The organism is Streptomyces sp. NPDC001348 (assembly GCF_053597535.1).
Window position 1 is genome coordinate 44,142 of sequence record NZ_JBSFIK010000010.1, and the last position, 56,792, is coordinate 100,933.

The window sequence follows — 56,792 nt, forward strand, 5'->3', positions numbered from 1 at the left end:
GTGCGGGGGTGCCGTGCGGGCCCGGGTGGAAGACCGGCGGCGCCCAGGGGCCGGGGTCGGCCCGAGGGGCTTCGGCCGGTGCGGGCGCGGCCCAGGCCGGTGGCGGTGCGGGGGTGCCGTGCGGGCCCGGGTGGAAGACCGGCGGCGCCCAGGGGCCGGGGTCGGCCCGAGGGGCTTCGGCCGGTGCGGGCGCGGCCCAGGGGTAGGCGGGCGGAGCCCCGCCCGGCGAGGTCCCGGAAGCGGGCGCGGGTCCGGGAGGGGGCGCGAGCCCGGCCGGGGGGCCCGGCTTGTCCAGGGTGACCCGGGGCCCCGGGTGACCGGGTGCGTGATCCGCGGGCAGGCGATCGGCGGGCGGCGCCCACGGATCCCGTTCGGTGCCGTCCGCGCCCCGCCCCCGGACGGACTCCGGCCTCGGCTCCTCGTCGGACATGGTGCGCGGTCCCCTTCCCCTGGCGTCCCGCCATGCTACGGCCGGGCCACACCCCACACGCGGCCCGGCCTACGATGATCCCCGAGTCACCGATCAGCCGATCACCCGCGCCCGGACCACGGTCCGTGGGCGCCGTTCCGGGGAGGAACCTTGACCGACCAGACCGCCGTACCGGCCGCCGGCACCGCCGACCGCGATCTGCGGACCTTCATCGCCGGCCTGCCCAAGGCCGAACTGCACGTCCACCACGTCGGCTCCGCCTCCCCCCGCATCGTCTCCGAACTGGCCGCACGCCACCCCGACTCCAAGGTCCCCACCGCCCCCGAGGCCCTGGCCGACTACTTCAGCTTCACCGACTTCGCGCACTTCATCGACGTGTACCTGTCGGTCGTCGACCTGATCCGGACCCCGGAGGACGTCCGGCTGCTGACGTACGAGGTGGCCCGCGACCTGGCCCGGCAGCAGGTGCGGTACGCCGAACTGACCATCACCCCGTTCTCCTCGACCCGGCGCGGCATCGACGAGGCCGCCTTCATGGACGCCATCGAGGACGCGCGCAAGGCGGCCGAGGCCGAGTTCGGGACCGTGCTGCGCTGGTGCTTCGACATTCCCGGCGAGGCCGGCCTGGAGTCGGCGGAGGAGACGGCACGGCTGGCCACCGACGACCGGCTGCGTCCGGAGGGGCTGGTCTCCTTCGGGCTCGGCGGCCCGGAGATCGGCGTGCCCCGGCCCCAGTTCAAGCCGTACTTCGACCGGGCCATCGCCGCCGGCCTGCGCTCGGTGCCGCACGCGGGCGAGACCACCGGCCCGCAGACGGTGTGGGACGCCCTGACCGAGCTGGGCGCCGAGCGCATCGGGCACGGCACCAGTTCCGCGCAGGACCCGAAGCTGCTCGCCCACCTCGCCGAGCACCGCATCCCGCTGGAGGTCTGCCCCACCTCGAACATAGCCACCCGAGCGGTCCGCACCCTCGACGAGCACCCGATCCGGCGGTTCGTGGAGGCCGGCGTCCTGGTCACCGTCAACTCCGACGACCCGCCCATGTTCGGCACCGACCTCAACAACGAGTACGCGGTGGCCGCCCGTCTCCTCGACCTGGACGAGCACGGCCTCGCGGGACTCGCGAAGAACGCCGTCGAGGCATCCTTCCTGGACGCCGCGGGCAAGGCCCGGATCGTCCAGGAGATCGACACCTACACCGCCGCGTGGACGGCCTCCTGAGGGCCGCCACAATGGGCGCATGCAGACCGTGACCGCCGTGGCCCACCGCGGCGACCCCTACCGCTTCCGCGAGAACACCGTCGACTCCCTGCGGTCCGCGCTCGAACAGGGCGCGGACTCCGTGGAGATCGACGTGCGGCTCACCCGTGACGGCGTTCCCGTGCTGCTGCACGACGAGACGCTGAAGCGGTTGTGGCAGCACGACCGGCCGCTGCGCTCGTTGTCGGCCGACGAGGTGCGCGGACTGACCGCGGGCGGGGTGCCGACGCTGGTGGACGCGCTGACCGCGACGGACGGCGCCCGGGTGATGGTCGACCTGCCCGGGCGGGCCGATGCCCGGGCGGTGCGCGGGATCGTCGGCGTCGTCCGCGACTGCGGGGCGCAGGACCGCGTCTACTACTGCGCGGGCGCCGAGATGATGCTAGCGGTGCGGGCCGCCGATCCGTCCGCCGAGATCGCCCTGACCTGGACGACGCTCGCGCCGCCCCGGGCCGGGTTGCTCGACGCGGTGCGCCCGCGCTGGCTGAACTACCGCTTCGGGCTGGTCGACCGCGCCGTCGCGGCCCGAGTCCACCGCGACGGACTGCTGCTGTCCGTGTGGACTCCCGACACCCGCCGCTCCCTGCGCCGCCTCCTGGACCTCGGCGTCGACTCGATCACGACGAACCGCATCGACCTGCTGTGCGCCCTGCGTGCGACGGGATGACGGCGGCGCGGGACCGCTACACCCGTGAGCGCTGGCGCACGGTCGCCGGATCGGCCGGGGTGGCGCGGGTGGCGTACTGCGGGACCGGGGTGTCGTCCCTGCCGGTGTCGCGGACCAGGCCGTAACGCTCGACGCCCTGGGCGGGGCCGGTCGTCACGTCCTTCTCCACCGCGTCCCAGGTGGTCGGGAAGACGTTCAGGCCGTAGTCGGCGCCCCGCTCGTTCACGGTCAGGGTGACGCTGCCGTCGACGTAGAAGTACTCGTTCTGCCACATCTGCTGGGTGCCGGACGGCAGCGCGTCGTAGCCGGTGGCCGGGCTGCCCATACCGGTGACGGAGGCGTCCGTGCCGCTGACGGGATCGTCCATGCGGCGGCCACCGCCCGAGGCCACGTGGAACAGCTTGCCCTTCAGCGCGGTCCAGGACGGTATGACCAGGCTGCCGGCCCGGTACTGCGGCGAGATCTGCCAGCGGACCAGGACGTAGCCCTGTCCGCTGAGCGTCACACTGTCCCCCCGGTGGTTCATGGTGGCGTGCGCGCCGCCGCTGCTGGTGATGCCGGACTCGGGGCGGTGCGGCAGCGCCCCGGGCGGGGTGGCCGGGTCCGGTGCCCGGTCGACGGCGTCGACGACCGTGCCGTACGGCTCCTTCTTCGCCGAGGGGGACGATGCGGGCGGGGCCGGCGATGTCGGCGAGGCCGGTGGGGCCGCGGACGGCGGGCGGGTGGTGCCGGGCGGTGTCCGCGGAGCGGTGCCGGTCGCCGCGGTGGGGGCCGGTGCGGTGTGCGCGGGCGGCTCGTCGGGGGCCCGCACGGCGACGTACGCGCCGCTCGCGACGATCGTCGCGCCCGCCGTCACCGCCACGGCCGGCTTGGTCAGCACGCCCAGCACCTTGGCGGACCAGCCCGCCGTGGTGGCCGTGGTGGCGGCCACCGCCGTCTTGCCGCCGAGGGCCAGCGACAGCGCGAAGCCCGCCGGGACCGGCACCAGGGCGATGCCCACCAGCAGCCGCTCGGCCGGTACGACCGGCTCGCGGGTGTCGCCGCAGTAGCCGCAGCCCCTGATGTGCCTGGCCAGCCGTTTGCGCCACACCGAGTCGGGCCGCCCGTCCCAGCGGGCGGTCAGGTCCCGCAGTTCGGGGCACGCCCCGTCCAGTGCGCGCACGATGCCGCGCGAGGTCTCCAGCCGTTCCTTCATCCGCTGTACGCGCACGGCGGCGTGCTGCCGGCTGACGCCGACGGCCGCCGCCAGCTCACGCCGTGTCAGCTCACCGGCGACCTCCAGCCACCACAGCGACAGCAGTTGCCGGTCCTCCGCGTCCAGCCAGCGCACCGCCTCGGCGACCTCGCGCCGCTGCCCCTCCAGTTGCAGCTTCAGCACGGTGAGTCCGGCGAAGTCGGCGGCGTCCTCGGGCACGTTCTCCTCCAGCCGCAGCACCGGCCTGCGGCGTGCCCGGTCCCGTATCCGGTGCATGGCGATGGCCATCAGCCAGGACCGGAAGCTGTCCGGGTCCCGCAGGGTGCCGAGGTTGCCGACGGCCCGCAGCATGGTCTCCTGGACGACGTCGTCGACGTCGGCGTGGCCGTTCAGCGCCCGGCCGACGACGTTGTACACCAGCGGCAGCCAGCCCTCGACCAGCTCGTCCATCGCCCGCCGGTCGCCCTCCTGTGCCGCGGCGATGGTCGAGCGCCACTGCCGCCCGGCTTCGTCGTCGGCGTGCGCGGTCATGGGCGCACCTTCTCAGCCGGGCCCGGGGGGTTGGCAATGCCGGGGATCACATCTGCGGAGACGGCGTGCAGGGCTCCGGACAACGGTTTTCTCGCTCCCTAGGGGACGCCCCTTACAACCTCTCGACGAGGAAAGGCAGTTGGTGGGGGAACAGGTCGGGGTCGGTGCCCTCCTCGGTGACGATTCCGGGGGCGGTGGCACGGCGCGAGGATGATCGCGAAGTTCTCGCCCGGCCTTCCCAGGAGCACTCGATGCGCACACGCAGCCGCACCACCGCACTCACCGCCGCCCTCGTCCTGACCCTCGCGGCGGGCCCGCTGGCCGTGCCCGCCTTGGCCGCTTCTGCAACCGCCGCGTCCGCGACCGCCGCGTCCGCACCGGCCACCGCACACCCCGCGTCCACCGTGGACGCCGACGCGCTGCGCGCCGCGATCGCGGGCCTGCCCGACGCGGACGCGACCGCCGCACTGGTCAGGGTCGGCGGCACCGACGGCACCTGGCGGGGCAGCGCGGGGGTGCACGACCTGGTGAGCGGACGGGCGGCGGACCCCGACGCCCGCTTCCGGGCGGGGTCGACCACGAAGGTGGTGACGGCGGCGGCCGTGCTCAGGCTCGCCGCCGAGGGCCGCGTCGACCTGGACGCGTCGATCGAGCACTACCTTCCCGGTCTGCTCGGGCCCGGGTTCCGCGAGCCGGTCACCGTACGGCAGTTGCTGAACCACACCAGCGGCATCCAGGCCGGCGACGGCTGGGGCGACTCCTTCGAGGACCAGTACGCGCACCGCTTCGACACCCTCACCCCGGCCCGGGTCGTGGCCTCCGCGGTGGCGAAGGGGCCGGAGTTCCGTCCGGGTGAGAAGCAGGACTACCTCAACATCAACTACACCATCCTGGGCATGCTGATCGAGAAGGTGACCGGACGCTCGTACGCCTCCGAGGCCACCCGTCTGGTGCTGCGCCCGGCCGGTATGCGTGACACGTACTTCCCGGGGACCGGTCCGCGGATCCGCGGACCGCACAACCACGGCTACCAGAAGGTGACGAAGGCCGGCGGGACGACGGAGTTCGTCGACGTGACGGAGTGGAACCAGGCGGACCGGTGGGCGGCCGGCGACATGATCTCCACGACCGCCGACCTGGAGCGGCTGGTCCACGCGCTGTTCGGCGGCCGGATCGTGCCCGGGCCGCAGCTGCGGGAGATGTTCACCGTCCCGGCCGGCATCAAGGGGGCGACCTACAGTGCCGGGCTGCAGCGCTTCGTGTACGAGGGGCAGGTGTACTGGATGAAGTCCGGCGGCCGGTACGGCTACAACACCGTGATCGCCGCGACCCGGAACCTCAGCCGCACCCTCGTCTACTCGGTCGGCTCGACGGACGCCAAGGGCGAGGAGATGAACCCGGTGGCCCAGCGGATCGCCCTGGCGGCGCTCAAGCAGCGGCAGCCGGAGCCGGGTTCGACGGACCGTACGCCCCCAGGCGCTTGATCTTCTGCCGCACGACGTACAGCGGGACGGCCCCGAACACCCCGAACGACATGTCGATCACCGACCACCAGAAGGGGATTCCCCGGATCGGCCCGCAGACAAGGGCGAGCGGGATGATTCCGGCGCAGGCGATCATCCCGAACTCGACGACCCAGATGTTGCGGACGGGGTCGCGGTACGGCCCGTAGAAGGCGACCGCGATGACCAGGTGAGCGAAGGCCAGCCAGTCCGTGCCGTACAGCAGGAAGGGGTACCGGGCGTCGGCGGTGTCCACGCCCTGCCGCACGCGCGAGATCCAGTCCGTGAGCCCCGGCAGGTGCTCCGGCACGGACAGCCACCGCAGCAGGCCCTCCGTCCAGCGCAGTTCGTGGACGAGCGGGAAGGCGGTGGCCCCGCTGAGCACGAGACACACGACGAAGCAGGCCAGCCAGACGCGGATGCCCTTGAGTTGGGCGGCTCTGTCGCTCATGGCTGGAGCGTACGCCTGGAGTTGAACGTGTTCAAAACCGGGGGGCCGGTCACCTCCTCCGCACCGAGGGTTCACTCGCGGGCGGGTCCGGCGCCACCGACCCCGGCCTGGTGGGCACGGCCGTGAGGGCCTTCTCGGCCGTGCCGCGACCGCCGGTCCGGCCGGCTCCGGAGGGACGCGGTGTGGGGCGGGTGTCGGGAGCGGTGGTCCGGCCGCGGCCGGACGATGTCGACGGGGACGGTACGGACGATGCCGGCGGGGACGGTACGGACGATGCCGGCCGGGACGGTACGGCCGACGGGCTGCTCGTGGTTGCCGGCCCCAGCGGGGACACCGGGGAGGCGGGCGGTTCGCCGGCCGGCCGCAGCAGCGGCAGCGCCAGGACCGCGGCGACCGCGCACGAGGCCCCGACCCCGGCGACCGTGCGGAGCAGCCTGCGGCGTGCCGCACCCCTGCGGATCTCCTCGAACCGGCCGGGGGGCGGAGCGAGATACCCGGAGGCGGGCCGCATGATGACGGCGAGGGGGTCGTCGGGGTCGAAGTCCGGACCGTCGTCAGAGTGTGTGATCAAGACTTCTCCTCAGGTGGGCGCGCAGCAGTTCGCGGGCCGCGTGCAGGTCGGCCTTGACGGTTCCTTCCTTGCGCCCGGTCAGCACGGCCACCTCCCGGATCGGCATGTCAGCGTAGTAGTGCAGCAGGATCGACGTACGCAGTCTTTCCGGCAGCGTCTGCACGAGCAGCCGGACCGACGGGTCGGCCTGCTCGGCCGACGGGCGGACGGCCGCTTCGACCCCGGCGCGGCGCACTGCCCTGCGCTCACGCTCGAGCTTGCGCCAGTGGTCCCTGACGAGGTTGGCCGCGGTGACGTAGAGGAAACCCCTGGGCTCCGCCACGGACGTCCAGCGGGCCCAGAGCCGGGTGAACGCCTCCGACGCGATCTCGTGGGCGGTCCCGTCGTCGTCGACCAGACGGCGGCACCAGCCGGCCAGGCGGGGGTAGAGGGCGGCGAACAGCTCGGCTGCTGCCTTCTCACGGGACCGTTTCAACGCTCTCCATGGGGGGGTTGGGCACTCGTCGGGGGAAGACCCCGGGCCGCCGGTGTGCGTTCCGTCGGCCCAGGATCAGGGGTGGTGTCCGGCCGGGCGGGGTCAGCGGCTCGCGCTCAGCGCGGCGAAGACGATGACGTTGTCGAGGTATCCGTTTCCGGTGCGCGGGCCGCCGCACGTGATGAGCCGCAACTCCGGCCGATCCACGTTCCCGTACACCTCCCCGGTCGGGAAGTGGGCCTTGGCGACGGTCCGTACGCCGGTGACGTCGAACCGGGCCGAGGTGCCGTTCTCCAGGCGCGCCACGATCCGGTCCCCCCGGCGCAGCCGGTCGAGGTGCCGGAAGACGCCGTCCCCGTAGGCCCCGACCGTCACATGACCGAGGATCACCGACGGCCCGGTCTGGCCGGGTGTCGGCGAGAGCCGGTACCAGCCGGCCTGGTCGTGGGCCGTGATGGGGGGGACCTGCACGGTGCCGTCGGGGGCGAGCCCCAGCCGCAGCAGCGGGGTGTCGACCCCGATGGCCGGTATCCGCAGCCGCACCGGGACCGAACGGGCCAGTGCGCGCACGCCGTTCGCGGAGTGCCGCGCGGGCGCGGACGGGCCGGTACCGGACACGGTCGCGGCCCGGTGAGCCTCGGGTCCGCAGCCCGCCAGCAGCGAGGTGGTCGCCGCGGCGACGAACGCGCGCCTGGAGAACGGGCTCATGCCCCGGTCGCCCGTCGGCGGCGTACGACGACGAACGCGGCGCCACCCAGGGCGAAGGCGCCGGCGGCGCCCCCGCCGATCAGCATGCCGTCCGAGCCCGAGCCGTGCGACTCGGGAGCAACCCCGGTGTCGGGGGCGCCCAACGGCACGGTGCCCACCTGACCCCGCCGCTTGCCGGGCGCGACGCTCGGCACGGGGCTGGGCGCAAGGGTCGGCTCGGCGGACTCGGCCGGCCTGCCCGGGGATGCGGTGGTGGACGACGCCCTGGGGGTCGGAACCGTGCTCGCCCTGGCCGAGGGTACGACGGTGGCCGTCGCCCCGGGTGACGAGTGCCCGCTGTCGGCGAACGCGGGCACCGTGCTCGCCAGCACGGCCACGCAGGCGAGTGCCGCGGCACTGATGACAGTTCGGCGCATGAATCGCTCTCTTTCGTCGGTCGGCCCGCCCGGTGAGCGGGCGGGCCGTGTCACGGATCGAGCGGAGAGACGAGGGAGCCCCGGGGCGGGTTGCAAAGAGATGGCAAAGCCGTCCGGCGGGGGTCACTCGCGGCCACCGGCGCCCGCGCGCCGACGAGTTGGCGTACCGGTGTGGCGGGAGAGGGCGAGTCGGCGCGCGCCCCGCAGGACGTCTCGGTGGACTCCCTCGCGGCCGTCGTGGCGACCGTCTACCGCTTCGGTCCGGCGACGGCGTAGGCCGTCGTGCCGAGGAGTGAGAGGACGAGTGCCGTGCAGGTTCCGGCGGTCGCGTCCGGTGGCAGGAGCATCCAGGTGGCCACTCGCATCGGCACACCGGTGGCGGGTGGGGCGAGGAAGGTGAACGCCACCCAGGCGAACGGCAAGGACCATGCGTACCGGCCCCCCAGGAGGACGGCGCCCAGCGCGGCCAACCCCATCAGGCCCGTGCAGTCCCGGACCACGAGAGCGAGCGGAAGAAGGTCCTCGCCCGCTGCCTGAGCCGCCGTCAGCGCGGTGCCGACGAACGCTCCGGCGAGCAGAACGTGCGCAGCTCTGCGGGGCAGCCACCGGATCGCGGCCGTCCGGTCCAGCATGAGGTCCTGCCCGCTCAGTCCGATGGACATCACCATCGCGCCCCCACCGAGAACGACCAGGGACAGCCGCGGATCGCCGGGCCCTTCACCCCCGTCCCGGGCCCATGCCCGGCCGAGCGCTGTGATGATCACCACCGCCGCGAGCGACGCGGGTACCTGACGTGAGCGTGCGTACAACGTCAGCCATCTCATCGTGACGCACCGCCGCCCAGCGCGGCGAACGGATCGCCCTTGCACGCGACCGCGCCCAGGTACATCGTGGTGATCCGTGCACGCTGTTCCGCGCGTGGGAGTCGCACGAGTTTCTCGTACACCTCACGGACCCCCTCCCGTTGGACGCTGGACAGGTAGACCATGTCGCCACTGTGCGGCCGGGGTTCGCCGAGCACCCAGCTCACGGCGATGCTCTGCGCCTTGACGTCACTGCTGCTGATCGTGTCGGCGTACGCGGAACACTTCGGTACCAGGGCGTTGGCGATGAGAGCCCTGGTGAGTTCTTCTCCTCGGGCAGCGGCGACGGCGCTGTCGTCGAAGTCGAAGAGAGCGGTCTCGCGGGACCGGTGCGCGCGCGGCCTGTCCGGCCCCGTCGTGGTGTCCTCGTGCAGCGAGAGCGGCGCCTGGTCACCCAGGGCGGCGCGCATCGCACGGAGTGCGTCCCTCGCAGGTCCCGCGACGTCCTTCAGCCATGCCCGGTGCGTGGTGGTCACGCACACCGGGCCGTCGCACACCGGCCGGGCCGCGGCAGCGTCGACGACGTACACCTGACGTGGGTCGGAAGGGAGGACGAGCAAGGCGATCACCGCGCCCGCCAGGGCCGGCGCCGGCGCCATGAGACGGCTGCGCGGCCCGGCCGCGGCGAGCAGTGCGAAACCGGTGGCGGCCATGCCGAGCAGCCAGATCGTCTGGCCGACGTGCACGGACGCGGAGAGCGTGAGGAGCACGTCGCGGGCTTCCTGCGCCGCCGGCGACAGCAGCGAGAACAGGTTCGGCTCCGAGGTCGAGATCCCCGTCTTCGCGTCCACCTTCATCAAGGACGCCTGCGCGAACGCCGTGAACACCAGCAAGCTCACGGCCACCGTCGGAGGGGTGAGTATGAAGGGCAGGGTGCGCCCCACCCCCATGCCCAGTACGGCCCCGGAGACAACGGTCAGTGCCCCCACCAGCGAGATCGGCAGCCATCCGAGGTGTGTATAGCCGGTGTTGGCGAGGACTTGCACCCCGCCGACGAGAACGAGGGCCGCGAAGGCCGAGGCCAAGGTGATCGTCATCGCAGCCGTCAGCACGGCAGCGCGGTGGAACGTGGGCCGCGGCGTGCTGGTGAGCAGCTCCGACGCCCTCGAGCGGTGGTCGCGCAGGCCCTGGAGTGCCCCGAGTCCCGCAGCCAGTGGCCACAGGAAGAAGAGCGGTTCACGGGTCTGCAGGGCCATGGAAGTCCACTGACCCGTCCACCCGGTGGTGGTCAGCTTGTTCTCGCCGGTCACCAGGAACATGAAGGCCAGGGCCGTCGCGAGGACCGCGGCTCCGGCCCAGGGGGCGATGGAGCGCTTCAGTTCGACACGCAGGATGCGCGAGCTCACCAGGATCCTCCTCGCCTGCCGGGACCCTGGAGCAACGCCGAGTAACCACGCTCCAAAGGACTGTCACCCACGTGTTCGGGTCCGCCTGCCGCGGCCAGCGCGTCCGGGGGCCCCTTGAAGACCAGTCGCCCCTCGTCGACGAGCACCACGTCGGTGCAGGCGGCGGCCACGTCCTCCACCAGGTGGGTCGAGACGACCACGCAGGTGTCCCTGCCCAGCTCCTGCAGCAGTTGGCGGAAGAGCAGTCGCTGCGCCGGGTCCAGGCCGACCGTCGGTTCGTCGAGGAGAAGGATCACCGGGTCGTTGACGATGGCCTGGGCGATCCCGACTCGACGCACCATGCCGCCCGACAGGGTCTTCATCTTCTCGTCGGCGCGGTCCGCCAGGCCCACCCGCTCCACGGCGCGCTGCACCGCCCCGGGGATGTCCGTCTTCGGAACCTCCTTCAGCCAGGCCATGTACTCGACGAATTCGCGCACCGTGAAGCGCTTGTAGTAGCCGAACTCCTGCGGCAGGTAGCCGATCCGGCGGCGCAGTGCACGGTGCTCGCCGAGGCCGCCGACGGACTCGCCGAGCAGTTCCAGGGTGCCTCCGGCGGGACGCAGCACGGTGGCCAGCGCCCGGATGAGGGTGGTCTTGCCCGCCCCGTTGGGTCCGAGGAGGCCGTGCACGCCGGTGCCCAGCGACAGGTCGAGCCCGTCGACGGCCATCCGTCTCCTGCCGGCCCTGACCTTCAGCCCGACGGCCCGGATCTCCGAGGAGTAGGCCGTCGGTGCGATGTCGGCCGCGTTCACCGAGGGCATCAGTACTTCCTTTCCATGGTCATCGATGGGTTCCGAGTACGGAGTACGCACCTCTGCGGGTGATCACGACACCGATGCCGAGCGCGAGGATCAGCGCCCACACGGGCAGACCGCTCGTCCGCAGGGCGAACGTCGTGCGGCTGGTGGCCAGGGTGGGCGCCAGGACCACGGCACCCCAGGCCGCGGCCAGCACGACGGCGGCGCGGGTCACACCGATGACACCGCCGAGGGCCAGGGTCATCGAGGTGAAGGCCAGGCAGGGCAGCAGCCATTGCGCGACCGCCACCCCCGTCGCCCATCCGCCGGCGAACAGGGTGGGTACGACGAGCATGAGCACGGCGGCGGTTCGCCTCAGTACCAGAGGGAGTCCGGCCCTGGGCACCGAGGCCGTCAGCTCGTACGCCGGGTCAAGACCGCGCGACCACGACGCCGCGACACCGAGCACGGGCAGGATGGGGGCGAGCAGCAGCACCAGCGACACGTGGTGGGGGGCGTACCCGGGTCCCGTGCGGGCGTCGGCGAGGTCGAGCAGCAGTGCCAGCAGGGTCATGCTCGTGATCATGGCCAGCCACGGTGCCATCGCGGGCGTCAGCCACCTGCCCAGCGGTGCCGACCAGCGTCGGCGCCGGGGCATCGGGGCCGTGGCGGCCAGTCGGGGCGCGAGGTCGGACCAGACGTCGGCCACCAGTGCCGTTACGGCGGGCACGGCGGCCGACAGCCGGTCCCGGCAGGTGCGGCACACCTCCAGATGGGCCTCCAGAGCCCACACCTCGTCGTCGGCGAGGCCGCCGTCACCGCGCGCGTAGGCGTGGATGAGTCGCTCCGCCGCATGTGCCACGCTCATGCCAGGGCCCTCCGCATCTCCGTCCGTGCCCGGCGGGCACGGGTCTTGACCGTGCCCTCGGGCACACCGAGCAGGACCGACGTCTCCCGGACGGACAGCCCGTCGAGCACCATGGCCTGCAGTACCTGCCTGAGTTCCGGTGCCAGGCGGCGAAGCGCGTCCCCGACATCGCCGTCGACGGTCGCCGCGAGAGCCTCCTCCTCGGCAGCGGGCGCCACGGGATGCGCGGCCGCTGCGGGTGGCGGCTGGGCGTGGTGGGCTCTTCGCCGGAAGGCGTCGACGAGACGGCGTGCCGCGATCGTCCACAGCCAGCCGAGAGCGCTCCCTCCGACTGCCGCCCCGGCGAACGCGCCCGCCGCCCGCCACACCGCCAGGTACGTCTCCTGCATGACCTCGGCGACGATCTGCTCGTCGGCGCAGCGCCGCCGCAGACGCACCGCCAACCACGGCGCGGTGCGCCGGTACAGCTCGTCGAAGGCCGTACGGTCGCCCCGGGCGACGAGGCGGACGAGGTGTTCCTCGTCCGCCTCGTGCAGTGCTTTCCTCGCTCGTCTCACACCCGCTAGACGCCGGAGGGAAGCGGCGGGTTTTGGACCTGGTGTGATCCCCGTCACCTTGCCGGGCCCCGCGACCGCTGACCAGGCCTGCGGGCTCACCCGTCTAGTCGCCGGCGAGCGCCCCGCGCAGTTCCCCCCGTCGCCGGATCCCCAGCTTCTTGTACGCGTTGGTGAGGTGGGTCTCCACGGTGCGCCGGGCCAGGTGCAGCAGGGCTGCTATCTCGGTGTTGGTACGGCCGTCGGCGGCGAGTTGGGCGATACGGCGCTCGCTGCCGGTGAGGGAGGCGGATCCGGTGCGGGCGGTGCCGGTACGGCGGGCGCCGCTCTCGCGCAGGGCTTCCTCGGCGAGCGTGTGCAGTCGAGGTACGCCCAGGCGTTCGGCGCGTTCGGCCGCCTCCCGCAGTCCCTCCCGGGCCCGGGCGCGGTCCCCGACGGCGGTCAGCTGCCGGCCTCGCGCGACGAGCGCGGCGACCAGTTCCGGCTCCGTACCGGAACGGGCCTCGCGCAGCAGCCGTACCGCCTCGTCGGCCAGCCGCAGACCGCGCCGGCCGCCGGTGACCGTGCCGAGCACCCGCAGGGCGCGGCCCACCGTCCGGGGCGTGCCCCACACCCGCGCCAGGCGCAGTTCCTCCTCGGCGAGCGCCAGCGCCTCCCGGGGGCTGCCGAGGGCGAGCCGGCACTCGGCGGCGGCCGAGCGCCACGGGGTGACGACCGGGCTGACCACCTCGCGGGCCGACTGGCGGCGGCCGCACTCCAGGAAGTCGTGCAGGGCTCCCGCCGGGTCGCCGGCGGCGGCGCGTTGCACGCCCCGCGCGTACAGGAACCGGTTCAGCTCCCACGAGTCGGGCGCCGCCCGCAGGTCGAAGCCGTCCGCGAGCCGCCGGGCCTCGTCGGTGCGGCCCAGTTCCACGAGCGCGATGAGGGTGTGGGCGTGTGCGTTGGCGGGTCCGGCGTCCGCGGTCACGGGCGGCTCGGCGGGCAGCCACCCGTACTCGCCGCGGGCCGCCGCGATGTCGGCCCGTACGTTGAGCAACGCCTCGTGCATCGGGTGCAGCAGGTCGGGTCGCTGGCCGGCCAGGCCGCGGTCGACGAGCCGGTCCGCCTCGTCGAGTTCGTCGGCCCACTGGGCGACCGCTGCGGCGGTGCCCAGCAGGAACGGCTCCGTCAGCGGGTCGGCGGGCTCGGCGAGCAGGGTGCGCACCTGCTGCATCGCGTCGTCCGCCGAGGCGAGTCCGGCGGTCGCCGCGCGCCGTACCAGCAGGGCCCTGGCGGCCGGGCCGACCTGCTCGGGCGCCTGCTCGGCGGTGTCGCTCAGCCGCTGGTACACATCGCGGCGTACGGTCTGGTCCTGGTCGGACAGTACGGCGGACGCGCTGTGCACGAGGCCCGCCAGCTCGGGGCGGTCGGTGAACTGGCCGTCCACCGAGCGCAGCACCTCCACGGCGACATGGGGCTTGCCGCGTCCGGCCAGCGCGGTGCCGAGGGCGACGGCCGCCCGCATCCGGTCCTGCGGTGTGCCGGGCAGCCGGACGGCCTCGGTGAGCCGGGAGATCCCGGCCGCGGGGCCCGGGCCGGCGCACTCCAGGGAGCCCAGCCCGGTCAGCAGCCGCTGCCGGCGCTCGTCGGTCAGGGGTTCGTCGAGGGCCCGGCGCAGGAAGGCGACGGCGTCGTCGGCGCGGCCGTCGCGCAGGGCGTGGGCGGCGGCCTCCTGGAGCACGCCCGGCGCCCACGGGTCGCCCACCGGGCCGGAGCGCAGCAGTTGCCGGGCGACCAGGTCGGTGGGGGCGCCGCGGTGCAGCATCGTCTCGGCGGCCTGCCGGTGCGCCGCGCGCCGCCGGGCCGCGGGCACACCGGTGAGCACCGCGTCCCGCAGCAGGGCGTGGGCGTACCGGGGGCGGCCGTCCGGGTCGGGGCGCAGCACGCCCAGGCCGGTCATCGCGGTGAGCCAGCCCGGCACCCGGGCCGGGTCCGCGCCCGCCAGCTCGGCGAGCAGCCCGCCGAGGCCCTCGGTGGGGCAGCCGGGGCCGGTACCGGCTGCCGCGTCCCAGCCCTCGTCCAGGACGGCGAGCGCCCGCGCGACCTCGGCCGTGCCGGCGCCGGCGCTGTCCAGCCACCAGGACACGGCCGCCTGGTACGCGCCGGAGTACAGCGCCGCGGACGTCTCCGGCACGTCCGGGTGCCGGTCCGGGCCGCCGAGGTCGTCGAGGAGGGCGCGCAGCAGCATCGGGACGCCCGTGCCGGCCCGCACACAGCTGTCGGTCCACTCCTGGGTGGCGGCCGGGAACCGGGCGCGCACCAGTGCGGCGGCCGCTTCCTCGGTGAGCGGCGCGAGGGTGTGGGTGTGGACCAGGGCGGGCGACAGGGTGTGGGTGAAGCCAGGGCCGGACGGGTCGACGTCGTACTGACTGCGTTCGGTGACCGCCAGCAGGACCGGCAGCCGTAACCGGTCCACGTGCCGGGCGGACTCCACCAGCCAGCGGTAGGAGGGGGCGTCGGCGAGGTGGACGTCGTCCACGGCGATCAGCAGCGGGGACTCGACGGCGTGACCGCGCAGCACCCGCCACAGCAGCAGGCCCTGCTCGCGTTCGCTGCCGCTGCCCTCGGGCTGCCCGAACCACTGGACGGGGCCGATGAGTTGCAGCACGGTCGCGAACGGCACGGTGGCGTCGCCGGGTGAGCAGCGGGCCCGCAGCACCCGCATGCCCTGGTCGGCGGCGTACTCGGCGGCAGCCTCGAGGGCGGTGGTCCGGCCGGTGCCGGTGGCCCCGCGCAGCAGTACCAGGCCGCCCGCGCCGGCCCGGGCGCGTGCGACCCCGGCGTTGAGCAGCGCGGCGGCCTCGCGGTGTTCGCGCGGCGGATCACCCTGTGTTCGGGACATCCCTGCCTCCTTGCTCGGACGGGTCACCGTCGTAGACGTCGTGGTCGTCGTGGACGTCGCAGCGGTCGTGGACCTCGCGGAGGTCGCGCACCTCGCGGAGGTCGCGCACGTCACACCTGTCGTGGTCGTCGTACGGCCGATCTCGTGGTGCCGCTCGTGGTGCTCCACGATTGCGCGGGTCCCCGCGGCCCCGTGAGGGTGAGGAGCGAACGCCCGTCACCGGTCCCGCAGAGGTGGCCGGCACGTGGACTTGGGGGAGACGGTTGCTCAGCTCATCGCGGACCACACGCCCCGGTAAGGCCGGCCCGGCCGACCGGATACCGGTGGCGGTGCATGCTCCGGACCCGATCCTGCGCGAGGGGGTGCTGAGCCAGTTGCGCCGGTACCCGGAGGTCGAACTCCGGGAGGAGAGCGAATCGGGGCCCGGCACGGTGGCACTGCTCGTCGACGACGTGCTCGACGAGTCCGCGCTGGCCCGGCTGCGCCGGCTGGTGCGCAGTGAGGGGGCGCGGGCGGTGCTCGTGGTCAGATCGCTGCGGGAGGCCGAGCTCCTCGACGTGATCGAGTGCGGGGTGGGCGCCATCGTGTGGCGCCACGAGGCCACCGCGACCCGTCTGGTGCAGGCCGTCCTCGCGGCGGCCCGCGGCGACGGCGACCTGCCCGCCGACCTGCTCGGCCGGCTGATCAACCAGGTGGGAACACTGCACCGCAGCGCGGCCGGGCGCTCGGGCGCGCCCGCCTCGGGACTGACCCCGCGCGAGGTGGACGTACTGCGGCTGGTCGCCGAGGGTTTCGACACCGGAGAGATCGCCAGCAAGCTCTCCTACTCCGAACGGACCGTCAAGAACGTGATGCACGGGCTGACCACCCGGCTGCATCTGCGCAACCGGGCGCACGCCGTGGCGCATGCCCTGCGGGAAGGCTACATCTGACCGAACGGGCATGCGGTAGTGGCCCCTTGGGCCCTCCGGTCTGCCCCGCGGCCGTCCCCGGCGTGCCTGCGGGGACAGCCGTCCCTGAGGGCAGGATCGGTCACGGCGGCAGGCGGACGGGCGAGGCCGGGCACGGCAGGGCGGGAGCACGACGGTGATCCACGAGGTGGACGAGGTCCTCAAGACCCTGCTCGAAGGTGGCGCGCTGGCCGGTTCCGGTATCGACGTCGTCTTCGACGCCCCCACCCGCGACTGGGCCGCCCGCCGCAACGCGCCCACGATCAACGCCTATCTGTACGACATCCGGGAGGACGTGGGCCGCCGCCAGCGCGGGCACATCGCGGTCCGCGACGAGCGCGAGGTGGTCGTCAAGCGCCGCCAGCCGCCGCGCTGGTTCCGGCTGTCCTACCTGGTGACGGCGTGGACCAAGCAGCCCCAGGACGAACACCGGCTGCTGTCCGCGGTGCTGGCCACCCTGATCCCGCGCGAGCTGCTCCCACCGTCCGAACTGCCGGGCGCGCTGGGTGCGTTGGGCATGACGGTGCCGTTGTCGGTGGCCGGCATCCAGACCGAGTCGCGGTCCCTGGCGGAGATCTGGTCCGCGCTCGGCGGTGAACTGAAGCCGTCCCTGGACCTGGTGGTCACCGCTCCCTTCCCGGCCTACCCCGAGTACGACGCCGGTCCGCCGGTCACCGAGGGCGCGGCGGTCCGGGTACGCGCCCTGGACGGCACCCCGGCCGGGGCGGAGGAGCGCGCGCACCGTCCCCGGCAGGTGGCGGCGGCCCGGGCCGCCCGGAAGGCGGCGATGCGTCGCGGTGGGGCGGGCCGCGCGCAGTGATCACCTGGACCCCGGTGCACGACGTGACCGCGTCCGACCCGGCCACCCCGCTCCTCGCCCGGCTCGCCGCGCTCCGCGAGCGGGTCGCGCTGCTGGTCGAGCACCGCTCCGCCGACGACCCCACCGCCGCCGACCCCCTGCGCGGCCTGTACCTGTCGGAGGAGGCGGTACGGCATCTGCTGCGGCCGGCGGGACCGCTGCCGCCCGTACCGCCGCCCGGTCCCGCCGGGCCGCCGGACGACCGGCTGGCTGCCCTGTCCGCCCGGCTCGGCCTGACCGAACTCGACGCCACTCTCCTGCTCGTCGCCCTCGCCCCCGACCTGGACCGCACCTTCGAGCCGCTGTACGGCTACCTCAACGACGACGTCAGCAGGCGGCGGGCCACCGTCGCGCTCACCCTCGACCTGTGCGGGATCCCCGCCCACTCGGCGGCCGCCCGGGCCCGGCTGCATCCGACGGCACCGTTGCCCGCGCTCGGGCTGCTCATGGTGGAGGAGCCCGAACGCCCCTTCCTCGGGCGCTCGTTGCGGGTACCGGACCGGGTCGTGGCGCATCTGCTCGGTGACGACACCCCCGACGCCGCGCTGGCCGGACAGCTGCACCCGATGCCCGCCGCTCCGGCGCCGCACGCCGAAGACGCGGAAGGCGAGGGGGACTTCATCCTCGTCGTGCGCCGGCTGGCCGCCCGGCTCGTCGGCGGTGCCCCGCTCACCGCCTACCTCCGCGAGGGACGCGAGGGCGACGGGCTCGCGTGTGCTGCCGCCGCGCTGCGCTCGGCGGACGTCCCCGCCCTGCGGTTCTCGGGCCCCACGGAGCGGGTGCCCGAGCTGCTGCGGGAGGCCCGGCTGGCCGGGTGCGCGGTCGTCGTGACCGGGCTGCCGGACCAACCCGACCCGCTGGTACGGGAGTTGGCGGCGGCGCCGGACGTCACCGTCCTGGTCGCCGGGCCCCGGCCCTACGACCCCCACTGGTGCGACCACGACCCTCTCGTCCTGGAGGTGCCCCGGCGGCCGGCGGGGGCGGTGCGGGCCTGGTCCGCGGCGCTCGGTGAAGAGCCCGGCTTCGACCTCGCGGCCGTGGTCGCCCCGTACCACCTGTCCGAGGAGGGCATCGCCCGCGCGGCCCGCGCCGCCCAGGGCCTCGCCGGTTTCGACGGTGCCCCGCTCTCCCCCGCCCACCTGCGCCTGGCCGCCCGCCAGCAGTCCGCCTCCGGCCTCGAACGGCACGCCCGCCGGATCCGTCCCGCCGTCGACTGGTCCGACCTCGTCCTGCCCGACCGCCCGCTGACCCAGCTGCGGGAACTCGCCCTGCGCGCCCGGCACAGGGACCGGGTCCTCGGCGACTGGCGGCTCAGCGCGGGCGGCGGCCGAGGCCGGGGCGTGCTCGGGCTGTTCGCGGGCGAGTCCGGCACCGGCAAGACGCTCTCCGCGGAAGTGGTCGCGGCCGAACTGGGCCTGGACCTCTACGTGGTCCAGTTGTCGTCCGTGGTCGACAAGTACGTCGGCGAGACCGAGAAGAACCTCGAGCGCATCTTCACCGAGGCCGACCGCACCGACGCCGTGCTCCTGTTCGACGAGGCCGACGCGGTGTTCGGCAAGCGCTCCGAGGTGAAGGACTCGCACGACCGGTACGCCAACATGGAGAGCGCCTACCTGCTGCAGCGCCTGGAGTCCTTCGACGGCATCGCCCTGCTCACCACCAACCTGCGCGCCAACATCGACGAGGCGTTCACCCGGCGACTCGACCTGGTGGTCGACTTCCCCTTCCCCGACGCCGGGCAGCGCCTGGCCCTGTGGCGGCACAGCCTGTCCCACGTGCCGAGCGCCGACGACATCGGACTCGGCGCGGTGGCCGCCGACTTCGAGCTGGCCGGCGGTTCCATCCGCAGCGCCGTGGTGACCGCCGCCTACCTCGCGGCCGGCCGTGACGGCCTCGTCGGCACCGCCGACCTCCTGGAGGGCGCCCGCCGCGAGTACCGCAAGGCGGGACGGCTGCTGCCCGGCGAGGGCACCTGGTAGCGGCCCGCCGGACGACGCCGGCCCGGAACAGCCGAAGGATCCCCGTTCCCGGGCCCGCCGCGCCCGCGGCGGGCCCGGTGCCGTACCGGTCTCACACCGTCAGCTTGATCGCTTCCACGAAACGGGAGTTGTCGAAGTGGCCGGCGGTGTTGAGGTCGGGGCGTGCGTTGTTGCAGCTCTGGCCGTCCCAGTCCTGGCCGCTGATCTTGACCACGCTGCAGGCCTGTCCCGAGCCGACGTTCCACACGAACGTCACCATGTACGGGTCGTTCTTCCTGGTGCTGCCGATGTAGTTGTCCTTGCCGTCGGCGACGACGGCCGTCCAGCTCGGCTTCCACTTGCCCTGGCCGTTGGTCGACTGGGGGTCGTACACCATGGCGGTGCCGGCGGAACCCTGGACGCCGTATACCGCGACGTTGAGTGCCTTGACGGCCTTGCCCTGTCCGACCGTGCCGGTGACCGTGCCGTCGCACACCGGCTTCTGCCAGCCGTCGCCCTGGACGAAGGCCCGGTAGCAGACGTGCCGCCCGCCGGGGTCGTGCGCCGCCAGCCGGTGCACGGCGGTCGCCGCCGTGTCCGCCTTGGGTCTGGCCGTCACCGTGGCCTTGGCGCCGCCCCCGCCTCCGCCGCCGGCCCCGCCCGCCTTGGCGTCGGCGCCGGTTCCGGCGGCGGGCGGTGCGCTGGTCATGGTGGGGGCGGGCGGCAGTGCCGGCGCCGAGCTCGCCGAGGGGCTGGGCGCGAGGGTGGTGCCGGCTTCGGCGACCTTCTCGGTGGCGCCGGTGCCCACGTTGGGCTTGTAGGCGATCCACAGCATCACGAAGGTGACCGCGAGTGCCGTGACCACGCCGAAGAAGGTGGCCAGCCAGCGCGGCAGGAAGCCCCGCTGGACATAGGTGCCCTCGACGGGCATCGGCTCCGCCCCGGACCGCAGTACGGACAGCGTGTACGGCCGCTGCTCCTTCGCCCCGAACCAGATGATCCTCCGCGGTTTCAGCGTCGTCCTCACGAACGCCGCCCGGCCGGGCTCGATCTGCACGTTGCTCGGGTGGATGTCGTACGACAGCTGGTCGCCGTTGTCGCTGCCGTTGACCGAGGCGGTGAGCCTGGTGTTGCCGAGGTTGTCGACGGCGAGGCGGGGCCGTCCCCGGAACCGGCCCTTCACCGTGGGCGGCACCAGTTCCGCCCGCACCTCGGTGAACGGGGTGATGGTGAGGTTGCCCTCCGGGACGGTCGTCGCCTCCGGATGCTCGGTCGGCGTGATCCGCACCGCGTACGGGTTGGGACCGGCGGTGGCGTCCGGGGTGCGCGGTGGGGCGAACGTCAGCTCCACCGTCCCCGTCGTCCCCGGGTACAGCCGCAGCGTCGGCGGCTCCACCGTCGTCCACGGAGCGATCGGCCCCACCGGTTCGAATCGGTACTCGTCGACCACGTCACCGGTGTTGCGCAGCCGCAGCCGCACGCGTGTGCTGCCACCCGGATCCACCGTCGCGGAGGCCGGTTCCAGAGAAGTCCACAGGCTCACGCCACGACGCTAGTGCGGGCGCGGTGCGGGTGGCAGCGGACGCGTGGGCAGTCTTCACCGGCCCAAGGGCCGGGGCGTTGCCCTCGCGGGCATCCTCCGGCGCTTCTCAGGTCCGCGGCGCCCGTGTTCCGGTGGCCGTGAGGATGAACTGTGCGTAAGAGTCCGCGTTCATCAGGGCGCGCCTGCCCATGGCGTACCAGTTCGGCTGCTTCGCCGGGGAGGGCTCGTCCTTGCCGGTGTAGGTGCCCGGGTCGCGGACGGCACGCTTGCCGAGCATCGCCGCGTCCCGCGCCGCCGCCTGGTCCGGCATGACCGTGGCGAGTTCCGCCTCGTAGCCTTCCTCCTCCAGCTCCTGGTCGTACGGGCTGTACTGGTAGTCCAGGGTGCCGGCGAACCGGTGCGTGGCCTCGTGGATGATGTACCAGGCGTTCTGGCCCTTCTCCGTCAGGTTGATCGGGCCGGAGCGCCCCACGTCCATGGTGGGAAGCTCCTCGCTCTTCTGCTGGTTCGGGTTGAGCACGCGGTTCGCGATGTCGCGTGCGCTGGGGGCGACCCAGCCGGCGACGTCGCTCGGGGTGCCGGTTCCCGCGCCGACCAGGGCGATCTCCGCGCCCCCCGAGTTCAGGCCGGCCTGGATGCGGCGCACGACCTCGGTGATCCGGGGCAGGAAGGTCGCGATCTGCTGGGGTGTCGCGCTGCGGAAGGCGGGGAAGCCCGACCGGAGCCCGGCCAGCAGCGGGCCGCCGGGGTTGCCGCCCGCCGCCTGCAGCATGGCCAGCACCGACGCGATCTTCTCCTTGGCCTCGACGACCGCCCGGCGGGTCCGGGACTCCACACCCGGGTAGTCACGGTCGGGAATGGTGCCCTTCTTTGAGAACGTGACGTTCGCACTGCTGTGGTGCTGCCGGGTCACGTCGTCGTACCGGTCGCCGGGACGCGGTGTGACACCGGCGCCGATGCCCAGTTGGGCGGAGGTGCGGATGTCGGCGGGGTTGGTCTCGTTCTGCCAGCGGACCTGGGCGCCGCCGGTGAGCGGGTCCTGGAAACTGGAGCCGGGTACGAACTCCCAGGCGGTGCGCTGGATCATCGGCGTGGCGTGCCCACCCCGGGCCGTGGGTCCGGCCGCGGTCTCCGCCCCGGGGGCGCGGATCGGCTGGACGGGCACCGGACCACTCATCACCCGGCGGGCTTTCTCCACCGCGTGCCGTTCGCCCGAGTCGCTCTCCTCGGACATGCGCACCCCGAAGCCGGTGTCCGTGCCGGGCACGGGGCCCGCCATCTGGTCCTCGACATGGGTGAGTTCGTGCGCCCAGTCCTCCTTGGTCATGGCACCGGCGACCACCACGTTGTTCCCCGAGGTGTACGCCTTCGCCTGCAGTTCCACCGCCGACTCCCGTGCCAGCGCGCCCGTGTGCACGCGCACATGACTGAAGTCGGCGCCCCCGAACCGGGCTTCCATCTCCCGCTGGATGGCCGGGTCCATGCTCTGCCCGGGGGAGTCGAGCACCTTGTGCACCAGGGCACGGCGCTGCACCGACGGCACATGCCCGCAGCCCGCGTCGTGCTCGTGCCGTCCCTCCGCCACCGCACGCGCCACCGCCGCGTTGCCCGCGGTGCGCTGCAGGGCGATCAGTCCGGCGGCGGTGCTGCTCACGGGAGCACGCGAGGTGACCGGGCCGGCCGGCAGCCGGGGAGCCGCGATCGGGGTGGTCTGCTTGCGGTCCTCCGGTACGTGCATGAACTACCTCTCGGCCCTGCGGTGACGACGTCTGCCCGCCCGGCATCTCACCGGCTGCGAGTACTGGGCTTCACCTACGGGTACGGGCCGGGATCGGTGTGGGCAAGGGCCGCGAGGGCAATTCCGGGGGCACTCCCGGGTCGGAGCTGCCCCAACGGGCACGTCCGCGGGCAACGGCGGTGCCCTCGGGAGGGAACCGCTGGCCGTTTCCCGGGATGCCGCGCGCGCGTGAGGCTGGGGGCGTTCCTGTCTCGTACCCCGAGGAGAGCAGAGCATGCCGTCCTACCTGTCGCCCGGCGTCTACGTCGAGGAGGTGGCCAGCGGCTCGCGTCCCATCGAGGGAGTGGGCACGTCGGTCGCGGCCTTCGTGGGGCTCGCGCCGACCGGTCCGCTGAACGAGCCGACGCTGGTGACCAACTGGAGCCAGTACGTCGCGTCGTTCGGCGAGTTCACCGAGGGGTACTACCTCGCGCACTCCGTCTACGGCTTCTTCAACAACGGCGGATCGGCCGCCTACGTGGTCCGGGTCGGCGGCTCCGCCGAGGGCGCGCCCGTCAACGGCACGGCCGGCACCGCCCCCGCCGCCGTGACCGGCTCCCCGGCCCCCGCCGAGCTGCCGGCGGCCGAGCCGAGGCAGCTCGGCACGTTCACCGTGACGGCCATCGCGCCGGGCAGCGGCGGCTCGCTCAGCGTCGAGGTCGCCGACCCGGAGGGCGAGGGGCCGGCCGAGCGGTTCAGACTGATCGTCAAGGACGGCGACAAGCCCGTCGAGAGCTTCGACGTGACCGCCAAGAAGGGCGGCCGCAACTACGTCGTCACCCAGGTCAAGGAGCGCTCCAAGCTCATCACCGTCACCGAGGCCGCACCGGCCGCGCAGCTGGCCCGCCCGGACAACCAGACCGTGACCCTCCCCGCCCCGGCCGCCGCTCCCGCCGTACCGTCGTCGGCCGCGCCGGACGAGTCGCACCCCGGCCCGGCGACCTACCTCGGCGACTCCGCCGACCGCACCGGCTTCGGCGGCCTGGAGGCGATCGACGAGGTCTCGATGGTCGCGGTGCCCGACCTGATGGCCGCCTACCAGCGTGGCGCGATCGACCTGGAGGCCGTCAAGGCGGTCCAGCTCGGCCTGATCGCGCACTGCGAGCTGATGGGCGACCGCGTAGCGATCATCGACCCGCCGCCGAGCATGAACGCGCGTCAGATCCGTGTCTGGCGGCAGGAGACGGCCGGTTACGACTCCAAGTACGCGGCTCTGTACTACCCGTGGATCAAGACCTTCGACCCGGCGAGCGGCCAGTCCCGGCTGGTCCCGCCGAGCGGCCACGTCGCCGGTGTCTGGGCCCGCAACGACTCCGAGCGCGGCGTCCACAAGGCGCCCGCCAACGAGGTGGTGCGCGGCGCGGTCGACCTGGAGATCCAGATCACCCGTGGCGAGCAGGACCTGCTCAACCCGATCGGCGTCAACTGCATCCGTGCCTTCCCCGGCCGCGGCATCCGGGTGTGGGGCGCGCGCACGCTGTCCTCCGACCCGGCCTGGCGCTACCTGAACATCCGCCGGTACTTCAACTACCTGGAGGAGTCGATCCTCATCGGCACCCAGTGGGTGGTGTTCGAACCGAACGACCACGCCCTGTGGGCCCGTATCCGGCGCAACATCTCGGCGTTCCTGGTCAACGAGTGGCGCAGCGGCGCCCTGTTCGGCCAGCGGCCCGAGGAGGCGTACTACGTCAAGTGCGACGAGGAGACCAACCCGCCGGAGTCGGTCGACGTCGGCCGGGTGGTGTGCGAGATCGGCATCGCGCCGGTCAAGCCCGCCGAGTTCGTGATCTTCCGGCTGGCGCAGTTCTCCAGCGGCAGCGGGGAGCTGGAGGAGTAGGGCTCCCCCGCCCCCCTTCGTCTCTCTTTCGGACGCCTTTCCCAGTAGGACCCTCACAAGGACAACGGACACATGAGTCTCCAGCCGGGTGACGCCCTCACCTCACACAATTTCGGCCTGCAGATCGACGGCGTGATGGTCGAGTACCTGGCCGAGGTCAGCGGCCTCAGCATCGAGCAGGACGTCATCACCTACCAGCAGAACACCCCCAACGGCCAGAACGTGGTGAAGAACCTGCCGGGTGTGAAGAAGAACGGCACCTGCACGGTGGTCCGCGGTATGACCCAGTCGGCCTCGTTCACCCAGTGGATCAACGAGTCCATCGCGGGCCAGATGACGACGGCCCGGAAGAACGCCTCGATCATCATGATGGACTTCCAGAACAACCCGGTGAAGCGCTACCACCTGCGCAACGCCTGGTGCAGCAAGATCGACGCGAGCACGGTGAAGGCCGGTGAGGCGTCCGCCCTCACCGAGACGGTGACCATCGCGTTCGAAGAACTGGTCATCGAGTAATGCGGCGTACGGCTGCCAGGTCCGGCGGCGCCGTCTCCTACTCCGGCGCGGAGGCGCCGGGGGCGGAGGCGGGTGCGGGTGCGGTCGCGGGTGCGCAGGCGCAGGGGCCGGAGTCGCTGCCGGCCCCCGCCCCGGGACCCGCTCCCGCGCAGCAACAGGAGTCCCTGCGTACCGAGTTCCCCTTCCAGCTGCCGCGCGGGTACGTCGACGAGTCCGGCACGGTCCACCGGGACGGGGTCATGCGCCTGTCGACGGCCCGGGACGAGCTCGTCCCGCTGCGCGACGTGCGGGTGCAGGAGAACCCGGCGTTCCTGTCGGTGGTGCTGCTGGGCCGGGTCATCACCCGGCTCGGCACGCTGCCCATGGTCCACGACGGCATCGTGGAGAACATGTTCGCCTCCGACCTGGCCTTCCTGCAGGACTTCTACCGCCAGATCAACGCGGAGGGCCACACCCGCGCCGCCGTGCGGTGCCCGCACTGCGCGGAGCCGTTCGAAGTGGAACTCGGCGGGAGCCGCCTGGGGGAATCGTGACGTACGCGACCGACCGGCTGCACGAGGAGATCGCGTACGTCGCCTACCACTTCCACTGGAGCCTGGAGGAGATCCTGGACCTGGAACACCAGGACCGCCGCCGTTACACGGACCAGATCGCGTCCCTGGTGACGCGGGCCGGGGCGGAGGGCTGAGCGGTGGGTTTCCTGGACCGGTTCCGCACGCGGGTGCCTGCCGGCGGCTCTTCGGCAGGGGGGTCGTCGACTGACGGCCCGTCTGCGGACGGCTCGTCTGCGGATGGATCGTCTGCGCATGGCTCGTCCGCTGACGGCTCGACCGCTGGCGGATCGTCCACTGCGGAGTCCGCGGGTGGTGCCGTACGGACGGGCGGGCGTCCGGTGGTGGCCGCATCGTGGCCGGGGCTGCCGCCGATCCAGCGGGCCATGGCCCCGAGCCCGGCCGGGGTCGCCGACGCCCGGTTCGGAGGACGGCTGCCGACGTGGCAGAACCCGTCGTTCATGGGCGCGGCGTCCCCTGCGGTGCTGGACGGACGGTCGAGCGCGCTGCTCGGCGGCACGTTCCGCTCGTCATCGGCACGACCGGTGTCCGGCCTGGAACACCCGGCCGGGGCCCTGCCGTTGTCCGGCCCTGCCGAGCAGCCGACGGTGCGGCGCGCTCCGGTGGTACCGCTGCGGCTTCTTCCGCCGCGGGTGCCGGGGGACACGGGCGAGGGCCCGGGTACGGCTGCTTCCCCGCTCGCACCGGCTCGCACCGGGGCGAGCGCGCCGAGCGGGCCGGTCGTTCCGGGCGCGCGCGTCGCCGCGTCCGGGTCCACGTCGGCTGCGGGCGGGACTGCCGCGTTCTCCGCGCCGCCGTCGGGCGGTGCGGACGGGCAGGCGCCCTCGGTACAGCGGGCGAGCACCGGTGGTTCGGTGCCGGCCTCACCAACCCCGGCCCCCGCCGCCACGGTTGCCGGTCCGTACGTCCCCGTGGTGTCGCCCGAGCCGCCGTCGGCCCCTGCGGTGACCGCGCCGCTCCCCGTCTCCGGGCTCCGGGTGACGCCTGTCCCGGCGGGCTCCTCACCCCGGCCGACGTCCCTCACGCGGGCGCGGACCGGGGCCGCAGCGGTTCAGCGGCGCACGCTGCCGGTGACACGGCGGCTTCCCCTGCCCACGGGGGGCACGGCATCGCGCAGCCCGAGGACCGAGGAGACGGCCGGACCACCCGCCGCCCCGGCGGAGAGCGGCCCGGACGGCGCGGCCCACCTCCCCGAGACCGGGCCGACCGTCCAGCGCCGCCACTCCGCCCACGACGCGGCGGCGACAGGGAGGACGAGCGGGTCATCCGCGACACCGAGCCACAGCGGCCCGGCCCGTACCACCCCCCGCGCCGAGACCGGACCCACCGTCCGGCGACTCGACACGACCCCGGCGAGCGACCCGGCACCGACGCCTACACCGGCGCCGATGCCGACGTATGACGCAAGCACGGCACCCAGCACATCGACGCACGCCGGAGCGGCACCGAAGACGAGCGGGTCACCCGCGGCAGCGGCGGACAGCAGCCCGGCCGGTACGGCCCACCACGCCGGAACCGGACCCTCCGTCCAGCGACTCCGCACCACCCCAGGGAGCAACGCGGCACCCGCACCGACGGCGGCGAGGAAGACAAACAGCTCACCCGCGACAGCCGCGGACAACAGCCCGACCGGTACGGCCCACCGCCCCGAAACAGGGCCCACCGTCCAGCGACGCCACTCCACTCCCGCGAGCACCCCGGCCACCACACCGACGCCCACGCCCACCCCTACGCCGGACGCACGCACGGCACCCCCCGCATCAACGCACACCGAAGCTCACCGCACCGCAGCAAACGCCACCCCCAGCCCGACGGCGGCGAGGAAGACAAACAGCTCACCCGCGACAGCCGCGGACAACAGCCCGACCGGTACGGCCCACCGCCCCGAAACAGGGCCCACCGTCCAGCGACGCCACTCCACTCCCGCGAGCACCCCGGCCACCACACCGACGCCCACGCCCACCCCTACGCCGGACGCACGCACGGCACCCCCCGCATCAACGCACACCGAAGCTCACCGCACCGCAGCAAACGCCACCCCCGGCCCGACGGCGACGAGGAAGACAAACAGCTCACCCGCGACAGCCGCGGACAACAGCCCGACCGGTACGGCCCACGGCCGCGCCGCGGCCGACGGTGGGCCCGTGCAGCGATCACTGACCGGATCCGCAACCACCCCCGCCGACAACCCCGTTCGAGCGGAGGCTCCGTCCGCTCCCTCCACTCCTGCCGCTCCTGCCGCTCCTGCCACTCCCCCAGCTCCGCACACCCCGGCGGCAGGTCCCGGTGAGCCGTCTCCCGTCCTCCAGCGGTCGGCGGCCAACGCCTCCCGGCCCGCGTCGGCGGCCCCCGGCAGCGGCGGCCCCGGGCGTACCCATGACACCCGTCCCGGCGGGGCGCCGCCCGGCGTCCAGCGACAGCCGACCACCGGCTCGCCCCGTCCGCACCCCGCGACAGCCGACCCCGCTCGGGTATCGGGCGGACTGGGGCGTCCCCTGGCTGCCCGTCCGGCCCCCTCCGCCGGCACGGACGCCCCCCGGCAGCGGTCGGTGACGGATGCACCGGGTGCCGCGCTCCCCCCGAGCACGCCGCCGCCCCCGCCTGCCACGACCGACCCTGCACCCGCACCGGCCGCCCCGGCGCAGGCCGCCGTGACCACGCCTCCCGTCCAGCGAGTGACGGCCCGAACCGTCACCGGGCCGGCCCAGCGTTCCGCCGACTCCATGCGGCCCCCGGTCGGGCAAGCCCCGGGCCCCGGACGCCCGACCACCACGTCCCGTGCCACCACCCCGGCCGGGGCACCGCCGGGCGTGACACAGCCCGTGCAGCGAAGCGCGGCCCGCCGCGCACCCCGTCCGGGGCTGGGCGCACCGCTCTCCATATCGCCCGCCACCTCGACGGACCTCCCCGCCCCGCCGGGCACAACCGTCCCGCGCGGGCTCCCGGCCGCCCCCACCCCCGTCATCCAGCGAACCACCGGACACACCCCACCCACCGGCACAACGCCCCTCGGCGCCCCCACCACCGCGCCCACCCCCGTCATCCAACGGACCACCGGACACGCCCCGTCCGCCGACGCGACGCCTCCAGGCGCCCCCGTCGCTCCCCCGCCCGCCACCACCCTCACGACGCCCCTCGACGCCCCCCAACCCACCAACACCCTCGCGGCTCCCCCGGCGTCCTCGCGCCCCTCGACGCCCCCCAGCACCACCCCGGTCCAGCGCTCGGCGATCCCCACCCGGCCCATCCACCCGGGCGGCGCCCCGCACCCGGCAGCCCCGCACCCGGCAGCCCCTTTCCCGGCAGCACCCCTCCCGGTAGCCCCGCTCACGCCGCCTCCGCCACCCGGCGCCGCCGCGCCCACCACCGCGGTCGCGTCCCTCCCCGTCGCCCAGCGTCTCGGGTGGAGGACGAGGAAGCCGGCCAAGAACCCGGCCACCGGCGCCCTCGCTGCCGCGGCGGCGGCAACCGTCGCCGACACGCTGTCCGGGCCGCCCACCACCCGCCGGGCCGAGGCCCCACCACCCCCGTACACGCCCCACGCCTCCGCCGGCTCCCCGCCCCCGTACACCCCGTCCCCCGGCGAACCGCCCCCGCCCGAGTACGCGGCCATCCCGCCGGGCGCCTTCGACCCGAGGGAGCTGACCGACTTCCAGCTGGACGAACTCGTGCACCGGATCATCGGCCGCATCACGCGGCTGATCCGCACCGAACTCCGTCTGGACCGCGAGCGGATCGGCAGACTCCGCGATCCCCGCCGCTGACCGCGCACCACATCCGACTCCTCGGCTCCTCGACTCCCCGCCGCATCCACCACGTCCACCACCCGCCACGTCCGCCACCTACCAGGAACGACAGAAAGGCCCCCCGCGATGTCCCGCCAGGACCCGGGCTCCACCATCTGGTTCAGCCTCAGCATCGACGGCGAGAGCCTCGGCTACTTCAACGGATGCGAGGGGCTGTCGTCGCAGGTGGAGGTCGAGCACCGCCAGGAGGGCGGCAACAACGGCTTCGTATGGCAGCTGCCGACCCGTGTCACCTTCTCCACCATCCGGCTGACCCGGCCGCTCACCCCGGACACCACCAAGGTGGCCAAGTGGATCTCCTCCGTGCAGACCGGGATCAAGCGGCCCACCGCCCAGATCGCGGCCCTGCGCGCGGACGGGTCCGAAGTGGCCCGCTGGGGGCTGATCGACGTGCTGCCGGTGAGCTGGACCGGTCCCACCCTCGACCCCGGCAACCCGGCCGTGGCGACCGAGGTCCTGGAGATCGCCCACCACGGGTTCACGGACTGACGGACTGAACGGACTGAGGGGACGGACCAGCATGGCCAAGGGCAGCAGGGGCGGCGCCGGAAAGAGCCTCGTACGCGCGACGCTCGCCATCCACGAGCCCCCCGTCGGCGGCAGCACGACTCCCGGCGGGATCATCAAGACGTTCGGCTTCGACTTCAACCCGGCGCAGCTGTCGCTGACCCGGCACGCCGAGTGGAAGACCACCCCGGCGCAGATCGAGCGGGACGGCTCCCTGCCGGAGTTCATGGGGTCCCGCCCGCGGGAGATGAGCGTGGAGATCTTCCTCGACTCCTCCGACGAGCCGACCAGCAACACCGTGCTGAAGAAGGTCGAGTCGCTGCTCGACTGCTGTGAGGTGACGACGAAGAGCATCGCGGCCAAACAGCCGTCGCCCCCCTGGGTGGTGCTCCAGTGGGGGTCCTTCTCCACCGCCCGGTTCACGGCGTACGTCAGCTCCGTGGAGGCCACCTACACGCTGTTCGGGACGACCGGCGTGCCCATCCGGGCCACCTGCCGGCTGCAACTGCACGAGATCCCGAGCCGGACGAAGGGGCAGAACCCGACCTCGGGCGCGCTCACCGCGCAGCGCGTGCACCGGGTCGTGGCGGGCGACTCGCTGCAGTCGCTGGCCTGGCGGGAGTACGGCGACGCGGCCGCCTGGCGGGCCATCGCCGAGGCCAACGGCATCGACGATCCCGCGCACCTGCCGGCCGGCACCGAACTCGTGCTGCCCGCCGCCGAGGAGGTGCGTGCCTGATGGTGCGGTACGCGTTCTCCAACGTCATCGATGTGCGGATCGGCGGGGCGAAACTGCCGCCCGAGTTCGCCCGCACGCTCGTCGACAGCTACGTCGACCAGGGCGTCGGCGTGCCGGCCGCGTTCCGGCTGACCTTCCGCGACCCCTACCGGCTGCTCCTCGGCAAACTGGGCGTCACCTTCGGCACCCCGGTGGTCCTGGCCCCGGTCGCCGACGGGCAGGGGGCCTCCGATCCGCTGCTGACCGGCGAGGTCACCGCCCTGGAGGCCGACTACGACGGCACCGGCACCTTCACCGTCGTACGCGGCTACGACTTCGGGCACCGCCTGCTGCGCCAGCGCCGGGTGGCCGCCTACCGCAACCAGAGCGCCTCCGACATCGCCCGGAAGCTGGCCGCCCAGGACGGGGTGCCGGTCGGGCGGATCGAGTCGACGAGGACCGTCTACGAGTTCATCAGCCAGTCCAACGTCACCGACTGGGACTTCCTCGCGCGGCTCGCCGACGAGAACGAGATGGTGATGTCGGTCGACGCCGACGGCAGGTTCCAGTTCGTGAAGCCCAAGTCGGCCTCCGGCGCTCCCTCGCCGAGCACCGACGGCGACAAGAGCCCGTTCGTGCTCCAGGCCGGGCACGACATCCTGCGGCTGCGGGCCGCGGTCACGGCCGCCGACCAGGTCGCCAAGGTCGAGTCGCGCGGATGGGACGTGACGACGAAGAAGAAGCTCACCGCCACCGCGCCCGCGGCCGCCAACCCCGGTATCGGCATCGGGACCACGCCGGGCGCCGCGGCGGGGAAGTTCAAGACGGCCAAGCTGGTCGACACGGGCACGCCCTACGACAAGCAGAACGAGGTGAAGTTCGCCGCCGACGCCCTCGCCGACGACGTCACCTCCTCCTTCGCCGAGCTGGAGGTCGTCGCGCGCGGAAATCCCAAGCTGCGGCCGGGGGTTCCGGTGGCGCTCGCGGACGTGGGCAAGCCGTTCGAGGGCAAGTACACCGTCACCTCCGTGCGGCACGTCTTCGGCGACGGCAAGCACTACGAGGCATGGGTGACGGTCAGCGGCCGGCAGTGGCGTTCGCTGTACGGGCTCAGCTCCGGCGGCACCGACACCGCGCCCCGGCTGCCCAGCGTGGCCAACGCCCTGGTCACCGACGTCAACGACCCGCTCAAGCAGGGGCGGGTCCGGTTGCAGTTCCCGTGGCTGGACGACACCTACGTCAGCGACTGGACGCGGACCGTGCAGCTGGGCGGCCTCGGCGGCGGCGGCATCTTCCCGATGGACGTCAACGACGAGGTGCTGGTCGCCTTCGACCGGGGTGCGCTCGACCATCCGTTCGTGATCGGCGGGCTCTACAACGGCAAGGACAGGCCGACCGTGGTCGGTGACGTGCCGCTGCACGACACCGTGCGGAAGAAGGCGAGCCGGCACACCGTCTCCGACCGGGACGGCAACCGGATGGACCTGCTCAGTCAGAAGACCGGCGGGCGCAAGCAGGGCGTGCGGCTGGTGTCCGGTGACAAGCAGCTCACCGTCTTCCTGGACCGGACGAAGACCGAGATCGTCGTGGACAGCAAAGGCGACGTCACCATCAAGGGCAGCCGGTCGGTGTCGGTCGAGGCCGGCACCGACCTCACGCTGAGCGCGCGGCGCAGGCTGACCATCAAGAGCGGGGGCCCGCTCAACATCGAGGGCGCCGGCCTGGTCAACGTGAAGGCCGCCGGCGAGATCGGGGTGAACGCCGCGGGGGCCCTGAACCTGAGCGCCGTGGGCATCGCGAGCCTCACCGGCGACGCCACCGTGCAGATCAACTCACTGGTCAACACGACGATCAAGGCGCCGACCACCCTGGTCGGGTCCGCCACGTTCGGTGTCACCACCATCCCCGTGCCGATGGTGATCCCGTGACCGGCTCCGTGGCCCCGGAACGCGGGGGGTGCTCCTGATGGCCGAGCAGTTCGTCGGCTCCGGCTGGTCGTTCCCGCTGCGCATCGGGCCGACCGGCGGGATCGCCCTGGTCAGCGGGGAGCGGGAGATCGAGGAGGCGATCCGGCTGGTGCTGTCCACCGCGCCGGGCGAGCGGCCGATGCGGCCGGACTTCGGCTGCGCGATCCACGACCTGGTGTTCGCGCCGGTCAACGAGCAGACCGCGGGCCGTATCCAGCACGAGGTGTACGCCAGCCTGGACCGCTGGGAGCCGCGCATCGAGGTCGACGACGTCGAGGTCTCGGCCGGCACCGACCAGAGCGTGCTCTTCATCGACGTCCGCTACTCGATCCGCGGCACCAACAACCCGCGCAGCCTGGTCTTCCCGTTCTACGTCATTCCGTCCCACGACGAGCCGGACGGCACCTCCCCGGCTCCGGAAAGCGACCGCTGATGGCCCTGCCCTCCCCCAACCTCGACGACCGCCGCTTCCAGCAGTTCGTCGACGACGCCAAGCGCTACATCCAGCAGCGCGCCCCGGAGTGGACCGACCACAACGTGTCCGACCCCGGCGTCACCCTCGTCGAGACGGTCGCGCACATGGCCGACCAGATCGTCTACCGGCTCAACCGGGTGCCGGAGAAGAACCACCTGGCGTTCCTGGACCTGGTGGGGATCACCCTGTTCCCGCCGTCCGCCGCCCGTACGGACGTGACGTTCTGGCTGTCGGCGCCGCAGGAGGAGCCGGTCGCGGTGCCGGTCGGCACCGAGGTGGCCACCATGCGCACCGAGACCGAGGAGGCGGTGGTCTTCGCCACCGAGCGCGAAGTGACCGTGGTCCCCTGCGAGTTGCGTCATCTGCTGGTGCAGCACACCGGCGGCCCCGCGGTGGAGCGGACGCACGAACTCACCGGGGACGACAAGGACCTGCTGTGCTTCTCGGAGTCCCCCGACCCCGGCGACTGCATGCTGCTCGGCCTGACCGCGGCCGTGCCGCACTGCGCGCTCGCCCTCGACCTGGACAGCCGGGTGGACGGAGTCGGCGTGGACCCGCGGCAGCCGCCGCTGGTGTGGGAGGCGTGGACCGCCGACGGCTGGCAGCCCTGCGAGGTCGACCGGGACGGCACGGGCGGCCTCAACCGCCCCGGTGAGGTGGTCCTGCACGTCCCCGGCGGGCACGTCCTGTCCCGCAACGCCGGGCAGGAGGCGGGCTGGATCCGCTGCCGGGTCACCGAACCGCTCCCCGGGCAGCCCTTCTACACCACCTCCCCCACCGTCCGGGCCGCCGAGGCCTTCACGATCGGCGGCACCACCTCCGCCGTCCACGCGGAGACCGTGTACGACGAGGCGCTCGGCGAGTCCACCGGGCTGCCCGGGCAGCGGCTGCGGCTGGCGCACGCCCCCGTGGTCGGCGACGACCCGCCACTGCTGCTGCAGACCGCCGAGCACGAGGGCTGGGTGGACTGGCGGGTGGTGCCGAACTTCGCCGCGTCCGGCCCGTACGACCGGCACATCACGCTCGACGCCACCACCGGCGAGATCGCCTTCGGGCCGGCCGTGCGCGAACCCGACGGCTCACTGCGCCAGTACGGCACGGTCGCCCCCAAGGGCGCCCCGATCCGGGCCCGCCGCTACCGCACCGGCGGCGGCCGCGCGGGCAACGTGGCCCGGGGCGCCGTACAGATCCTGCGCACCTCCATCCCGTACGTCTCCGAGGTCGTCAACCGTGAGGCGGCGCGCGGCGGGGTCGACGGGGAGACGGTGGAGGAGGCGAAGGTCCGCGCGCCGATCACCCTGCGCGCCCAGGAACGGGCGGTCACCTTGCGCGACTACGAGGAACTGGCCCGCCGCGCCGCCCCGGAGACCGCGCGCATCACCTGCCTGGAGGGCGAGGAGAGCGAGCACGGCGCGTACGCGGTGCGGGTCCTGGTCGTGCCCCAGGCGGTACCGGACCCGGGCGGCCGGCTGCGCTTCGAGCAACTGGTGCCCGGGGACGCCCTGCTGGACCGCATCACCCGGCACCTGGACGAACGGCGGCTGATCGGGACCCGGCTGGCGGTCGGGCCGCCGTACTACCAGGGTGTGACGGTGGTGGCCACGGTGCACGCCTTCCGCGGCGCCGACACCGACCGGGTGCGGCGGGAGGCGCACGACGCGCTCTACCGGCACCTGGACCCGCTGACCGGGGGCGCGGACGGGAAGGGCTGGCCGTTCGGGCGGCCCGTGCAGGCCGGCGAGGTGTTCGCGGTGCTGCAGCGCGTCCCGGGCGTGGAGCTGGTCGATCAGGTGGTGTTGCACCCCGCCGACCCGCTGACCGGCAAACGCGGGGACGCGACGGACCGTATCGACCTGTCTCCGCCCTCGCTGGTGTTCTCCTTCGACCACCGTGTCCGGGTGATCGGGGACGGATCCTGATGAGGGGCTCCATCGACGGTCTCGGCTCCTCCGCGCCGATCGGCATGATGCTGCCCGCCGTGTTCGCCGACGACGACCTCGCGCAGCGGTTCGTCGGCGGGCTGGACGAGGTCATCGCGCCGATCCACAGCGTGCTGGACTGCCTCGACACCTACTTCCGGCCGTCCCTCGCGCCGCTCGACTTCGCCCGCTGGCTCGGCGGCTGGGTCGGCGCGGAGACCGACGGCACCGAACCCGAACCGCTGCTGCGGGCCGCCGTGGCCGCCGCCGCGCATCTGCACCGCATCCGCGGCACCCGTCGCGGGCTGGCCGAGGCGGTGCGGCTGGCGTTCGGCGTGGAGCCGGAGATCAGCGAGAGCGGGGGTGCCGAATGGAGCGCCCGCCCGCTCGGCCCGGTCCCCGGCGAGAGCCGCCCCCGGCTGCACGTCCATCTGCGGCTGCCCGACCCCACCCCGGCGGACCAGCACCGGCTGGACACCCTGGTGGCCGCCGCCCGCCCCGCCCACATGCCGTACACGGTCCAGGTGACCGCCGCGGACACCGCCCCACCCGCCGAGAGGAACCCCGAGAGATGACGACCACCCAGAACTGCGCCGAATGCGGCACCCGCGCGGAACCGGGCCAGTCGTTCTGCGACGCCTGCGGGGCGGTGCTCGGCTGGACCGACCGGGCCGGCGCCCGGGTGACGAGCGGCGCCGCGGCGGCGTCGGCCGACGGGCCCGGACCCCGCTCCGGCGACGCCGCCGCGGACGGTTCCGGCAACGCCGTGCCGACCCGGACCGGCCCGACGGCCGTCTCCGCCGACGAGACGGCGGACGGCCCGGGGAACGACCCGGCGGACGAACCGGCACCGGCGCGGCCCACCGCGTCCTCGGCCGCACCGGCCGCCCCCGGCCCGGCGACCGCCACCCCGGCCGACACGGGCTCCGACGGCCGCGGCCCCGGCGGCCCCGGCTGGGACGCCTTCTCCCGTCGGGACGGCGGCACCGGGCTGGCGCGCACCCCACGCGACCTGCTGGGCTCGGCCGCGGCGACCGGCGCGGCGGCCACCGCCCCGGACGGCCACGACGACGGCGCGACCGACGCCGACGCTCCGCCCCAGGCCCCTGACACCGCTGCCGCACCCGCCGCCTCCGCCCGGGAGGAGACCGCGCCCACCGAACCCGTCCCCGCCGCGCCCCGCACGTCGGCCCCCGCGGATCCGGACGGCCTGACCGACCGCGCCCGCCGGCTCCTCGTACCCGTGTCCGACCCGGAGCCACGTCCCACCGCGTCCCCCTCCGTCGCCCCGGTGCTGCCCGGCCGCCCGGCCCCCCAGCGCCCCCAGGCAGTCCGCGCCCCGGGCGAGGAACTCGGCGCGGACGGCGGCATCCCGTGCCCCTGGTGCGCCACGCGGAACCGGCCCGAGCGGCACTACTGCGCCCGGTGCGCGATGCCCATGGCCGGGGACGGGCAGGCCCAGGGCCGGCTGCCCTGGTGGCGGCGGCTGCTGCGCTCCGGCGACCGGGAGGCACCGTGGGCGGGCGACCGCCCCAGGTTGCGCCGTGCCTTCGACCGCGTCCTCGGCTGGCTCGGCGCGGCGCTCGTGCTCACCCTGCTGGTCGTACTGGTCGTCAACATCCCCAAGGGCGTCCAGGCGACCCGCGACCACTTCTCCAAGCGTGCCCCGGTCGCCCCGGACAGGGTCACGGCGTCCCGCTCCTACCCCGGCCACAAGCCCGAGTTGGCCTTCGACAAGCTCAACAACACCTGGTGGGGGCCGGGGGTGTCCGAGTCCGGCCAGGGCCAGTGGATCGAGGCGCGCTTCGACCAGCCGACCCGGCTCCTCGACCTGCTCGTCACGCCGGGCATGTCGACCCACGCCGACCAGCTCTCCAAGTCCGCGCTCCCGCACCGCCTGGAGGCCCGGGTCACGCTCGCCGACGGCAGGCCCAGGACCGTGGACCTCACCCTCGACCAGGGCGCGGGCGCCCAGCGCCGAGCCTTCCGCGTCGGCGAGGTCACCGCGGTCCGCTTCACCCTGGACTCCGCCTACCAGCCGTCCGCGAGCAAGCAGGTGGCCATCGCGGAGATCGAGTTCTTCGGCCCGTCGCACGGCAACTGAAGGCTCCCGACCCGGGCGGCAGTTGTGGTTCGATGCTCAGATGCCTCGCGAGGAGATACTTGTCGAGCGGCTCGGCGAAGCAGGTTACGCCGTGGAAGAGGTGGAAGAGGCCGGCGGAGGAGTGGTCGCCGTCGCGGGTCTGATCACTCTTCAGGACGGCACTCGGGTGTTCGCGAAGACCCTGCTCGGACCGGATACGGACGTGTTCACGGTCGAATCCGCCGGCCTGTCCGAGCTCCGCGCTCATGGAGGGGCGAACACGCCGGACGTGTTGTGCGTCTCGCCCCGGCTGCTCGTCCTCGAAAGAATGCAGCCGCGCCGGGACGACGAAGACTTCTGGGAACAGCTGGCTCACATGGTCGCCGCCCTGCACACGTCCACCGTCACCGATCGGTTCGGCTGGCACCGCGACGGCTGGCTGGGCCGAATGCGCCAGCACAACGCCTGGGAGGCGGACGGCCACGCGTTCTTCGCCGAACGGCGCGTCCTGCGCTGGTTACCGGAACCACTGGTCGAGGCCGCGTTCGACCGCGAAGACCGCCGAGCCCTGGAACGGCTTTGCTCATCCCTGCCCGAACTGGTTCCGCCCCAGCCGCCCTGTCTGACCCACGGCGACCTGTGGCGGGAGAACATCGTCGCCACCGGTGACGGCGCTCCCGTGCTCATCGATCCCGCGGTGTCCTACACCTGGCCGGAGGTCGACCTCAGCATGCTGTGGTGCTCACCGCGCCCGGCCGCCGCAGAGCGGTTCTTCACCGCGTACCGGGAGATCGCCGGGCTCCATGACGGCTGGAAGGAGCGAATGCCGCTCCTCCATCTTCGCGAACTCCTCAGCACGATCGCGCACGGTGACGACGACTGGGGCGCTGCCGAGGCAGTGCGGGAGATCGTGAGGCCGTTCAGCCGACAAGCCCGGCGTCCCGCGCCAGGAGGGCCGCTTGGACCCGGTTGGTGACTTCCAGCGCCGCCAGTATGCGGCTGACATGTGCTTCGACGGTGCTTTCACGCATGGCCGGCCGGGTCGCGATGTCCGCATTGGTGTCTCCCTGGGCCAGCAGGGCAAGAACGTCGCGCTCGCGAGGAGTGAGACGGTCGAGCAGCCCCTGAGCCGCAGCGGCCCGGGGCCGGCTGGTGGCGTGACAGCGGTCGATGAGGCGACGGGCCGCGGCCGGATGGAGGATGGCTGATCCGTCGGCCACAAGGTGGACGGCGCGCAGTATCTCGGCTGGGTCGGTGTCCTTGAGCAGGAATCCGTCGGCACCGGCGGTGAGGGAGTCGTAGACGTACTCGTCCGGATCGAAGGTGGTCAGGCGATCACCTCGGGAGGATGCGGAAGCGCCCGAAGCCGTGCCGTGGCGGTGATGCCGTCCATGTGGGGCATGCGCACGTCCACCAGAGCGACGTCCACACGGTGGGCGGTGGCCTGCGCGACGGCCTGCAGGCCGTCGGAGGCCTGTGCGACCACGGTGATGTTCTCGTCCGTGCCGAGCAGGTCGGCCAGGCCGAGGCGGACGAGAGCGTCGTCGTCGACGATCATGGCTCGGATCATGCGTTGACCAGTCCGGTACAGGTCCGGCCGGCCCGGCCGCTGACGGTGCTGTACACAGGGGCAACCGTCGGAAACGTCGCCCGCACGCTGGTGGCCCGGCTGCCCGGCGGCAGCCGCCTCGATATCGAAGCGGCCGCCCCGGACACCCGCAGCCACCTGCGCGGCCTCATGAGAACCCGTCCGGGCCTGGGGGTTGAGGAACATCGGAACGAAAACCGGCGCCAAGTGGTCAAGTTTGGAAGTCCTTCGGGGGTTGACTGCGGAGTCGGTGTGGTGGGTGTCGCCTGGTCAGATGCCGTGGGCGGCGAGGTGGAGTTGGCAGGCGCAGTCAAGGACTTCGGGGGCGCCGACGAGGATGCCGTTGGGTAGGTCTTCGTAGCGGTTGTTTCTGTCGCAGTAGGAGGCGAAGCTCCACTTGCTGGTGGTCTCGCCGCAGCGCAGGCGCATCAGCTTGACCTCCTCGCCGTCAGCCAGTTCCGCCTCCCGTAGGCGAAGGCCCCGCGGTGGTTGTCGCGTCGTTCTGGCCAGTCCGCCAGGCCGCAACGCCAGAAGGTCCGAACTGTCATTTTCTGTTATGCCAATTGACACACTATTAAATGCTCACCTAGGGTCCTGCCCATGGAGGAGCGCAAAGGACGCGGTCGGCCCCGGAAGAATCCGGAGCAGCTCGCGCGATGGACACCGCCCGACGGCTGGTCCCGGCTGGTCGCCTGGATCTCGCCCGCGGAGAAGAAGGCGCTGAAGCGGGTTGCCGTCGAGGCTGAAGTTTCGGTCGCGGACCTGGTCCGCGCGCTGGCGGGCGGCCTGGCGTCCGGTGCCATCACTCACGAGGAACTGATCGGCCACGTCAGAAAGGGCATGCAGGTCATGGAGAAGATCCCCACGCTGTTCGAGCGGGACAGCGACTTTCGGGTCGTCGACCGGCCGCGGGCGGAGTGTGCATGGGTGTTCGATGGCGAGGGGGCCCCGACAGAGAAGCTCGACGGAACCAACGTCCGTCTCACCGTCCGGGCGGGCCAGCTGGTACGGGTGGAGAAGCGGCGCAACCCGAGCAAGCTGCAGAAGGAACAGGGGATCAAGGACGGCTGGTACGTCGACACCGCCGAGAGCGCCGCGGAGGACAAGTGGGTTCTCGCCGCCGCCCGCAATACTGACGTCACCTCGTGGCCGGACGGCGAGCACTCTTGCGAAGCGCTCGGCCCCCGCATCCAGGGCAACCCCCTGCGGTTGGACGACCATCGGTGTGTACCGTTCAACCTGGAGGTGCCGGTCTACCAGGGTGTGCCGCGCGACTACGTCGGCCTCCGTGACTACCTCGCCGAACTGGAGAGCCGCTTCGTCCCCGGCGCCCTGGCCGAGGGCATCGTCTTCCACCACCCGGACGGTCGCCGCGCCAAGATCAAGCGCAAGGACTTCCCCGTCTCCGCCTAGGAGCCAGGAGACCGCCGAAGATCTTGCTCCGACTGCCCGACCCGCCCCAGATCACCCGTGAATGCCAATCTGCACGAACTGGCGTAAGCCGGACGCTATTCCAAGATCTTGAGGACACTCAAAGAGCCGGCCCCAGGGCCCGGTACCTGATCCGCGCGGGGAAGCCACATCGCGGGATGCGGGAAGCACGGGGTGACAAGCCGAGGGCGAGGATCGTACATGGAAACGTTGCTGGGGCTGGCGTTGACCTTTGGCTTGATCGTGGCCGTGTTCCGCTACCTCGCTTCCGGTGACAGCGATGAGGACCCTCACCTCACGGCTCGTCTGCAGGCGAAATTCAAGCGGTGGGAGAGGTACGGGCGCCTACCGGAGCCGGTGTACGAGATGGGCGCCCCCGAGTTCGAGGAATACATCGCCGCTCTGTGCCGCCGTGACGGCTGCACCGACGTCCAGCGGGTCAGAGGCGACCACACGGGCGGCCAGATGACCGGCTACCTGCCGGACGGCCGGAAGGCTGCTGTGACGTGGCAACGAGAGTGCGAGGACAGCTCTGTACACGCCCACCGCCTCCGAACGTTCGACGACGCCGCTCGCGCAGGGCTTGGTGCCGAGGTGACCATCTTCATCGTCCTCGGGCCCCTCGACAAACGCGAGTACAGGATCGCCGCTCGCCATCGCTTGACGCTGATCGACGTTGACAGGCTCGAGTCCTGGATGAAGGGCACCACCCTGAGTGCGCTCCTGGTACCGGAGACCGGCAGGCCGGGCAAGAACCGCAAGAGCGCCCACGACTGACAGGGCACGGTGGTCAGCCGCGCAACGATGGCCCGCGAAGCGTGTCCAGCACAAGCTCGGCCTTCTGCGGTCTGAATCCGACCTGCAGCCACAGCAGTTGTTCCTGCCAAGGGCACCGGAATGATCCACTCAAGGAGCTCAGGAGTGAGCAGGAGTGGAACGGATGGGGCGGATGATGTCTGCGACCTTCGTTTTGTCGCTGCGTGCGGAGTGACCGGAGAGCAGCTGTGAATGATGGCCGTACAGAGCTCTTCGTGTCCCCGGACAAGAGCCGGTTCGGACGCGTGGCACTGGCAATCGTGCCGGCGGTCATCGTGCCGGGTATCAGCATGGCGCGCATGCTCGCGGGCGGGCGCGGCACCAGTGAGGGGCTCGGGCCGATGGCGGTACCCGCGACCATCGCCCTCGTCGCGCTCCCCTTCCTGTGGTACGCGGCCTATGCGGTCCTGCACACCGTGAACACGTATGTGGCACTCGTGGACGGCGCCGTCCTGGTGCGCAACTGGGCGCGCCGGCTGACCGTCATCGAAGGGCCCGGCTGCGTGGCCCGGACCCATATCAACTCCAGAGGCATCGCCGGCGCGGTGCTCGTCGTGGGTGACGACCGCGCCGCTGTCATGCTCAATCCCCGCCAGTGGCGTGAGGACGAACTCGACAAGGTGTGGCGTAAGGCGGCTCTTCAACAGCAGTTCGGAGGTACGCCGACCCCACGTGAACTTCGCAAGCGTTACCCGACTATCCGGATACCTCTCTACATCCGGTATCCCGGCATCGTCTACACCTTCTGGACCATCCTCGTCATTCTCTACATCGGAGTGGTGGTCAACGTCTTCGCCCGCATCTGAGGGTACGGCGAACCGGACGCCGACGAGGTGTGTGAAGGCCACTGATTCCCTCGCCGCGTGACAGAACCGTCTCCGTGATCACGGGGAATCTTCAGTCGAGGGCGCCTTCGGGGCCGCCGGCGAGGATGTCGTTGGCAGGAGGGGAGTCTTCGTAGCGGTCGCTTCAGGCATAGTAGGGGGCGAAGCACTTGCTGATGGTCACGCCGTAGCGCAGGCGCATCAGCTTGACCTCCTCGCCGTCGGCCAGTTCCGCCTCCCGTAGGCGAAGGCCCCGCGGTAGCGGACGTGTAGCCGCCTCAGCTGCGGCCCAGCAGTGCGGGCGTGCTCGCCAAGGCGCTGCTCGAGCACCGTCTCCCTCGTCGGCGACAGCGTGTACTTCGTCGCCCTGGCCTGGTCCGCCCAGAAGGCCGCCGGTCCTACCGAAGTCGGCCTCGTCATGGCCGCCGGGGCAGTACCACGAGCGTTACCCATGCTTGGTGGGGGCGTCGTGGCCGACCGAGGCTCCGCCCCCACAGACCCCCAGGTCAAAGCGCTCTCAGGCCCGCGACGGGCTTAGCGCCGGTTTTCGTTCCGATGTTCCTCGACCCCCGGCCTGGCGAGCGACCTGGAACAGGTGAACGTGCATCGCACGGGCGCCTGGCCCCATACCAGACGCCGCTACGACGTGATCGTCTCCGGTCTGCCGCTGCAAGACCTCGCCCCTCTGCAAGTCGAGCGAACGATGGCCCGGTACATGGAGCTCCTGCACCCCGGCGGCACCCTGACCCATGCCTGCCGCCCTGGCACGCGCATGCTGCAGACCTTGTTCGCGCCGAAAGCTCAAGGCCGGCGCACCGCTGTGGGCAAGATCATGGCCGCCTACCAGGGCAGCTACGGCAGCGGCCGACGCATCGTGTGGTCACACCTGCCACCGGACCGTGTCTGGTACCTGCAACGCCCCCTGGAAGCCCCCGACGAGCGAGCCTCCCGGGACGGAGCGATGCCGTGAGCACCGTGTCCGAACCCGTCGGCCCGCACACGTCACCGGAACCGTCGCGTCCCCGGCTGAGACGCGCGATCCGGGGGCCGGAGCCTGACGCCGTACCCGTCTTGATCGCGCCGCGACGGTGCGCCAGGCGCAGAACACAGCCGGCAGGGACCTACAACCCCACGATCTTGTTCCACCGCTTCGCGAACTCCAGCCGTTCCGTGGAGGTGATGTCCCGTGCGATCGCGAGCCGTTCGCGCATACGCGCGTCGGGGAAGATCAGGGGGTTGTCGGCGAGGGCGGCCGTGTCCTTGTCCTTGGACGCGGCGAGGACTTCACGCGCCGCCGGGACCGGGCAGACGTAGTTGACCCAGGCCGCGAGTTCGGCGGCGACCTCGGGGGCGTAGTAGTAGTCGACGAGCCGCTCGGCGTTGGCCTTGTGGCGGGCGCGGTCGGGGATCATCAGGGAGTCCGACCAGAGCTCGGCACCTTCCTCGGGGACGACGAAGCGGATGTCGGGGTTGTCCGCCTGGAGTTGGATGACGTCGCCGGAGTACGCCTGGCAGGCGAGGACGTCGCCGCTGACCAGGTCCTTGGTGTAGTCGTTGCCGGTGAAGCGGCGGATCTGGCCCCGGCGGACCTCCCGTTCGACCTGGTCGCACACGGTGTGGAAGTCGTCGGCGGTCCACTTGGTGACGTCCACCCCGTTGCCCTGCATGAGCAGCGCGAACGCCTCGTCCAGGCCGGAGAGCAGGGTCACGCGTCCCTTGAGGTCGCTCGCCCAGAGGTCCTTCACGTGCCGTATATCGCGGCCCAGCTTGCGATGGTTGTAAGCGATCCCGGTGATGCCGGACTGCCACGGCACGGTGAACTTCCGTCCCGGGTCGAAGGCGGGCGAGCGCAGCAGGGGGTCGAGGTACTTCGCCACGTTCGGCTGGTGGGCGCGGTCCATCTCCTGGACCCAGCCCAGGCGTACGAAGCGCGCGCACATCCAGTCGCTGATGACGATGAGGTCGCGGCCCGTGGACTGGTGGTTCATCAGCGCGGGGCTGATCTTGCCGAAGAACTCGTCGTTGTCGTTGATCTCCTCGACGTAGTCGACGGAGATGCCGGTGCGCTTCTCGAACGCCGACAGCGTGGGCCGCCGGTTGGGGTCGTCGTCGTCGGTGTCGATGTACAGCGGCCAGTTCGCCCAGGTCAGCCGCTTGTCGGTGGCGGAGGAGTCGCGGGCCGCGCGGTCCCCGGGCGCGACGTACGCGGCGGGCACCCCGCACCCGGCGAGGGCGCCGAGCGCGGCGGTGCCACCGAGGGCGCGCAGCAGGGAACGGCGGGACGGGGAAGAGGTCTCGGGCATCCGGGGCACCCGGACAGCATGCCGCACCCTCCCCCGCCCCGGCGGAGCGCTACGCGTCCAGCGACGTCATGACGTGCTTGATCCGCGTGTAGTCGTCGAAGCCGTACGCCGAGAGGTCCTTGCCGTAGCCGGACTTCTTGAAGCCGCCGTGGGGCATCTCGGCGACCAGCGGGATGTGGGTGTTGATCCACACGCAGCCGAAGTCGAGCTTCTTGGACATCCGCATGGCGCGGCCGTGGTCCTTGGTCCACACCGAGGAGGCGAGGGCGTACTCGACGCCGTTGGCCCACTCCACCGCCTGCTCCTCGTCCGAGAAGGACTGGACGGTGATGACCGGGCCGAAGACCTCCTTCTGGATGATCTCGTCGTCCTGCTTCAGGCCCGAGACGACGGTCGGGGCGTAGAAGTAGCCCCTGTCGCCGACCTGGTGGCCGCCGGTCTCGACCTTGGCGTGGGCGGGGAGCCGCTCGATGAAGCCGGCGACCTGCTTGAGCTGGTTCGGGTTGTTCAGGGGGCCGTAGAGGACGTCCTCGTCGTCCGGCTGCCCCGTCTTCGTCTCCGCCGCCGCCTTCGCCAGCGCGGCGACGAACTCGTCGTGGATGGACTCCTGGACCAGGACGCGCGTGGCGGCCGTGCAGTCCTGGCCGGCGTTGAAGAAGCCGGCGACCGAGATGTCCTCGACGGCCTTGGGGATGTCGGTGTCCTCGAAGACGACGACCGGCGCCTTGCCGCCCAGCTCCAGGTGGACGCGCTTGAGGTCCTTGGAGGCGGACTCGGCGACCGACATGCCCGCGCGGACGGAGCCGGTGATGGAGGCCATCGCGGGGATCGGGTGCTCGACCATCAGACGGCCGGTGTCGCGGTCGCCGGTGATGACGTTGAAGACGCCCTTGGGAAGGATCGAACCGACGATGTCGGCGATCAGGACGGTGGAGGCGGGGGTGGTGTCCGACGGCTTGAGGACGACCGTGTTGCCCGCCGCGATCGCCGGGGCGAACTTCCACACCGCCATCATCATCGGGTAGTTCCACGGCGCGACCTGGGCGCAGACGCCGACCGGCTCGCGGCGGACGATCGAGGTCAGGCCCTCCATGTACTCGCCGGCCGAGCGGCCCTCGAGCATCCGCGCCGCGCCGGCGAAGAAGCGGATCTGGTCGACCATCGGCGGGATCTCCTCGGAGCGGGTCAGCCCGACCGGCTTGCCCGTGTTCTCCACCTCGGCCGCGATCAGTTCCTCGGCGCGCTCCTCGAACGCGTCGGCGATCTTCAGGAGGGCCTTCTGCCGCTCCGCCGGGGTCGTGTCCCGCCAGCCGGGGAAGGCGGCGGCGGCCGCGGCCATCGCGGCGTCCACGTCGGCCTGCCCGGACAGCGGCGCGGTCGCGTACGCCTCGCCCGTCACGGGGTTGACCACCTCGGTGGTCCGTCCGTCGGCGGCGTCCCGGAACTCACCGGCGACGTAGTTCTGTAGCTTGCGCAGCCGTCCCAGCTCGGTGCTCACTGCCGGCCCTCCAAGTGCGGGTGTCCATTGACTGAGACACCCACACTAATCCGAGTGCCGACGTTTTCAACACCCCCGGTCACACCCTGGGTGCGGAATCCGCAGGCTTCAGGCACGTAAACAACGAATTTCATCGATCGAGCCTTGCGGAACTGTCGAGACGTCGTGCACAGTGAGCTCGTGGCCAGTCGAAGCGCAGACCAGAGGGACTCCCGCGAGTCCAGGAACGGCAGCCCCCAGCTGGATGCCGTCTCCCTCGCCATCATCGAGCAGCTCCAGGAGGACGGCCGCCGGCCGTACGCCGCGATCGGCAAGGCCGTGGGCCTGTCCGAGGCGGCCGTGCGCCAGCGCGTCCAGAAGCTGCTCGACCAGGGCGTGATGCAGATCGTCGCCGTCACGGACCCGCTCACCGTGGGCTTCCGCCGGCAGGCGATGGTCGGGATCAACGTCGAGGGTGATGTCGAGTCCGTGGCCGACGCGCTGTCCGACATGTCGGAGGTCGAGTACGTGGTGATGACGGCGGGCTCGTTCGACGTCCTCGCCGAGATCGTCTGCGAGGACGACGACCACCTGCTGGACGTCATCAGCAAACGCATCCGGGCCCTGCCCGGTGTGCGCTCCACCGAGAGCTTCGTCTATCTCAAGCTCAAGAAGCAGACCTACATGTGGGGAACCCGATAACCGTGAGCCAGAAGGACCTCAGCCGAACCGCGTACGACCACCTGTGGATGCACTTCACCCGCATGTCCTCGTACGAGAACTCCCCCGTCCCCACCATCGTGCGCGGCGAGGGCACCTACATCTACGACGACAAGGGCAAGCGCTACCTCGACGGTCTCGCGGGCCTGTTCGTGGTCCAGGCCGGTCACGGCCGCACGGAGCTCGCCGAGACCGCCTTCAAGCAGGCGCAGGAGCTGGCGTTCTTCCCGGTGTGGTCCTACGCCCACCCCAAGGCCGTGGAGCTGGCGGAGCGGCTCGCCGACCACGCCCCCGGCGATCTGAACAAGGTCTTCTTCACCACCGGCGGCGGCGAGGCGGTCGAGACCGCCTGGAAGCTCGCCAAGCAGTACTTCAAGCTGGTCGGCAAGCCCACCAAGTACAAGGTCATCTCCCGCGCGGTCGCCTACCACGGCACCCCGCAGGGCGCCCTGTCGATCACCGGTCTGCCGGGTCTGAAGGCCCCCTTCGAGCCGCTGGTGCCGGGCGCGCACAAGGTCCCGAACACCAACATCTACCGCGCCCCGATCTTCGGCGACGACCCGGAGGCCTTCGGCCGCTGGGCCGCCGACCAGATCGAGCAGCAGATCCTCTTCGAGGGCCCGGACACGGTCGCCGCGGTCTTCCTGGAGCCCGTGCAGAACGCCGGCGGCTGCTTCCCGCCGCCGCCCGGCTACTTCCGGCGGGTCCGCGAGATCTGCGACCGGTACGACGTGCTGCTCGTCTCCGACGAGGTCATCTGCGCCTTCGGCCGGCTGGGCACGATGTTCGCCTGCGACAAGTTCGGCTACGTCCCGGACATGATCACCTGCGCCAAGGGCATGACCTCCGGCTACTCCCCGATAGGCGCCTGCATCGTCTCCGACCGCCTGGCCGAGCCGTTCTACAAGGGGGACAACACCTTCCTGCACGGCTACACGTTCGGCGGCCACCCGGTGTCGGCCGCGGTGGGCCTGGCCAACCTCGACCTGTTCGAGCGGGAGAACCTCAACCAGCACGTGCTGGACAACGAGGCGGCGTTCCGCGCCACGCTGGAGAAGCTGCACGACCTGCCGATCGTCGGCGACGTCCGCGGCAACGGCTTCTTCTACGGCATCGAGCTGGTGAAGGACAAGAACACCAAGGAGTCCTTCGACGAGGAGGAGACCGAGCGCGTCCTGTACGGCTTCCTCTCCAAGGCGCTGTACGACAACGGCCTGTACTGCCGTGCCGACGACCGCGGCGACCCCGTCGTCCAGCTCGCCCCGCCGCTGATCTCCGACCAGGGGACGTTCGACGAGATCGAGCAGATACTGCGCGCGACCCTCACGGAGGCGTGGACGAAGCTCTAGCCTCTGCCGGTTCAGCCGATCATACGACCCGGGGTGCACCCGTACGAGTGAGAAGGGCGCCCCCGGGTCGCGTGCTGTCCGGCGTCGCGGCCCGGGATCCCTAGCGTGCCTGGTGACCGATCGGCCCTGCCTTTCGTTCCTCGCAGGAGGGACGTGGCACGGGAATCGAGGATCAGAACCGAGGTGTACGCCCATGGAGGCCCCGCCGGACAACGACGTGCTCTGGGCACGCTCCCTGCAGTACGTGCACCCCGACGGCTCGCCGGCGCTGGCCGGTGTCTCGGTCGGTGTGCGGGAGGGCGAGATCCTCGCCGTCAGCGGTCCGCGCGGCAGCGGCAAGACGACCCTGCTGCGCTGCCTCTCCGGCGAGCTGCGGGCGCAGTCCGGGGAGGTCTGGTTCAACAGCGTGCCGGTGCACACCATGGGCCCGATGCGCCGCGAGCGGCTGCGCCGGGACAGCTTCGGCTGGATCGACCCGGCACCCGCGCTGGTCCCCGAACTGACCGTCTGGGAGAACACCGCCCTCCCCCTGATGCTGCGCGGCACCGGCCGCCGCCGGGCCAAGGTGGCCGCGCAGGAGTGGCTGGAACGCCTGGACGTCGGCGACAAGTCCCGCAAGCGTCCGCACGAACTGGTGCAGGCCGAACGCCAGCGCGTCTCGATCGCCCGGGCGCTGGCCCCCGCGCCGACGGTCCTCTTCGCCGACGAGCCGACGGCACCCCTGCACCGCGCCGATCGAGGGCACGTGCTCAGGACGCTGACCACCGCGGCCCGCTCGCACGGCATCACGGTCGTACTGGCCACCCACGAAGCCGAGACCGCGGCCCTCGCCGACCGCACGGTGGCGCTGCTGGACGGACGGCGCGTCACCACCGTGCATCTTCCGGAGGCACCCGAGGCGGAAGGCCGGGCCGCGTGCTCGCTGTCCGTCTGATCCGGCTCGCCCGTCCCGCCGTGCAGCTGCGGCGCCTGCTGGTGGCGGCGGCCGCCGCGGGCACCGGGTTCCTCCTGCTGTGCACCCTCGGCTACGCCCTGGGCCACCCGCACGCACCGGCCGCCTCCCTGCTGCTGCGCCTCGGCTGGTGCGCCCTGCCGCTCGCGGCCACCGTCCAGTTCGCGGTGGCCGTCGCCCGCGCGGACCCCGGCACCAGGCCCCGGCCCGGGCTGTCGGCGCTGGGGCTGGGGCCGGCCCGGCTGATGGCCGTCTCCGCCCTGACGACCGCCCTGTCCTGCACGCTCGGCTCGACGGCGGCACTCGCGCTCTTCCTGTACCTGCGCGGCGACCTGGCCGGCGGGCCCTTCGAGGGCGCCGCCGGCTTCCTCGCCGCCGACCGGTCGCTGCCCGTTCCGGCCGCCCTCACCCTGCTGGCCCTGGCCCCGGTCACCGCCTCGGCGGCGGTGGCGCTGGTCTTGCGCCCCCGGGACGCCCGCGTCCCGACGGCCGGCGGGGCGCGCGGGCCGGTCAGGCAGGGGGCACGGTTGCGCGAGCCGGTGGGCAGCCGTGCCGCCGGTGCGGCCCCCGTCCCGCAGGCGGCGGACGGCGCCCGGCGCTCCCCGGACGAGGTGACCGGCCCCGCGGCGCCGCCCCCGGACGCCCACCTGTACGACGCCCTCACCGGCCCCCCGCCACCCCGCGAAGCACCCGGCGGCCTCCCCTGGGGCTTCGCCGTGCTCGCCGCGGGCCTCGCCGTGGAGTCCTACGCCGCCCCCTCCACCGCCGCCCTCCCAGAGGGCCCCGCCGCGCTGCTCGCCGGCTGGACCCTCACCGCACTGGGCCTCCTGCTCGCCGCCCCCGGCCTCGCCCACCTGTGCGGCCGTCTGCTGCAGGCGGTCCGCCCGGGCGCGCTCAGGCTGCTCGCCGGGCGCGGTCTGATGGCGGAGGCCGCCCGTATCGGCCGCCCCCTCGGCGTCTTCTGCGCCGTCGTGTCCGGCGTGTACGCGATGACGGCACGGTACGACCGCGGCGCGGCGTCCTTCGGTCCGCTGACCCGCCTCGGCACCCTCCTGGTGGCCGGGTGCACGGTGGCCACGCTGCTCATGGCGGCCGTGGAGGGCAGGCAGTCCCGCGCCGACACCACCGCCGCACTGGTCCGTCTCGGCGCCCGCGGCAGGACGCTCCGGGCCGCCGCGGCCCTGCGGGCGGGCGCGCTGCTGGCCCTGTTCGGCCCGCTCACCCTGGCGGTGGCCGGTCTCGCCGCGCTTCCCCTGGCCCGCTGAAAAAACTTCTCCGACCGCCGATGAGTTCCGGGGCGGCCGCCGGTCCATCTCTGCGTAACGAGCACCGCACCCCGACGGGAGACCCGGCATGTACCAGCAGATGATCTTCGTGAACCTGCCCGTGAACGACCTCGACGCCGCGAAGAAGTTCTTCACGGAGCTGGGTTACTCGCTCAACCCGCAGTTCAGCGACGAGAACGCGGCCTCCGTCGTGATCAGCGACACCATCGTGGCGATGCTGCTCACCAAGCCGTTCTACGCGACCTTCACCGACAAGGAGATCGCCGACGCGACGAAGACCAGCGAGGTGCTGGTGTGTCTGAGCGCGGAGAGCCGGGAGAAGGTCGACGAACTGGTGGACAGGGCGGTCGCGGCGGGCGGCACCGACACCGGCCGGACCCAGGACCACGGCTTCATGTACGGCCGCTCCTTCGACGACCTCGACGGCCACACCTGGGAGATCATGTGGATGGACCCGGCGGCGGTCCAGGGCTGAGACCGGCGAACCCGGAGTCGGGCGCGGGCGGTTGTGCCAGCATGGGCGGGTGCATCAGACACCCGCCCAGCCCAGCCGTGCCGCCCACGACCACGAGGTGGAGTCGCTCGCCGAGTTCGACGAGGTGGTCGCCGAGTACGGCACGCTCGCCCGGTTCCGTGTGCAGGCCGTCGATCTGACGGACCGTACGGGTGTGCTGCTCTCGATGGACACCTCGGGCGCCGTCTTCCTCGGCTGCCCGATGGACCCCGAGGCGGCCGCCCGGGTGCGTGCCGCCGGGGCGTTGGTGTTCCCGCCCGTCCCCGGCCTGCCCTTCGACCCCTACCGGGGTTTCGTCTACACCCCCGACGAGCTGTTCGAGTCGCTCGACGAGGGATACGAGGCGACGCCGGACGCCCGTGCGTACGCCTGGTTCCAGCGGACGAAGGCCGACGGGGACGTCTACTCGTCCATGCTGCGCGCGGTCCACGACGACGCCGTCTCCGACGCGCTGGACGAACTCCTTGCCGGTGCCCGGGTGGTGGGCGTGATGGGCGGCCACGCGATGGCGCGCGGCACGGAGGCCTACGCGGGTGCGGCCCGCCTGGGCCGGGAGCTGGCGCGGGCCGGGTTCACGGTGGCCACCGGCGGGGGGCCGGGAGCGATGGAGGCGGCCAACCTCGGTGCGTACGCGGCCCCGTTCGACGACGGGATGCTCAAGGACGCGCTCCAGCTCCTCGCCAAGGCGCCCTCGTTCCGGCCGTCCGTGACCGACTGGGCGCACGCCGCCTTCGAGGTCCGCGACCGCTGGCCGGGCGGTGGCCCGTCGGTGGGCATCCCGACCTGGTTCTACGGTCACGAGCCGCCGAACGCCTTCGCCGCGCACCTCGCCAAGTACTTCGCCAACGCCACCCGCGAGGACGGCCTGCTGGCCCGCTCCAATGCGGGTGTGGTGTTCCTGCCGGGCGCCGCCGGGACCGTACAGGAGGTCTTCGACAACGCGACCCCGAACTACTACGAGTCGCGGGGCGAGCCCACGCCGATGGTGCTCGTGGACCGGACGCACTGGACGGAGCGGCTGCCGGTGTGGCCGCTGCTGCGGGCTCTCGGACAGGGCAGGTCGATGGAGTCCCGAATCGCCCTGGTTGACCGGATAGAGGAGGCGCCGGAGGCGTTGAAACGTCTCGCGGGGCAATAAGCGGGCAAAGCCAACGCGTGTAGGATGCTTATGCGTTGACACTACTTATGGAGCGCTTATAAACCTGTGAGCCTCTAGGGGTTGATGATGCTGATGATGGCTCAGAACGCCGTCGCCGGCGCCATCTCCCGCCCAGCCCCCGCAGTTATGCAATCTGTAAAGGACAAACGTGTCCAAAACTCGCCGCAGCTCTCGCCGTACCGTGCGTGTCCTGGGTGTCGCCTCCGCTACCGCCGCACTGGCGCTGGGTGTCGCGGGCACCGCGCTCGCCTCCGACATCGGTGACTTCTCCGCCGAGGCCACCTGCGACGGCAGCAACGGCGTCATCGTCGTCACGGACAAGGACGCCGGCGGCACGCCGGCCGTCATCACCGTGTTCCTGGAGAACAACGGCGCCGACGTGAAGAAGGTCGGCAAGCCGACCCAGGTCAAGGGCTCCGGCGCGGGCACCACGGTCACCTTCGCGGAGGACTGGAAGCCGAACGCGACGTACCGCGTCCACGTCAAGGCCGGCAAAAAGGAAGACGACATCACGCCCAACCTGACCACCCCCTCCACGGCCTGCAAGACCGGGGAGTCCGAGGAGCCGACCGCGACCGCGACGGTGACCGCTTCGGTGTCGGCCTCCGCGGCCGCCCCGGCCGAGTCCGCGACCCCCACGGCGTCCGCGTCCGCGTCGGCGTCGGCGTCGGAGAGCGCCGCCGCCCCCGCGGGCACCTCGGACAACGCGCCGTCCCCGGCGGTCGGTGAGTCGAACCTCGCCGAGACCGGTGCGAGCTCCAACACCGGCCTGATCGCCGGCATCGCCGCCGCCCTGGTCGTCGTCGGCGGCGGCGCGGTGTTCTACGGCATGCGCCGTCGCGGCTCGCACAGCGGTCGCTGACGCCCCGGTTCCGGTCCGTCCTCAGGCCCGGTCCGTCTTCGTGGCCCGTCCCCGCGTTCCGGGGGCGGGCCATTGCCGTTCGTCCGCGGGCGCTTCCCCGTCCAGTACGACGACCTCGGCCGCGTCGAACTCCACGCCGACCGTGCCGCCCACCTCCGGCGCGTCCCTCAGCGCACACGCCGCCTCCAGGCGCGGGGCGTCCTCGGGCTGGAGGTGGACGGCGACGTGGGTGCCCTTGAACGTACGGGCGGTCACCGTGCAGCGCAGGCCCTCACCGGCCGGGACGAGCCGGACACCGGCGGGCCGGACGAGCACGGTACGGGCCCCCTGCGGTGTGCCCTGCGGCACCGGCAGCTTGCCCCACGGCGTGTCCGCGGCCTCGCCGGCGACCGTCGCGCCGGCCACGTTGTCGAAGCCGAGGAAACGGGCCACGAACTCGTCGGCCGGCCGCTGCCACACCTGAAGGGGCGTACCCGACTGGGCGATCCGCCCGTCCCGCATCACCACCACCCGGTCGGCCAGTGCGAAGGCCTCGCCCTGGTCGTGCGTCACGGCGAGCACCGTGGTCCCCAACCGGCCGAACAGCTCCCGCAGTTCCACCACCAGCCGCTCCCGCAGCGAGCGGTCGAGCTGCCCGAGCGGCTCGTCCAGCATCAGCAGCCGGGGCCGTGGCGCGAGCGCCCTGGCCAGGGCCACGCGCTGCTGTTCGCCGCCGGACAGCCCGGCGACGGCCCGACGGGCGGCACCCGGCAGGCCCACCAGATCCAGCAACTCCCGCACCCGGACGTCCCGCTGCGCCTTCGCGGTCCCGTGCATCCTCAGCCCGAAGGCCACGTTGCCGCCCACGTCCCGCTGCGGGAAGAGCTGGTGGTCCTGGAACATCAGGCCCACCCCGCGCCGGTGCGCGGGCACGCCCCCCTGGTCGCGTCCGTCGAGCAGCACCCGCCCGGAGTCGAGCGGCTGCAGCCCGGCCACCGCCCTCAGCAGCGTCGACTTGCCGCTGCCGCTGGGCCCGAGCACGCACACGATCTCGTGCTCGGCGACGTCCAGGTCGACGGCGTCGAGCACGGCCCGCCCACCGAAGCGCACGGTCGCGGCATCGAGGCTCAGCAGCATGGGAACTCCCCCGTCAGCATCAGAACTCCCCCGTCCGGTCCCTGCGCAGGCGCTCCAGAGTCAGCAGGGCCGCCGCGCACACCAGCATCAAAATCGTGGACAGGGCCATCGCCTGCCCGTAGTTGAGATCACCGGGCCGGGACAGCAGCCGGGCCACCGCGACGGGCAGCGTCGGGTTGTCCGGCCGGGCGATGAACACGGTCGCCCCGAACTCCCCGAGCGACACCGCGAAGGCGAAGCCGGCCGCGATCAGCAGCGCCCGCCGCACCATCGGCAGGTCGACCTCCCGCCACACGCGCCAGGGCGACGCGCCCAGCACGGCCGCCGCCTCCCTCAGCCGCCCGTCCACGGCCCGCAGCACGGGCAGCATGGTCCGTACGACGAAGGGCGCCCCGACCAGCGCCTGGGCGAGCGGGACCAGGATCCAGGACTGGCGCAGGTCCAGCGGCGGCTTGTCCAGCGCGATGAGGAAGCCGAAGCCGACGGTCACGGCGGACACGCCGAGCGGCAGCATCAGCAGCGCGTCGAAGCCGCGCACGATCCGCCCCGCGTCCCGGCGGGCCAGCGCGGCGGCGGCCAGGGAGCCGACGGCCAAGGCGATGGCGGTGGCCGCGGCGGCGTACTCCAGCGAGGTCCACACGGCGTTCAGCGGCGCCACCAGGAAGGTCCCGCCGTCGGAGTCGGTCAGCGCCCGGTAGTAGCCGAGGCCGGGAGCGTCGAGGGAGCGCCGTACGAGCACGGCGAGCGGCAGGACGAGGAGCAGGGCGACGGTGGCCAGGACGCCGGCCAGCAGCGCCCACTGACCGGCGCCGCGCGGCCGTCGTGCCGTCACCGAGGCGTCCACCAGGCGCAGGGCGGTCTCCCGCCGCCGTACCGTCCAGGCGTGCACGGCGAGGATCGCGCCCACCGCCGCGAACTGCACGAGGGTGAGGACGGCGGCAGTGGAGAGATCGAAGATCTCGGAGGTCTGCCGGTAGATCTCGACCTCGACGGTGGAGAAGGCGGGCCCGCCGAGGATCTGGACCACGCCGAAGGAGGTGAAGGTGAACAGGAACACCATCAGCGCCGCGGCGGCCACGGCGGGCCCGAGCGCGGGAAGCGTGACCTTCCGCCAGGCCCGCAGCGGCGAGGCACCGAGCATCCGGGCGGCCTCCTCCTGCCGCGGGTCGAGCTGCGCCCACAGCCCGCCGACCGTGCGGACGACGACGGCGTAGTTGAAGAAGACGTGCGCCAGCAGGATCGCCCACACGGTGGTGTCCAGCCGTACGCCCCACAGGTCGTCGAGCAGCCCGCCGTGTCCGACGAGCGCCAGGAAGGCGGCGCCGACCACGACGGTCGGCAGCACGAACGGCACCGTGACCACCGCCCGCAGCACCTGTCTGCCGGGGAAGTCGAGACGGGCGAAGACGTACGCGGCGGGCAGCGCCAGCAGCAGGGTGAGCGCGGTGGAGGCGAGCGCCTGCCAGACGGTGAACCACAGCACGTGCCGGATGTCGGGCTGGGTGACCACGTCCGCGATCCGCCCGAACCGCCAGGCGCCGTCCACCTTCAGCCCGCGCGCGACGATCGCGGCCACGGGCCAGGCGAAGAACACGGCGAAGAACGCGACGGGCACGGCCATGAGGCCGAGCCGCACCGCGTTCCCGCGCGCGCCGCTGCGGGGTGCTACCGCAGTACGAGTGACGTCCACGACTTGACCCACTGGTCACGGTTGGCGGCGATCTTGCCGGGGGCCATCGTCTCGGGGTGCGCGGCGGCCGGGCCGTACTCGGTGAACTCGGCGGGCACGGCGGCGCCCTTCACCACCGGGTAGACGAACATGTTCAGCGGCATGTCCTGCTGGAACTTCTTGGAGAGCAGGAAGTCGATGAACGCCTTGCCGCCCTTGGTGTTCTTCGCGTTGCTCAGCAGCCCCGCGAACTCGATCTGCCGGAAGCAGGTGCCGGTCGACACACCGGTCGGGGCGGTGCTGGGCCGCTTCTTGGCGTAGATCACCTCGGCGGGCGGGGAGGAGGCGTACGACACGACGAGCGGCCTGTCGCCGCCGGCCTTCTTCCCCTCGGAGGAGCCGGAGAACTCCTGGTAGTAGGCCTGCTCCCAGCCGTCGACGACCTTGACGCCGTTGGCCTTCAGCTTCCTCCAGTAGCCCTGCCACCCCTGGTCGCCGAACTGCGCGGCGCTGCCGAGCAGGAATCCGAGGCCGGGCGAGGAGGTGGCGGCGTTCTCGGTGACGAGGAGGTTCTTGTACTCGGGCTTGGCCAGGTCGGCGAAGGACCGGGGCGGGGTCAGCTGGTGCCGGGCGAAGTACGCCTTGTCGTAGTTGACGCAGATGTCGCCGTAGTCGACCGGCGTGACCCGGTCCTTCCCCTTGTCGAGCTGGTATCCGGCGCCGACCGTGTCCAGGCCCTTGGCCCGGTACGACTGGAACAGCCCGTTGTCGAGGGCCCGTGAGAGCAGGGTGTTGTCCACGCCGAAGAAGACGTCGCCCTGCGGGTTGTCCTTGGTGAGGATGGCCTTGTTGACGGCCTGGCCGGCGTCGCCGCTCTTGAGGACCTTGACCTTGTACCCGGACTTCTTCTCGAAGTCCGCGAGCACGCTCTTGGACACGGCCCACGAGTCGTGGCTGACGAGGGTGACGGTCTTGGAGTCCGTCGATCCACTGTCGCCGGACGCCCCGCACCCGGTCAGAGCGGGCAGTCCGACGAGTGCGAGCCCGACGGCCGCGGCCACGAGCGTCTTGTGGTGCACTGGATGTCCTCCTGGGGTTGGCCAGGAAGAACGCTGCCCCGCCCGGAACGTCCGGGCAGGGCACAACAGCTTGAGTGGGTGACCGAACTTCCTACCCAGAATGACCTGGGCGAGGTTCAGAGGGTCTGCGGCCCGTCTGCCGCACTCTCAGCGCTGTGGCGCTCCCCTGTCGGAATATGAAGATGTGACGTGGCCAGATCCTATCGTTCGGTGGCCGCCAGCTGACCACAGGCCCCGTCGATCTCCTGACCCCGGGTGTCCCGGATGGTGACGGGCACACCATGCGCGGCGATGGCCTCCACGAACGCCTTCTCGTCCTCCGGCCGGGAGGCGGTCCACTTGGAGCCGGGCGTCGGGTTCAGCGGGATGAGGTTGACGTGCACGGGCCTGCCCTTGAGCAGCCGCCCGAGCCGGTCGCCGCGCCAGGCCTGGTCGTTGATGTCCCGGATCAGCGCGTACTCGATGGAGAGCCGGCGCCCGGACTTCTCGACGTACTCGAACCCGGCGTCGAGCACCTCCCGCACCTTCCAGCGCGTGTTCACGGGGACGAGGGTGTCGCGCAGTTCGTCGTCGGGCGCGTGCAGCGAGATCGCGAGGCGGCACTTGAAGCCTTCGTCGGCGAACCGGTGGATCGCCGGGACCAGCCCGACGGTGGACACGGTG

The 56,792-nt window shown here is 72.5% G+C and carries 51 protein-coding genes and 5 pseudogenes (1 of these 56 only partly in view); 31 read left to right on the forward strand and 25 right to left on the reverse strand.

The window, feature by feature from the left end; all coding sequences use genetic code 11:
• Positions 1-430 (reverse strand): annotated as a pseudogene (locus ACWC21_RS13285) (hypothetical protein); the annotation flags it as partial.
• Positions 431-449: 19 nt separating this feature from the next.
• Here ACWC21_RS13285 and ACWC21_RS13290 point away from each other — a divergent pair.
• Positions 450-1,651, forward strand: a pseudogene (locus ACWC21_RS13290) (adenosine deaminase).
• Positions 1,652-1,670: 19 nt separating this feature from the next.
• The gene (locus tag ACWC21_RS13295; RefSeq protein WP_450881143.1) at positions 1,671-2,357 is read left to right on the forward strand and encodes a glycerophosphodiester phosphodiesterase; all 687 of its coding nucleotides are present in this window, start codon (positions 1,671-1,673) and stop codon (positions 2,355-2,357) included.
• A gap of 16 nt (positions 2,358-2,373) precedes the next feature.
• Here ACWC21_RS13295 and ACWC21_RS13300 read toward each other — a convergent pair whose 3' ends face one another.
• Complete coding sequence (locus tag ACWC21_RS13300; RefSeq protein ID WP_450881145.1) at positions 2,374-4,083, reverse strand: sigma-70 family RNA polymerase sigma factor; 1,710 nt, start codon at positions 4,081-4,083, stop codon at positions 2,374-2,376.
• Between the two features lie 251 nt (positions 4,084-4,334).
• On the opposite strand from ACWC21_RS13300, the gene ACWC21_RS13305 reads away from it, so the two are divergent.
• Positions 4,335-5,567: a serine hydrolase domain-containing protein gene (locus tag ACWC21_RS13305; protein ID WP_450881147.1), complete on the forward strand. Its 1,233-nt coding sequence runs from the start codon at positions 4,335-4,337 to the stop codon at positions 5,565-5,567.
• On the opposite strand, the gene ACWC21_RS13310 is transcribed toward ACWC21_RS13305, so the two are convergent.
• From ACWC21_RS13310 to ACWC21_RS13365, 12 genes are all read right to left on the reverse strand, one after another.
• Complete coding sequence (locus ACWC21_RS13310) at positions 5,512-6,036, reverse strand: hypothetical protein (RefSeq protein WP_450881149.1); 525 nt, start codon at positions 6,034-6,036, stop codon at positions 5,512-5,514. The genes ACWC21_RS13305 and ACWC21_RS13310 overlap by 56 nt on opposite strands.
• A 49-nt stretch (positions 6,037-6,085) precedes the next feature.
• Positions 6,086-6,607 (reverse strand): hypothetical protein, encoded by a 522-nt coding sequence (locus tag ACWC21_RS13315; protein ID WP_450881151.1) that lies wholly within the window; start codon positions 6,605-6,607, stop codon positions 6,086-6,088.
• The gene (locus ACWC21_RS13320; RefSeq protein ID WP_450881153.1) at positions 6,591-7,082 is read right to left on the reverse strand and encodes an RNA polymerase sigma factor; all 492 of its coding nucleotides are present in this window, start codon (positions 7,080-7,082) and stop codon (positions 6,591-6,593) included. Before ACWC21_RS13320 ends, ACWC21_RS13315 begins: the two co-directional genes overlap by 17 nt.
• A 102-nt stretch (positions 7,083-7,184) precedes the next feature.
• Complete coding sequence (locus ACWC21_RS13325; RefSeq protein ID WP_450881155.1) at positions 7,185-7,790, reverse strand: class F sortase; 606 nt, start codon at positions 7,788-7,790, stop codon at positions 7,185-7,187.
• Positions 7,787-8,206 carry a sortase-dependent protein gene (locus ACWC21_RS13330; RefSeq protein ID WP_450881157.1) on the reverse strand — a complete coding sequence of 140 codons (420 nt, stop codon included), beginning with the start codon at positions 8,204-8,206 and terminating at the stop codon, positions 7,787-7,789. Before ACWC21_RS13330 ends, ACWC21_RS13325 begins: the two co-directional genes overlap by 4 nt.
• Before the next feature lie 248 nt (positions 8,207-8,454).
• Positions 8,455-9,030 (reverse strand): hypothetical protein, encoded by a 576-nt coding sequence (locus tag ACWC21_RS13335; RefSeq protein ID WP_450881159.1) that lies wholly within the window; start codon positions 9,028-9,030, stop codon positions 8,455-8,457.
• Positions 9,027-10,415, reverse strand: a complete 1,389-nt coding sequence (locus ACWC21_RS13340; protein ID WP_450881161.1) for a hypothetical protein — start codon at positions 10,413-10,415, stop codon at positions 9,027-9,029. Before ACWC21_RS13340 ends, ACWC21_RS13335 begins: the two co-directional genes overlap by 4 nt.
• Positions 10,412-11,218, reverse strand: a complete 807-nt coding sequence (locus tag ACWC21_RS13345; RefSeq protein WP_450881163.1) for an ABC transporter ATP-binding protein — start codon at positions 11,216-11,218, stop codon at positions 10,412-10,414. Before ACWC21_RS13345 ends, ACWC21_RS13340 begins: the two co-directional genes overlap by 4 nt.
• Positions 11,219-11,237: 19 nt before the next feature.
• Positions 11,238-12,062 carry a zf-HC2 domain-containing protein gene (locus ACWC21_RS13350; protein WP_450881165.1) on the reverse strand — a complete coding sequence of 275 codons (825 nt, stop codon included), beginning with the start codon at positions 12,060-12,062 and terminating at the stop codon, positions 11,238-11,240.
• Complete coding sequence (locus tag ACWC21_RS13355) at positions 12,059-12,619, reverse strand: RNA polymerase sigma factor (RefSeq protein ID WP_450881167.1); 561 nt, start codon at positions 12,617-12,619, stop codon at positions 12,059-12,061. The genes ACWC21_RS13350 and ACWC21_RS13355 overlap by 4 nt, the downstream gene beginning before the upstream one ends.
• A gap of 103 nt (positions 12,620-12,722) precedes the next feature.
• The gene (locus ACWC21_RS13360; RefSeq protein ID WP_450881169.1) at positions 12,723-15,497 is read right to left on the reverse strand and encodes a LuxR C-terminal-related transcriptional regulator; all 2,775 of its coding nucleotides are present in this window, start codon (positions 15,495-15,497) and stop codon (positions 12,723-12,725) included.
• The gene (locus ACWC21_RS13365) at positions 15,478-15,606 is read right to left on the reverse strand and encodes a hypothetical protein (protein WP_450881171.1); all 129 of its coding nucleotides are present in this window, start codon (positions 15,604-15,606) and stop codon (positions 15,478-15,480) included. The genes ACWC21_RS13360 and ACWC21_RS13365 overlap by 20 nt, the downstream gene beginning before the upstream one ends.
• Before the next feature lie 154 nt (positions 15,607-15,760).
• Between ACWC21_RS13365 and ACWC21_RS13370 the strand changes: the two genes are divergently transcribed.
• From ACWC21_RS13370 to ACWC21_RS13380, 3 genes are all read left to right on the forward strand, one after another.
• Positions 15,761-16,429 (forward strand): helix-turn-helix transcriptional regulator, encoded by a 669-nt coding sequence (locus ACWC21_RS13370; protein ID WP_450881173.1) that lies wholly within the window; start codon positions 15,761-15,763, stop codon positions 16,427-16,429.
• Between the two features lie 154 nt (positions 16,430-16,583).
• The gene (locus ACWC21_RS13375; RefSeq protein ID WP_450881175.1) at positions 16,584-17,267 is read left to right on the forward strand and encodes a DUF4255 domain-containing protein; all 684 of its coding nucleotides are present in this window, start codon (positions 16,584-16,586) and stop codon (positions 17,265-17,267) included.
• Entirely contained in the window at positions 17,264-19,285 is a 2,022-nt protein-coding gene (locus tag ACWC21_RS13380) for an ATP-binding protein (RefSeq protein ID WP_450881177.1), read from the forward strand. Before ACWC21_RS13375 ends, ACWC21_RS13380 begins: the two co-directional genes overlap by 4 nt.
• Positions 19,286-19,376: 91 nt before the next feature.
• Here the strand turns inward: ACWC21_RS13380 and ACWC21_RS13385 are convergent, their stop codons facing one another.
• Both ACWC21_RS13385 and ACWC21_RS13390 read right to left on the reverse strand, forming a co-directional pair.
• Positions 19,377-20,807, reverse strand: coding sequence for a hydrolase (locus ACWC21_RS13385; protein WP_450881179.1), 1,431 nt, complete (start codon positions 20,805-20,807; stop codon positions 19,377-19,379).
• A gap of 106 nt (positions 20,808-20,913) precedes the next feature.
• Positions 20,914-22,545 carry an eCIS core domain-containing protein gene (locus ACWC21_RS13390; protein WP_450881181.1) on the reverse strand — a complete coding sequence of 544 codons (1,632 nt, stop codon included), beginning with the start codon at positions 22,543-22,545 and terminating at the stop codon, positions 20,914-20,916.
• 274 nt (positions 22,546-22,819) lie between these two features.
• Between ACWC21_RS13390 and ACWC21_RS13395 the strand changes: the two genes are divergently transcribed.
• The 4 genes from ACWC21_RS13395 to ACWC21_RS13410 all read left to right on the forward strand — a co-directional run bounded on the left by ACWC21_RS13395 (position 22,820) and on the right by ACWC21_RS13410 (position 25,625).
• Positions 22,820-24,421, forward strand: coding sequence for a phage tail sheath family protein (locus tag ACWC21_RS13395; RefSeq protein ID WP_450881183.1), 1,602 nt, complete (start codon positions 22,820-22,822; stop codon positions 24,419-24,421).
• Positions 24,422-24,493: 72 nt separating this feature from the next.
• Positions 24,494-24,937, forward strand: a complete 444-nt coding sequence (locus tag ACWC21_RS13400; protein WP_450881185.1) for a phage tail protein — start codon at positions 24,494-24,496, stop codon at positions 24,935-24,937.
• Complete coding sequence (locus ACWC21_RS13405) at positions 24,937-25,470, forward strand: hypothetical protein (protein WP_450881187.1); 534 nt, start codon at positions 24,937-24,939, stop codon at positions 25,468-25,470. The genes ACWC21_RS13400 and ACWC21_RS13405 overlap by 1 nt, the downstream gene beginning before the upstream one ends.
• A complete protein-coding gene (locus ACWC21_RS13410) occupies positions 25,467-25,625 on the forward strand; it encodes a DUF6760 family protein (protein ID WP_167359181.1) in 159 nt (52 codons plus the stop codon). Before ACWC21_RS13405 ends, ACWC21_RS13410 begins: the two co-directional genes overlap by 4 nt.
• A 935-nt stretch (positions 25,626-26,560) precedes the next feature.
• On the opposite strand, the gene ACWC21_RS13415 is transcribed toward ACWC21_RS13410, so the two are convergent.
• Positions 26,561-27,229, reverse strand: a complete 669-nt coding sequence (locus ACWC21_RS13415) for a hypothetical protein (RefSeq protein WP_450881190.1) — start codon at positions 27,227-27,229, stop codon at positions 26,561-26,563.
• Between the two features lie 955 nt (positions 27,230-28,184).
• On the opposite strand from ACWC21_RS13415, the gene ACWC21_RS13420 reads away from it, so the two are divergent.
• The 9 genes from ACWC21_RS13420 (at position 28,185) to ACWC21_RS13460 (ending at position 37,960) form a co-directional block, all read left to right on the forward strand.
• A complete protein-coding gene (locus ACWC21_RS13420; protein ID WP_450881192.1) occupies positions 28,185-29,273 on the forward strand; it encodes a hypothetical protein in 1,089 nt (362 codons plus the stop codon).
• 108 nt (positions 29,274-29,381) lie between these two features.
• Positions 29,382-29,804, forward strand: a complete 423-nt coding sequence (locus ACWC21_RS13425; RefSeq protein WP_355928903.1) for a phage tail protein — start codon at positions 29,382-29,384, stop codon at positions 29,802-29,804.
• A 31-nt stretch (positions 29,805-29,835) separates the two neighbouring features.
• Positions 29,836-30,561, forward strand: coding sequence for a CIS tube protein (locus ACWC21_RS13430; protein WP_450881194.1), 726 nt, complete (start codon positions 29,836-29,838; stop codon positions 30,559-30,561).
• Positions 30,561-32,468, forward strand: a complete 1,908-nt coding sequence (locus ACWC21_RS13435) for a VgrG-related protein (protein ID WP_450881196.1) — start codon at positions 30,561-30,563, stop codon at positions 32,466-32,468. Before ACWC21_RS13430 ends, ACWC21_RS13435 begins: the two co-directional genes overlap by 1 nt.
• Before the next feature lie 37 nt (positions 32,469-32,505).
• Positions 32,506-32,940: a GPW/gp25 family protein gene (locus tag ACWC21_RS13440; RefSeq protein ID WP_450881198.1), complete on the forward strand. Its 435-nt coding sequence runs from the start codon at positions 32,506-32,508 to the stop codon at positions 32,938-32,940.
• Positions 32,940-34,901 (forward strand): putative baseplate assembly protein, encoded by a 1,962-nt coding sequence (locus tag ACWC21_RS13445; RefSeq protein ID WP_450881200.1) that lies wholly within the window; start codon positions 32,940-32,942, stop codon positions 34,899-34,901. Before ACWC21_RS13440 ends, ACWC21_RS13445 begins: the two co-directional genes overlap by 1 nt.
• A complete protein-coding gene (locus ACWC21_RS13450; protein WP_450881202.1) occupies positions 34,901-35,476 on the forward strand; it encodes a phage tail protein in 576 nt (191 codons plus the stop codon). The genes ACWC21_RS13445 and ACWC21_RS13450 overlap by 1 nt, the downstream gene beginning before the upstream one ends.
• Positions 35,473-37,005: an NADase-type glycan-binding domain-containing protein gene (locus ACWC21_RS13455; protein WP_450881204.1), complete on the forward strand. Its 1,533-nt coding sequence runs from the start codon at positions 35,473-35,475 to the stop codon at positions 37,003-37,005. Before ACWC21_RS13450 ends, ACWC21_RS13455 begins: the two co-directional genes overlap by 4 nt.
• A gap of 40 nt (positions 37,006-37,045) precedes the next feature.
• Positions 37,046-37,960, forward strand: coding sequence for a fructosamine kinase family protein (locus ACWC21_RS13460; protein ID WP_450881206.1), 915 nt, complete (start codon positions 37,046-37,048; stop codon positions 37,958-37,960).
• On the opposite strand, the pseudogene ACWC21_RS13465 reads toward ACWC21_RS13460, so the two are convergent.
• Positions 37,905-38,554: pseudogene (locus ACWC21_RS13465) on the reverse strand (response regulator). The gene ACWC21_RS13460 and the pseudogene ACWC21_RS13465 overlap by 56 nt on opposite strands.
• Positions 38,555-38,842: 288 nt before the next feature.
• Entirely contained in the window at positions 38,843-39,001 is a 159-nt protein-coding gene (locus ACWC21_RS13470) for a hypothetical protein (protein ID WP_450881208.1), read from the reverse strand.
• Between the two features lie 171 nt (positions 39,002-39,172).
• Here ACWC21_RS13470 and ACWC21_RS13475 point away from each other — a divergent pair, with 171 nt between their 5' ends.
• The 5 genes and pseudogenes from ACWC21_RS13475 to ACWC21_RS13495 all read left to right on the forward strand — a co-directional run bounded on the left by ACWC21_RS13475 (position 39,173) and on the right by ACWC21_RS13495 (position 42,613).
• On the forward strand, positions 39,173-39,985 hold the full coding sequence (locus tag ACWC21_RS13475; protein ID WP_450881210.1) for a hypothetical protein: 813 nt from the start codon (positions 39,173-39,175) through the stop codon (positions 39,983-39,985).
• Between the two features lie 219 nt (positions 39,986-40,204).
• Positions 40,205-40,780 carry a restriction endonuclease gene (locus ACWC21_RS13480; RefSeq protein WP_450881212.1) on the forward strand — a complete coding sequence of 192 codons (576 nt, stop codon included), beginning with the start codon at positions 40,205-40,207 and terminating at the stop codon, positions 40,778-40,780.
• Positions 40,781-41,034: 254 nt separating this feature from the next.
• Entirely contained in the window at positions 41,035-41,625 is a 591-nt protein-coding gene (locus ACWC21_RS13485) for a hypothetical protein (RefSeq protein WP_450881214.1), read from the forward strand.
• Between the two features lie 346 nt (positions 41,626-41,971).
• Positions 41,972-42,124 (forward strand): annotated as a pseudogene (locus ACWC21_RS13490) (MFS transporter); the annotation flags it as partial.
• A gap of 114 nt (positions 42,125-42,238) precedes the next feature.
• Positions 42,239-42,613, forward strand: coding sequence for a hypothetical protein (locus tag ACWC21_RS13495; protein WP_450881216.1), 375 nt, complete (start codon positions 42,239-42,241; stop codon positions 42,611-42,613).
• A gap of 151 nt (positions 42,614-42,764) precedes the next feature.
• Here the strand turns inward: ACWC21_RS13495 and ACWC21_RS13500 are convergent, their stop codons facing one another.
• Positions 42,765-43,946 carry an extracellular solute-binding protein gene (locus ACWC21_RS13500; RefSeq protein WP_450881218.1) on the reverse strand — a complete coding sequence of 394 codons (1,182 nt, stop codon included), beginning with the start codon at positions 43,944-43,946 and terminating at the stop codon, positions 42,765-42,767.
• 49 nt (positions 43,947-43,995) lie between these two features.
• Positions 43,996-45,444, reverse strand: coding sequence for a gamma-aminobutyraldehyde dehydrogenase (locus ACWC21_RS13505; protein ID WP_450881220.1), 1,449 nt, complete (start codon positions 45,442-45,444; stop codon positions 43,996-43,998).
• A gap of 165 nt (positions 45,445-45,609) precedes the next feature.
• Here ACWC21_RS13505 and ACWC21_RS13510 point away from each other — a divergent pair, with 165 nt between their 5' ends.
• From ACWC21_RS13510 to ACWC21_RS13540, 7 genes are all read left to right on the forward strand, one after another.
• Complete coding sequence (locus ACWC21_RS13510; protein WP_450881222.1) at positions 45,610-46,125, forward strand: Lrp/AsnC family transcriptional regulator; 516 nt, start codon at positions 45,610-45,612, stop codon at positions 46,123-46,125.
• 2 nt (positions 46,126-46,127) lie between these two features.
• The gene (locus ACWC21_RS13515) at positions 46,128-47,492 is read left to right on the forward strand and encodes an aspartate aminotransferase family protein (RefSeq protein ID WP_450881224.1); all 1,365 of its coding nucleotides are present in this window, start codon (positions 46,128-46,130) and stop codon (positions 47,490-47,492) included.
• A 193-nt stretch (positions 47,493-47,685) separates the two neighbouring features.
• Positions 47,686-48,426, forward strand: coding sequence for an ABC transporter ATP-binding protein (locus ACWC21_RS13520; protein ID WP_450881226.1), 741 nt, complete (start codon positions 47,686-47,688; stop codon positions 48,424-48,426).
• A complete protein-coding gene (locus ACWC21_RS13525) occupies positions 48,408-49,709 on the forward strand; it encodes a hypothetical protein (RefSeq protein WP_450881228.1) in 1,302 nt (433 codons plus the stop codon). Before ACWC21_RS13520 ends, ACWC21_RS13525 begins: the two co-directional genes overlap by 19 nt.
• An 88-nt stretch (positions 49,710-49,797) precedes the next feature.
• Positions 49,798-50,205 (forward strand): VOC family protein, encoded by a 408-nt coding sequence (locus ACWC21_RS13530; RefSeq protein ID WP_450881230.1) that lies wholly within the window; start codon positions 49,798-49,800, stop codon positions 50,203-50,205.
• A 49-nt stretch (positions 50,206-50,254) separates the two neighbouring features.
• Positions 50,255-51,382: an LOG family protein gene (locus ACWC21_RS13535; RefSeq protein ID WP_450881232.1), complete on the forward strand. Its 1,128-nt coding sequence runs from the start codon at positions 50,255-50,257 to the stop codon at positions 51,380-51,382.
• 169 nt (positions 51,383-51,551) lie between these two features.
• Positions 51,552-52,265, forward strand: a complete 714-nt coding sequence (locus tag ACWC21_RS13540) for an LAETG motif-containing sortase-dependent surface protein (protein WP_450881234.1) — start codon at positions 51,552-51,554, stop codon at positions 52,263-52,265.
• 96 nt (positions 52,266-52,361) lie between these two features.
• Here the strand turns inward: ACWC21_RS13540 and ACWC21_RS13545 are convergent.
• The 4 genes and pseudogenes from ACWC21_RS13545 to rlmN form a co-directional block, all read right to left on the reverse strand.
• Positions 52,362-53,381, reverse strand: a pseudogene (locus ACWC21_RS13545) (ABC transporter ATP-binding protein); the annotation flags it as partial.
• A gap of 19 nt (positions 53,382-53,400) precedes the next feature.
• Positions 53,401-55,002: an ABC transporter permease gene (locus ACWC21_RS13550; RefSeq protein ID WP_450881236.1), complete on the reverse strand. Its 1,602-nt coding sequence runs from the start codon at positions 55,000-55,002 to the stop codon at positions 53,401-53,403.
• 44 nt (positions 55,003-55,046) lie between these two features.
• Positions 55,047-56,129: a thiamine ABC transporter substrate-binding protein gene (locus ACWC21_RS13555; protein ID WP_450881238.1), complete on the reverse strand. Its 1,083-nt coding sequence runs from the start codon at positions 56,127-56,129 to the stop codon at positions 55,047-55,049.
• 200 nt (positions 56,130-56,329) lie between these two features.
• A protein-coding gene (rlmN, locus tag ACWC21_RS13560) for a 23S rRNA (adenine(2503)-C(2))-methyltransferase RlmN (protein WP_450881240.1) crosses the window boundary here: on the reverse strand, positions 56,330-56,792 show its end. The gene runs 644 nt beyond the window's last position; 463 of the gene's 1,107 nt are visible here — the last part of the coding sequence; its start codon lies beyond the right edge, outside the window — the gene reads right to left on this strand; its stop codon occupies positions 56,330-56,332.

Coding starts and splice junctions, on each gene's coding strand:
- ACWC21_RS13295 (WP_450881143.1), top strand. CDS start 1,671: ATGCAGACCGTGACCGCCGTGGCCCACCGCGGCGACCCCTACCGCTTC.
- ACWC21_RS13300 (WP_450881145.1), bottom strand. CDS start 4,083: ATGACCGCGCACGCCGACGACGAAGCCGGGCGGCAGTGGCGCTCGACC.
- ACWC21_RS13305 (WP_450881147.1), top strand. CDS start 4,335: ATGCGCACACGCAGCCGCACCACCGCACTCACCGCCGCCCTCGTCCTG.
- ACWC21_RS13310 (WP_450881149.1), bottom strand. CDS start 6,036: ATGAGCGACAGAGCCGCCCAACTCAAGGGCATCCGCGTCTGGCTGGCC.
- ACWC21_RS13325 (WP_450881155.1), bottom strand. CDS start 7,790: ATGAGCCCGTTCTCCAGGCGCGCGTTCGTCGCCGCGGCGACCACCTCG.
- ACWC21_RS13330 (WP_450881157.1), bottom strand. CDS start 8,206: ATGCGCCGAACTGTCATCAGTGCCGCGGCACTCGCCTGCGTGGCCGTG.
- ACWC21_RS13335 (WP_450881159.1), bottom strand. CDS start 9,030: ATGAGATGGCTGACGTTGTACGCACGCTCACGTCAGGTACCCGCGTCG.
- ACWC21_RS13345 (WP_450881163.1), bottom strand. CDS start 11,218: ATGCCCTCGGTGAACGCGGCCGACATCGCACCGACGGCCTACTCCTCG.
- ACWC21_RS13350 (WP_450881165.1), bottom strand. CDS start 12,062: ATGAGCGTGGCACATGCGGCGGAGCGACTCATCCACGCCTACGCGCGC.
- ACWC21_RS13360 (WP_450881169.1), bottom strand. CDS start 15,497: ATGTCCCGAACACAGGGTGATCCGCCGCGCGAACACCGCGAGGCCGCC.
- ACWC21_RS13390 (WP_450881181.1), bottom strand. CDS start 22,545: ATGCACGTACCGGAGGACCGCAAGCAGACCACCCCGATCGCGGCTCCC.
- ACWC21_RS13395 (WP_450881183.1), top strand. CDS start 22,820: ATGCCGTCCTACCTGTCGCCCGGCGTCTACGTCGAGGAGGTGGCCAGC.
- ACWC21_RS13400 (WP_450881185.1), top strand. CDS start 24,494: ATGAGTCTCCAGCCGGGTGACGCCCTCACCTCACACAATTTCGGCCTG.
- ACWC21_RS13405 (WP_450881187.1), top strand. CDS start 24,937: ATGCGGCGTACGGCTGCCAGGTCCGGCGGCGCCGTCTCCTACTCCGGC.
- ACWC21_RS13425 (WP_355928903.1), top strand. CDS start 29,382: ATGTCCCGCCAGGACCCGGGCTCCACCATCTGGTTCAGCCTCAGCATC.
- ACWC21_RS13430 (WP_450881194.1), top strand. CDS start 29,836: ATGGCCAAGGGCAGCAGGGGCGGCGCCGGAAAGAGCCTCGTACGCGCG.
- ACWC21_RS13435 (WP_450881196.1), top strand. CDS start 30,561: ATGGTGCGGTACGCGTTCTCCAACGTCATCGATGTGCGGATCGGCGGG.
- ACWC21_RS13440 (WP_450881198.1), top strand. CDS start 32,506: ATGGCCGAGCAGTTCGTCGGCTCCGGCTGGTCGTTCCCGCTGCGCATC.
- ACWC21_RS13445 (WP_450881200.1), top strand. CDS start 32,940: ATGGCCCTGCCCTCCCCCAACCTCGACGACCGCCGCTTCCAGCAGTTC.
- ACWC21_RS13450 (WP_450881202.1), top strand. CDS start 34,901: ATGAGGGGCTCCATCGACGGTCTCGGCTCCTCCGCGCCGATCGGCATG.
- ACWC21_RS13455 (WP_450881204.1), top strand. CDS start 35,473: ATGACGACCACCCAGAACTGCGCCGAATGCGGCACCCGCGCGGAACCG.
- ACWC21_RS13460 (WP_450881206.1), top strand. CDS start 37,046: ATGCCTCGCGAGGAGATACTTGTCGAGCGGCTCGGCGAAGCAGGTTAC.
- ACWC21_RS13470 (WP_450881208.1), bottom strand. CDS start 39,001: ATGCGCCTGCGCTGCGGCGAGACCACCAGCAAGTGGAGCTTCGCCTCC.
- ACWC21_RS13475 (WP_450881210.1), top strand. CDS start 39,173: ATGGAGGAGCGCAAAGGACGCGGTCGGCCCCGGAAGAATCCGGAGCAG.
- ACWC21_RS13480 (WP_450881212.1), top strand. CDS start 40,205: ATGGAAACGTTGCTGGGGCTGGCGTTGACCTTTGGCTTGATCGTGGCC.
- ACWC21_RS13500 (WP_450881218.1), bottom strand. CDS start 43,946: ATGCCCGAGACCTCTTCCCCGTCCCGCCGTTCCCTGCTGCGCGCCCTC.
- ACWC21_RS13520 (WP_450881226.1), top strand. CDS start 47,686: ATGGAGGCCCCGCCGGACAACGACGTGCTCTGGGCACGCTCCCTGCAG.
- ACWC21_RS13530 (WP_450881230.1), top strand. CDS start 49,798: ATGTACCAGCAGATGATCTTCGTGAACCTGCCCGTGAACGACCTCGAC.
- ACWC21_RS13550 (WP_450881236.1), bottom strand. CDS start 55,002: ATGGCCGTGCCCGTCGCGTTCTTCGCCGTGTTCTTCGCCTGGCCCGTG.